Here is a 57,671-nt window from a genome sequence, read left to right as displayed (position 1 = left end):
AGTGAAACCTGTCGCCATTGATGCAAAAACAGCCGCAAGCACAACACCTGCTGCACCAGCAGTCCCTGCAGCTTCTGCTTCCGCAAGCGCGAAAGGTGCGCACTAAGTCCGTAAAGGATGAGTGTGCATCGCTATCGATTTTAAGGACTCACTATGTTTTCTAAATTTTTTATTAATCGACCGATTTTCGCGACAGTAGTGTCGTTGATCATCGTGATCGCAGGATTGGCCGCCTTGCGCGTCTTGCCAATCGAACGTTATCCCGAAATTTCACCACCGGTGGTGAATGTGGTTGCTTTCTATCCTGGCGCTTCTGCTGAAGTGTTGGAGCGTACGGTTGCCGCACCGATTGAAGAACAAATCAATGGTGTTGAAAATATGTTGTACATGGATTCTGTGTCGGCAGCTGATGGTCGCGTTTCGATTAACGTGACTTTTGATGTTGGTACGGATCTGGATATTGCCGCAGTTAACGTGAATAACCGTGTTCGTCAGGCTGAAGCGAAACTACCGCAAGAAGTGAGACGTCAAGGTGTGACCGTATCGAAGAGTTCGTCGAATTTCTTAGTGGTTGCGGCGTTCTATTCTAAAGACAATCGCTACGATAGTTTGTATTTGTCAAACTACGTAACGCAAAACGTGTTGGATGCAATTAAACGTATTCCTGGTACGACTAATGTACAAGTGTTTGGTGCCAAAGATTATGCGATGCGGATTTGGATGCGTCCTGATCGTATGGCGCAACTCGGCGTTACAGTTGCTGATATCGCCAGTGCAGTGGGTGAACAGAATGCGCAATATGCTGCCGGTAAGATTGGCGCACCACCGAATAATTCCGAAGAGTTGACGATGACGGTCACGGCGAAAGGACGATTATTAGAGCCGTCCGAGTTTGCCAATATCATTATTAAAGCAGGTAAAGGCGGTAGCACGGTTCGCCTAAGTGATGTCGCACGTGTTGAATTGGGATCGAAAGATTACAACTTGTATGGACGTATCAATGGTCATCCATCCGCGAATGTCGGTATTTTCTTGCAGACTGGCGCGAATGCATTAGATACACGCGAAGCGGTAGAAAAAACTTTACAAGAATTGAAGGCGAAATTCCCAGAGGGAATGACCTACGAAACGCCTTACGACACAACGCCGTTCGTGACGGAATCAATTTATGAAGTGTTAAAAACCTTAGCCGAAGCGATGGTTTTGGTCTTTATCGTGGTGTACTTATTCCTGCAAAGCTGGCGCGCGACCATCATTCCAACTTTGGCGGTTCCAGTGTCACTGATCGGTACCATGGCAGGTTTGCATATGCTCGGTTACAGCATTAACACCTTGACCTTGTTCGGTATGGTGCTGGCAATTGGTATCGTGGTCGATGATGCGATTGTGGTGTTGGAAAACGTCGAACGTTTGATGAATGAAGAAGGCATGTCGCCAAAAGAAGCGGCGATCGAAGCGATGCAAGAAGTGACGGGGCCGGTCATTGCGATTGTCTTGGTATTGGTTGCTGCGTTTGGTCCGATTGCATTCTTGGGTGGTTTGGCTGGTGAGTTGTATCGTCAATTCTCTGTCACGATTTCGATTGCGGTGATTTTGTCAGGTATCGTTGCTTTGACTTTGACACCAGCCTTGTGCGCGATTTTGTTGAAGCCAGGTGCGGAAAATCATAATCGTTTCTTTGATTGGTTTAACCATGCGTTTGCGCATTTGACCAGACGCTATACCGCTGGTGTGACTTTCTTCTTGAAGCGCGCGGTATTAGGTGTGAGCTTGTTCGTTGGCATGATCGCTTTGGCTGGTTTGCTGTGGAAAACCGTGCCAGGTGGTTTGGTGCCAGATGAAGATCAAGGTTATTTCATCGGCGCGGCAATCTTGCCAGAAGGTGCATCTTTAGAGCGCACGAATATGATGGTTAAGCAAATGGAAACGGCGCTGGAATCGAGCAAAGATATCAATACCCGTTTTTCATTGATCGGTTTGGATTTCTTAGGCGGTGGCGGTTTGAAGTCTTCGTCTGCGACCATGTTCTTCCCATTGCGTTCGTGGGATGAGCGCGATAAATCGGCCAAAGAATTAGTTGGTGAGGCATTCATGAAAACAGGTGGCATCAAAGAAGGCTTGCCCTTGTTCTTCAGTCCACCTGCCATTCAAGGTTTGGGACAAACCGGTGGTTTTGAATTCTATTTGCAAAATAAAGGCGAGGGCGGTGTAAAGCGCTTGGCAGAATTGTTGCCAGCCTTGATCGCCGAAGCAAATAAGCAACCAGAGTTGGCCGGTGTTAAAACTTTGTGGCAAGCGAATTCTCCGCAATTGTTTGTGGATGTTGATAATGAAAAAGCACGTTCTATGGGCGTAGTTTTATCCGATGTCTACAATACTTTAGCCGCGACTTTGGGTAGCTACTATGTGAACGACTTTAATAAAAATGGTCGTGTCTACACAGTGCAATTGCAAGCCGAAGGTCAATATCGCGCTAAGCCAGAAGATATTGGTAATTTGTATGTGCGCTCGACGACTGGTCAGATGATTCCTATCCGTGCCTTTACAACGACGAAGTTCATTACTGGTCCTGATTCGGTACAGCGCTTTAATGCTTTGCCTGCGATTAAATTACTCGGTGATGCGAAACCTGGTTTTAGTTCTGGTCAGGCGATTGCCGCGATGGAACGTGCCGCTAAAAATGTTTTGCCAGCGGATGTGACCTATGACTGGGGCGGTGCATCTTTCCAAGAAAAACGTAGCAGCAGTGCTGGTGGCTTGGCCTTGGGTGCTGGTGTATTGATGATTTTCTTGATCCTTGCAGCGCAATATGAAAAATGGTCTTTGCCGTTCTCCGTTTTGTTGGCAATGCCATTTGGTATTTTTGGTGCTCTGTTAGCCGTGTATCTGCGTCAATTTAATAATGACGTGTACTTCCAGATTGGTCTGGTCACCTTGCTAGGTTTGTCTGCGAAGAATGCGATTTTGATTGTGGAGTTTGCGGTAATGAAAGTGCATGAAGGTTACGCGCCAGTTGCGGCGGCAGTCGAAGCAGCACGTTTGCGTTTCCGTCCAATCTTGATGACTTCCTTGGCATTTATTTTGGGTGTGGTACCGTTGGCATTCTCCAGTGGTGCTGGTGCGGCAGCACGTCAATCCTTGGGTACGGGCGTATTGGGTGGCATGATCGCGGCAACTTTCTTAGCGATTTTCTTGGTGCCATTGTTCTTTAAATTGATCTATGACCGTCGTTTCAAAACTTTAGATACTGACTTTGATCATCCTGAACATAAATACGCAAACGACCCATTTGAAAATCCGTTTAGAAAAGTGGAAAAGGATGTGGAAAGTACAGATGCAGCTAAAGAAAATAATGAGGTGAAATCATGAGATTAGGGAAGATTTTTCCTCAAAGATCCGGCTTGAAAATGTTGCCGCTGGTGTTGAGTTTAACTTTGGCTGGATGTATTTCAGTCGGGCCTGATTATCAACGTCCGCAATTGGATTTGCCGCAATCAACATCAACCTCTAATGTGCAAAATGCGGCATTAAAGAATTGGTGGAAGGGTTTACAAGATCCCGTGTTGAATCAACTGATCGACGATGCACTGAAACAAAATCAAGATTTGTTGATTGCGACAGCCCGTATGGATGAAGCGAAAGCGACAGCCGGAATTGCGCTAGCAAATCGGTTTCCGACCGTCGATGCAAATTTGGCAGTGAGCCGTTCCCGCACTAGTGAAAACTCTGGCAAGTTACCCGCCAATGCCAAGCTGGTTGCCGAGAATTACCAATTCGGTTTGAGTGCAGCGTATGAGTTGGATTTGTTCGGCAAACTCAGTCGCGCCGATGAAGCTGCGAAAGCACGTTTGTTGGCGCAGCAATCCACACGCGATGCAGTGCAAATTAGTTTGGTCGCGAATGTGGCACAAACTTATTTCTCTCTGCGCGCTTTCGACGCCCAGTTAGCATTTGCTGAAACGACGTTAAAGAGCCGTCAAGAAAATTTAAGCTTACAGCGCAAACGTCATGCAGCAGGTGCGATTGGTGATATCGATTTACATTACGCTGAATCTGAACTTGCTGCGGGCGAAATCGCATTCACGCAAGCTAAGCAGGCATTGCGCAATGTTGAGTCGGCATTGGCAGTGTTAGTCGGACGCACACCAAAGCAGGTGATGAATCCCGAGATTCCACGTGGTTTGACGATACAACAATTGGTACAAAATTTGCCGACAGCCGCAGAATTGCCATCTGATTTGTTGGCGCGTCGCCCCGATCTTGTCGCTGCTGAACAAGCTTTGGTGGCCGCTAACGCCGATGTCGGTCAAGCCAAGTCAGCTTATTTCCCAAGTTTGCGTTTAACCACTTCGCTTGGACGTGAATCGCGTATGTTGGAAGATTTGTTCAGCCCAGCATCATTGTTGTGGAATGTCGCATCGAGCTTGGTGCAACCAGTCTTCCGCGCTGGTGCAGTCGGTGCAGTAGTTGATGGTGCCGAAGCACGTAAGCGTCAAGCCTTGGGGCAGTATGTACAGACCGTGCAAAACGCTTTCCGCGATGTACATGATAGTTTAAACAATGCGTCGAGTAATGCCGAGATTGATGTTTCAACCCAGTCTCGTTTAACTGCCGTCCGTGAAACTTATCGTTTGTCGAACTTGCGTTACCAAAGCGGTTATAGCGCTTATGTGGAAGTCTTGAATGCACAAAGAGATTTGATGCAGGCGGAGATTGCTGCGATTGATAGTCAACGTGCGAAGCTGAGTGCTGGTGTGGCTTTGTATAAGGCTGTTGGGGGTGGTTGGGGGCAGTAGTCGTTTTTGTTGTTGGTAGTATTTGGAAAGCCGGACTGTAAAAGGTTCGGCTTTTTCGTTTCTGATTTACTTTTTTTCGTTAATTCATCGTGTACAGGTCGGGTGTGGCCCGACAGCCACTCCCTTTCTTTGCTTCGCCAAAGAAAGGAAGCAAAGAAAGGCGACCACGCTGCCACTGCCCTTCGGGTTCCCAATTGTGCGGGACAAAAAATGGGAAAGTGTCGAAACTCGCTTCGCTCAGACAACGACACTTTCTTTATCCATTTTCTGTCCCGCACAATTGGCAGTGTCAGAAGTGGGTGAAAGTCAAAAGCAAAGTCAAAAGCAAAGTCAAAAGCAAATGCCTACGAAAGCCAATAGAAAAACGAATGGTCGTCGAAATTGGTTGTTTTGATGTTGCAGTTGTTTTTGACTTGCCCCCGTTTGAGACGATGTAATTTGTGCGTCACAGAAAATGGATAAGAAAGTGTTGTTGTTTGAGCGCAGCGAGTTTCAACACTTTCCCATTTTTTGTGATGCACAAATTATGCTGAAGCGAAGCGTAAGCACCCGAAGGGTGAGTCTACGGTCGCCTTTTTTGGATTACCTTTTTTGGCGAAGCAAAAAAGGTAATTGGCTGTCGGGCCACACCCGACCTGCGAACGATGAGCAAGCGTAGAAATACGTTTAATGAATTAACGTTAATCGTACATGCATATTCCCAAAGGCTCATATACAGCGTCAAAGACAAAACCCAAAAACAAAAAAGCCGAACATAAAGTCCGGCTTTCTCGCCTAAAGCAAACCAATCGCGAATAATTCAATTACCCACCACGACGCATCATCTCAAAAAACTCTGCGTTGTTCTTAGTTGCCTTCATCTTATCCAAGATGAATTCCATCGCCTCGATCTCGTCCATGCCGTATAAGAGCTTACGCAAGATCCAGATTTTTTGGAGTTGATCAGGTTTGATCAACAACTCTTCACGACGAGTGCCAGACTTGTTGAGGTTAATCGCTGGATAAGTACGTTTCTCTGCCAAACGACGTTCCAAATGCACTTCCATATTGCCTGTGCCTTTGAATTCCTCGTAAATCACGTCATCCATACGGCTACCAGTTTCGATCAAAGCTGTTGCGATGATGGTCAATGAGCCGCCTTCTTCCACATTACGTGCTGCGCCGAAGAAGCGTTTTGGGCGTTGTAATGCGTTGGCATCTACACCACCAGTCAAGACTTTGCCGGATGCTGGAATGACTGTGTTATAGGCACGGGCTAAACGCGTGATGGAGTCTAACAAGATCACCACGTCTTTTTTCATTTCAACTAAACGTTTGGCTTTTTCTAAAACCATTTCAGCGACTTGTACGTGACGTGTTGCTGGTTCATCAAACGTGGATGCAACCACTTCACCGCGCACGGAGCGCTGCATTTCAGTTACTTCTTCTGGGCGTTCGTCAATCAGCAAAACGATCATCGTCACATCTGGATGGTTGGTTGTAATCGCATGAGCGATGTGTTGCAACATCACGGACTTACCAGATTTTGGTGAAGCGACTAACAAGCCGCGTTGGCCCTTACCGATTGGAGCGATCAAGTCGATGATACGACCTGTAGTGTTCTCTTCGCCGCGCATGTCGCGTTCTAATTGCAAGAGTTTGTTCGGGTGCAGCGGTGTTAAGTTTTCAAACAAGATGCGGTGCTTGGACATCTCTGGCGCTTCGCCATTGACCTTGTCCACTTTCACCAAGGCGAAATAGCGTTCGCCATCTTTTGGTGTTCTGACTTCCCCTTCGATTGAATCGCCAGTATGCAAATTGAAACGGCGGATCTGTGAAGGAGAAATATAAATATCGTCGGTGGATGCCATATAGCTGGCATCGGGCGAGCGCAAAAAGCCAAAGCCGTCAGGCAAGACTTCGAGTGCACCATCGCCAAAAATTTGTTCGCCGCCTTTGGCGCGCTTTTTCAAAATCGCGAACATCAATTCTTGCTTACGCATACGCGCAGCGTTATCGATATCGAGACCGATGGCCATTTCTAACAGTGCGGAGACGTGTAAGGCCTTTAGTTCAGATAAATGCATGTTGTGAGTGTCCCGAGATGGGAATATGAGGTGGGGGAGTGAACAGAAGTGAAAAAACGAACTACTGGATGATTAAAAACTGCAGAGCGGGTTTGATTCCGGTCGCTACTTGTATAACTCTGGTACTTCAATTTCAGCGTATTGTAAGACTTAATTCAGACGATGTAAAAACTTTCTTGTAACACCGTCTGAAATGAATACCGTTTAACTGTAATTTTGCTTATTTTTAGCTTATTTCTGGCTTAATTTAAGCTTAATTCGTTCAGATATTGCTATCGATAAAGCTGGTCAATTGACCTTTTGCCAGCGCGCCAACTTTTTGTGCTGCGGCTGCACCGTTCTTAAACAAGATTAAAGTTGGGATGCCGCGGATACCAAATTGTGCTGGTACTGCCTGATTTGCATCAACGTCCATTTTGGCGATAGTGATTTTGCCATCATATTCTTTGGCAACTTCTTCTAAGATCGGCGCAATCATCTTACATGGACCACACCATTCAGCCCAAAAGTCTACCAAGACTGGTTTGTCAGATTTCAATACATCGGCTTCAAAAGATGCATCGCTTACATAAATGATATTTGCGCTCATAGAATTCTCGTTATTCTGGTTGGTCTCTAAAAGAGGGATAGTTTAATAAATCAAAGCAGGAATGGTGATTTTGGGATGCTTTTGCGTATTTCAAGTGCCTTCGTCGCTTTTGTGCGGGCATCCATATTGGAAAAACAGCGGTAAATAATACCCTATTTTTTAAAAAGTGGCTTATTTACTGATTTTTGTGAATTTTTGTCCGAATTTACTGCTTGGGTTTCTATTTTATTGTCGCACTCGCATAAAATGCCAGCTCACTTTGATTTTGATTGAAACCATGCCATGGCGCGAACAACTCACTTGATTCCAGCATCTGCACAATTTTGGTCACAAGTCGCACAACAGTTTTTGGCGATGCAGAAAAAAGCTGGCATGCCTAAGGATTTGTTTGCTGAGCCAGATCCTGTTTCAGACAAAGATTTCTCGCACCTTCGCGTCATCGTGCCGACATTCGAACATGCGCATTTATTCACGCGTGCTTTAAGCGTGGAACTCGGTGCAGAAATCGGCGGGCATTTTATTCCACCGAAGATTCAAACCATGTTTGCCTGGCTGGGCATGCAGCAGCCTCTGCCTGTATCCGTTTCTGCTAACAGCCAACGCTTGATGAGCTTGTATGCAGAATTACGTCAGCATGCTTGGTTGAAAAGCTTATTTGGTGCGCAGCGTAATACCGATTTGTTACCGCTGGCGCAAACTTTGTTGAACTTAGCTGATGAATTGACTCAGGTTTGGTTGCCACAGGCTGTCAATGGGAAAAAATTGGATCCGCAAAAAATGGAATCCACTTGGCATGAAGCTTTAGCGCAATTGCCTTTGCCCGTACAAAAAATGGTGTCGGATGAAACGCAATTGGTCTGGACTTTGTGGCAAGGGCAGCTTGATCAGCACGATAAAACGGTACAAGAATTTCAGCAAATGATGCGTCTGGCGGATAACGCTGAGATGGAGTTATTTTGGATTGCACCAACCATGCCAGATGCGATAGCAAGTGCATTCTTACAAGCCTATCAGCAGCGTCAGCCTGTGCATGTGATCAGCATCGATTGGCGTGACACCGCTTTACCAGACGCGATGCAACAGGCTTGGCCGAGTTTGTCGGCGGAATTAGTGTCAGCCTCAGCTTCAACTTCAGCACCAATGATGCAGCAAAATAGTATTGCAATATCAGATCAATTTGGTTGGTCTCGACTGCATTTATGTGAAGTCAGTAGTTTGGAAGAAGAGGCCGAGCAAGCCGCGCAATGCATTATTGAATGGTTGCAAGCAGGTAAACAAAAAATCGCTGTGATCGCACAAGACCGCGTCATTTCTCGCCGATTGCGTGCATTGCTGGAACGTGCGCAAGTCTATGTGGCGGATGAAACAGGTTGGAAATTATCAACCACGCGCGCCGCCGCTTGTCTGGCGGCTTGGTTTGAAGTGGTGGTAACGCGGGCAGATACGATGGCTTTGCTGGATTTTTTGAAATCACCATTTTTGCCGCTGGGTGTTAAGGGTTTAGATGCATCTGAGCTAGCAGAAGCTGTCGATAAGGCTGATTTGGTGATGGAGATTGAGTTAGCTTTGCGTAGAAATAATGTGGTGGGTAATTGGGATGCCGTGTTATATACCTTAGAACGTCAACCGCAAGCTAGAGTGTGGCTTGCGCAGATCGCTCGCTTAGCGCATCAATATGGCAATAGCGCAGGCGCATCACGCCGCAGTTTGAAAGATTGGACGCAAATTAGCATCCAAACCTTGACCGATCTGGGCATGTTCGATCCACTGCAAGAAGACCTAGCTGGCGCGCAAGTCGTACAAATGTTACAGGCTTTGAATAGTGATTGTCATGGCTTGGAAATGCACTTTAGTTTTTCTGAATGGCGAGCCTTTATTAATTTGCAGATGGAGGCAACGCCATTTAAACAAGAGCAAATCGATCAGCGAGTTGTGATGCTGCCCTTGAATGGCGCACGCTTGCGGTGTTTTGATGCGGTGTATTTGATTGGTGGTGACGCCAAACATTTACCTTCAAAACCGCAAGAAACTTTGTTCTTCACCAATGCCGTGCGACGTGAATGTGGTTTGGTGACGCGTGAGCAAAGGCAGCTACAACAGTTGCGTGATTTTGCTGAACTGATTCTTTCGAACGGTGAAGTTGTATTGTCTTGGCAATCGCAAATTAACGGCGAATTAAACGCCTTGAGCCCATGGATAGAGCAAGTGAAATTGGTCATGGCGCGTCAAGGAAAATCCGCATTAATGAGCAGATTAATGAGCAGTAAACGCGTACTGGCAGAACATCATTTAAACACCATCATCGCGACACAACCAAGACCAGATGCTGCGGTTTTGATGCCAAGCACGCTCTCGGCCAGCGGATTATCTAGCCTGATTGCTTGCCCATATCAATTTTTTGCCGGACGCATGCTCAGACTCTCCGCCATTGATGAATTATCGGATATGCCGGAAAAACGCGACTATGGTGATTGGTTACACGCGATTTTAAAAACCTATCATGATCGTTTGCTAGCAGATCAATTGGGTTTGAATGATGATCGTATAGGTTTATTGCATGCGATTTCAGATACCTGGTTTGCGCGCGTATTGAAGCAGAGCCCAGCTGCTTTAGGCTATAGCATACGCTGGCGTAAAGTGATTCCTGCCTATGTCGCCTGGGCGAATGAACGCGAAGCCGATGGCTGGCAGTTTGCTTTCGGTGAAGTCTGGGCGGAAGCACAGTTGGCATGGGATGATGGTGCGATCACCTTGCGAGGTCGGGTCGATAGAATTGATGAGCGTCATTTAGACAATGGTGAAGTCGAGCGCGCTGTATTGGACTACAAAACCAAAAATAAGACCGCTCTGAAAGCTAGATTGAAAAACTTTGAAGACCATCAACTCGCTTTTTATGGTTTGTTACAAGCGAAGATTCCGCATAGCGACGATGCGAATGATCTCGATATGACATTATTAGACCCTGTCGATACCGCTTATTACGTTGCTCTGGAAACCGAACGTGACAAGACTGGCGATGTTGAAGCATCAGACTACGGCAAATGGAAAAGCGAATTGGAAACAGCCATCCGACAAAATATGTGTGCGATACAACATGGTGCAGGCCTGCCTGCGCAAGGTGTGGAAAGCGTATGTGCTTATTGCGATGTGCGTGGCTTGTGTCGTAAAGGAGCTTGGTGATGCATCAAACTAATCAAGCGAATCAAGCGCAGGCCTATGCATTGAATGGACAAGTGGTGGATGCGATGCAGTTTACGGCGGCCGCTTGTGATCCTCATCGTTCGGTTGTAGTGGAAGCCTGCGCGGGCAGTGGAAAGACCTGGCTACTGGTGGCTCGCATGTTGCGCCTGTTACTCGATGGTGCGGAGCCGGCCGAGTTGTTAGCGATTACCTTTACTCGTAAAGCAGCACAAGAAATGCAGCATCGCTTGATGGAATTGCTGCAGCAATTGGCCTTGGCAGATGAAGCACTGGCCAGCACCATTTTGCTTGAACGTGGCGTTCCGGTATCGCAATTGGCAAGTAGTTTGCCGCGGGCACGGCAACTCTATGAAAACCTTTTGAGCAATCCACAAGGTTTGTCTATGGATACCTTCCATAGCTGGTTCGGACGCTTATTGAAATTAGCCCCTTTAGCTTCTGGTGTGCCGCATGGTTTCAATTTGTTGGAATCGACTAGCAGCATACAGCGTGAAGCGTGGGGTCAGTTGATGCAACTGGCTGAAAGTAAAGATGTAGATGCCGACGCAGATGCTAGCAGCGAAGAGCATTCGCTTAAACAAGAATTACTTTATCTGTATGAAGAATTGGGCGATTTCAGTACACAATTAATGCTGGATGCTTTTTTAGATAAACGCGCCGAATGGTGGGCGATCAGCGAGAATGCCGCTACGCCTGATGCCGCCTTGCAGCAACTGCGTAGCTTGATGGGCGAAGATGCTATCAGTGATGCCCGCCTGCGTGTTTGGCAAGATGACGCTTTGCTGGAGCGAATACAAAACATCGGTATTTGCTTGGGTAAGGGCAGTCCAGAAAACCAAAAGCGCGGTGTTGCGATAGAGACGGCCTTAACTAATGCAAAACAAGCAAACAGTCTCGTCGGCGTAGAACATTTTTCCGCTTTAGCGAATGAGTTCTATAGCAGCGAGGGCGTCAATCGTAAAAATCGTAAGACCAAGAACTTGAGCGCCGCGATTGAAGCTTGGCTAGGGGCAGATAACGAATCCGCGTTTCACGATGAATGTAATGCGATTGCAGAGACCTTAAAGGTGTTTGAACGACGCAGTAAGGAAGCGTCGGTATTACGCCTTAACCAAGCCTTGTTCGTGGTTGGGCAGGCCTACGTTCAATGTTATCAAGCGCTGAAGTCTGAACAGCGTATGTTGGATTTTGCCGATCTGGAATGGCAGGCTTATCGTCTCTTAGCGAATGAGGCATTTGCCGCCTACTTGCATGGAAGGTTGGACGCCAGATATAAACATATTTTGTTGGACGAATTTCAGGATACCAATCCTTTGCAATGGAATATTGTCAGCGCCTGGCTGGATGCTTACGGTGCAGACACTGATCGGCCTACCGTGTTTATTGTGGGCGATCCTAAGCAATCTATTTATCGTTTTCGTCGTGCTGATCCGCGCGTGTTTATTGCGGCACGCGATATGTTGGCACAACAAGGTGCGGTGGTTTTGCGTACCAATCAAACTCGTAGAAATGCGCCAGCAATCGTGGAAGTTTTAAATCAAGCTATGATAGGTAACGCAATTTATACTGCGCAAACCACTGCTGCCGATACCGATGGACAGGTCTTACGTTTGCCTTTGATTCGCGCCGAGGTTCTAAGTTCTTCTGAAGACTATCCCTCATTCCCATTACGTGATCCACTAAGCACACCAGCCATCGAGCAAGATGACCAACGTCGTTATCAAGAAGGGCAGCAAATTGCACAGCAACTTTTGCAATTGCAAAAAGACGCGGCGGGCGCTTTTCTCTGGTCGGATGTGATGTTGTTGGTCAGGCGACGCACCAATCTGGCGTCCTATGAAAAAGCTTTGCGCGAGGCAGGAATTCCCTTTGTGTCGAATCGTCGCGGTGGCTTATTGCAGACCTTGGAAATCGCCGATTTGATCGCCTTATTGAATTTCTTGATGACGCCAGGTGATAATCGTGCACTCGCGCATGTGTTGAAATCACCGATGTTTGCAGCCACCGATCAAGATCTCATCAAGCTTGCACAGCGCGAAGAAAACGCTTGGTGGAAACGCTTATTAGCAATCGACAAGCAAGCATTACCGCATTTGCAAAGAGCGGTGCAGTTATTAACAGATTGGATGCAAGCCGCGCATGACTTGCCGGTGCATGATTTGCTTGACCGGATTTTGCATCATGGTGAATTAGTGAGTCGTTACGCACAAAACGCATCGGTGACGAATCGCCAACAAATCATCGGCAATATCACCGCATTTACCGAATTGGCGCTGAATATGGATGGTGGCCGCTATCCTAGTTTGCCAAAATTTATTGCGGCACTCAAAGAATTTGATCGCGGTGCAGAGACCGATTCGCCGGATGAATCCAGCGTTGCCAGTGGTTTAGATGCAGTGCGAATTTTGACGATCCACAGTGCAAAAGGTTTGGAAGCGAAGATTGTGGTGATGTTAGATAGTAATCACAGCGATGCCGCAAAAGACAATATCGGCGTGCTTTGTGCTTGGCCTTTACAAGCGGGTGGGCAAAAACATTTTTCTGTGTTTGGTAAAAAAGATGCGCGTGGCGCAGCTCGGGATGCCTTGTTTGCAGCAGAAGAAGAACAAGCCAAACAAGAAAACTGGAATATGTTGTATGTGGCGGTGACACGAGCGAAACAAGTCCTCATCGTTAGTGGTATCGCCAGTGACAAAGCGGCGGATGAAACCGGTGTGCAAACGGCAAGTTGGTATCAACGCTTTATGTCGGTAGATGAGGTCGAGGTCATTCTGCAGGATGCAGAGGCTGATTCAGCCATCAATGCTTCGGCAAATCATGCCGCACAACAGCAATTTGTTTTGCACACCTTTAGCCCTCCCAATTTGGCATTGCCAGAACTAAAATTGGCAGCTGTGATGTCAGCCGAACAAATCGAAGGCGTGGCCTTGCACGCCTTGATGGAAAGACTGACCAACGAGATTCGAGAATGGCCGATAAAAATTCCATCAGTGGAAGTGATTGCAGCTTGGTTACCATGTGCGCCCAGTGTTGCCAAAGTGGTGCGCGAACAAGCTCAGGCGATTTTGAATGCGCCAGCTTTAGAACATTTCTTTCATCCTAAGAAGCTTAGTTTTGCTCGTAATGAAATGGATGTCGTATATCAAGAGCAATTAATGCGAATTGATAGATTAGTGATTTTGGATGAAGAGCTGTGGATTTTGGATTACAAACGGCAGTTATTGGATTCGGAAAAAATCGCTTATCAACAACAGTTAAGCATTTATGCCGAAGCCCTAGCGAGTATTTATCCAGCGAAAAAGCTAAGACTAGCCTTGATCTTGGCAGATGGACAGTTTATTCCTATGAATTAATCTTCGGGCTGTGTGCAATTGATGGCAAATGAAAGAAAAATCCCTTTATAATTAATGAGTTTCTCTTTAAAGTTCAAGTTAGGACTTACGCAAAACAGACGCTAGCGTCGTTGCAGTCGCCTCGTCCCCTGCCTTCGCAGGGGCAGGCCAAGCAAATGTACTGTCTTCGGCGACGCGCCCCCGATTTAGGCATTCGAGGGCAGGCTCTAGCTAGCGCAATTTTGCATAAGTCCTGTTTCGCTTGATACTCGATTGTAAACTCAACCACTTGAAGTTCTATAGATAGCCAAGATGATTTCCGAATTTGAATTATTAGCTGAAAAGCTCAATCGCCTCGCAGAGATGACGCAAACCTTGCGCTTGGAAAATGCTGCATTACGCCGGACTGCAGTCGATCTGGCGTCGGAAAATAAAGATCTGCGTGAGCGTGTAGTTGAAGCACACAGCCGGGTTGAAGCAATTTTGGCGCAACTACCCAACGATGATGAGAAGGATGCAGCATGAGCGAGCCAAAATCAATTCAGATTGATGTCAACATCATGGGCTTATCCTACAAACTCGCTTGCAAAGAAGGTGAAGACCGTGCGCTGCGCGAAGCAGCTTCGTATCTCAACGAGAAAATGTGTGCAATTCGTGATGCATCTAAAGTCAAAGGCACAGACAGAATTGCGGTGATGGCAGCACTTGGTATGGCAGCAGACTTGCTCTCCACCAAAGCGCATGACGGTCCTTTGTCGGGTATGAGCATAGGTGAAGTAAAACAAAAAATCCAAAGCATGAATGACACCATTGATCAGGTGTTAACCCCGCAAGAAAATCTATTTTAAGTTTGCCCCTTATTGTTTAAAACAATCAAAAAAATTCATAAAAATTGATGTGATTTTTTTGCGGAAGGAGTAAACTACGAACTCCTACCGTGTTCGCCAGTGCCATATATTCCTTGAACCATTTATGTGCATAGGCTTTGGAAATTGTTCAATGGTGTGAGCGTCGCTTATGTCCGATGAACCCGATTTGAACTGACCTTGGCCGACTTGAACCGCCGGGTTCAGGATGCCGGCATAGCGGCACTGGTGGGAACTAATTCTTTAAAAAGCACTGACCGTATTTTGCGATCAGTGCTTTTTTGTTGGGCTTTTAAATTTAATTTTTAAGTTTAATTTTTTTGTTTAATCTTGTAGCTTAGAGAAAAGGCATATATCAAGTTAATTGTTTATATGTTTGCTTTTTATCTTGCGTGACTGTTTTAGATGCTCTATTGGTATTGAAAATGTTGGCCGATACAAAGTTGTCGGATAGCTTAAAAATAGAGAGTGCTTTGACTAGCGTATCTGTTTGAAGTTCTAAACTCATTGCGGCGGCGGCAGCTTCTTCAACTAAGGCCGCATTTTGCTGAGTCACTTCATCCATGTGGGTAATTGCATCATTGACTTGGTGTATGCCCTGGCTTTGTTCGCGAGAAGCGGAAGCGATGTCGCCAATAATGCCGCTAACTTTCTGATTTGAGCTAATAATCTCTTGCATGGCAGAGCCAGCCTGGCTAGTTAATTGGCTGCCCGCATGTATCTTAATCAGCGTTACGTCGATTAGTTCTTTAATTTCTTTTGCGGCAGCTGCACTTCGTTGCGCCAAGTTTCTCACTTCAGATGCCACGACCGCGAAGCCTCGCCCTTGCTCGCCCGCACGTGCAGCTTCAACAGCAGCATTGAGTGCGAGGATATTTGTTTGAAATGCGATGCCTTCGATTAATCCGGTAATGTCGATCATTCGTTTTGATGACTGACTGATCTCATCCATCGTATTAACCATTTGACCAGTGATTTTGCCACCGTGTTCTGCGATTTTCATAGCCTCATTTGCCATTTGATTGGCTAGTACTGTGTTATCTGAATTTTGCGCAACGGTGGACGAGAACTCTTCCATACTTGCGGCGGTTTCTTCCAGTGAAGATGCTTGTGATTCTGTTCGTCCAGACAAGTCCATATTCCCAGTCGCGATTTCTTTTGTCGCCGAACGAATATGTTCAGAATTTTTACGAACATCACCGACGATTGAATTGAGATTGATTTGCAATTGCCTGAGCATTCGAATTAACTGTCCGAGATCGTCTGTTCGTTCAGTGTCGATACGTGCGCTTAAATCGCCACCAGCCATAATTTTGCTGGCTGCCAGTGCTTGTTTGCTTGGAATGGTAATTGTTCTGTGAAAGTGAAACCAAAGATGAATTGCATTTGCTGCACATATAGCTAGAAGAGCAGCAATCCATTGTGTGGAAATCCATTGGCTGCTGATAGCCAGCAAGAAACTAGCGGCCAGTAAGACAAAATTAATCGCCAGTCTTTGTGTCATTGTTAGGCGAAACTTCTCTGATAACTGCGCGAGCTTTGTTTTTTTGTAAGCTCGACCTTGTTTGAGTTCGAGATTTTCTGGATTGCCCTTGTTAATGGAGGAATATAGTCGCGATGCTTCCTGAATTTGTGAAACACTTGGTTTAGTTCTGACTGATACGTAGCCCACAGCTTTGCCATTCTCAATCACAGGCGTGACGTTTGCAAACACCCAATAAAAATCACCGTTTTTGCAGCGGTTTTTTACCACACCTGACCACGGCAAGCCTGATTGTATGGTACTCCACAAGTCGGCAAATGCCTGCGTCGGCATATCAGGATGACGTACGATATTTTGTGGCGCGCCAATTAATTCATCCTCAGTGAAACCGCTAACTTCAATAAAATACGGATTCGCATAAGTGATATTTCCTTGCAAATCGGTTGTTGAAACAATTGAATCAGTGTCACTTATGTGATGTTCAATCTGCGTCACTGGCATATTTAGTTTCATAGAAAATCCGATTTGATAAGTCGCAAATGGCTGACGGCATTTGCGATGAATGTGAGGTACAAAATACGTTCAGTATAATTGATTTAGATCAATAAATATGTTGCCTTGAGGAATTTATTTGGTGAGTTTCTTGTGGATGCTGCCCTAAAAAAAATGATCGCGAGATAAGACTATTTCTCTTGTTTAGAAATTTGTTGGGCGTCAAGAAAGCTGAAATTTTTTTGATTTGATTTTGATGTCTACTGTTCTTTGATGTTAATTCTGTTTTTAAACTGTTAAAATAGCCAAGTTGGTGCTCGCGAGATGGTTCACATTTCGCAGTTCAACGGGAAGCAGGAGGTGTTTTTGTGGTTAAAAAATGCTCACCTGCGCTGCCCCCGCAACGGTCAAGCGGACGAGTCTTCACCGACTCCGCTTCTGTCACACAAGCCACTGGTCGCCTTGAACAAGCGACTGGGAAGGCGACAGAGGTAGTCTCCGCCAGCCCGGATACCGGCCAACAAGGTTGCGATGCGTCTAGTATTTATTATTTATGGGCATCGCGTGTTTTGCTTTCTTACTGTCGGGGATGACAGAGAGAGCTGATCGAAATCTTTTATTTCACATCTGATCTGTTAGTAATTTGCTGAAGTTTTGAGCGATGTTTCGGCATATGGACGAGGCTTGCTAACGTGCTTTGGCGCGCATTTTTATTGCGGATTTTCTGCATGTGCGCTTACGTCTGATCATGTCGAGATATCAGATTTTTCATTAATGATATTTCATGAAAAATTCTGCTTCATTTTCACCTCTATTCTTAACTTCGCGTGCAGGAATCTGGTTTGCCTGTGTGACCTCGTCTGCAGGCTTGATGCTCAATTCTGCGCAAGCACAAACTTCAGTAACGCCAGCATTGCAAGATGTGGTAATTACCGCCAATCGGATTCCTACTAAGCTGACGGATGTGTTGGCGGATGTGACGGTGATTGATCGTGCCGAATTGGATCTTGTCGGACAGGGTTCTTTAATCGATGTGTTGGCGAATTTGCCCGGCGTGCAAATTTCTCGCAATGGCAGCTACCGTTCTGCTAGTAGCGTTTTTTTGCGGGGTGCGACATCCTCGCAAACGGTGATCTTGGTGGATGGCATACGCATAGGTTCCGCGACATCGGGAACGCCGGCTTTGGAAAATATTCCACTAGATCGTATCGAGCGTATTGAAGTGTTACGTGGCGCAGCATCTGCCTTGTATGGTTCGGATGCGGTCGGTGGTGTGATCCACATTATTACGCGTGATCCTGGTATCAAACCAGTGTTTACCGCTAACGTTGGTGTGGGTGGAGATGGCCAGCAACAAGCTGGTTTGTCGGTGCGAGGTAGTGTTGGCGAGCTTGGCTATAGTTTAGGTTGGTCTCGTGAAAAAGCCGACGGTATTTCTGTATTAGAGAATCCACTTTCGTCAGCATTTAATCCTGATCGCGATGGCTTTCAAGCGAGTAGTGTGGATGCGAAATTGCGTTATCAAGTAACACCTTTACATCAATTAAGTTTGGGCTTATTGCATAGCGATACCGATTATCAATTTGATGGTTCAGCCTCACCGAACCCACTAAAACTGACCAAAGCGAATACCGATGCCCGTGCCTATTCCACTTTGAATAATTTGTCCGCACAGTGGCAAGCGCAATGGTTACCGAACTGGAAGTCCACGCTGGCGTTTGGCATTGCTGAAGACCAATCGGTGACAAAGTATTTCCGTAGTACTGATGGAGCGTTTGGTGGCAGCGGTAAATTCAATACACGCCGCAATCAAGCTAGTTGGCAGAACGATGTGAATTTTGGCAGTGACGTACTTTCATTTGCCATCGAACAGCGTCGTGAAGAAGTCGATAGTAGTATGAATTATTCGGTCAAGGCGCGCGATTTAATGGGCGCGATGCTGTCTTATGCCTTGCGGACTGGTGATTGGAGTGCGCTGGCGGTGCTGCGTACTGATCATAACTCTCAATTTGGTTCGCATACCAACTGGTCTTTGTCTGGCGGATATCAATTTACACCTGATTGGCGTGCGGTACTGAGCTCAGGCACGAGTTTTCAGGCGCCGAGTTTTAATCAATTGTATTACCCAGGTTTTGGTAACGCGGCCTTAACGCCACAGCAAAATCAGTCAAATGAAATTGGTCTGAAATACCGTCATGGTAATGTCAATGTCGAGGCAACGGTATATCAAAACGATGTGCGCGGCTTTATTAATCCTTCCACCAATGTGCAAAGTGCATTGGCGATTTTGCGTGGCTTGAGCTTGAGCGGTACTTGGCAAATTGGTGCTAGCCAAATGAGTGCTTCTTACGATTATGCTGATCCGCGCACACAGCCAAATAATTTGCGCTTACTGAGAATTGCACGTCATGTCACAAACTTCCGCATTCAACATCAATTTTCAGATGTTTCAGTGTTTTCTGAGTTGAAATGGTCGAGCGACCGTGAAGATAATAATCTGAGTTTTACAGGTCGCGACAAATTAGCTGCTTATCGTTTATTGAACGTCGGTGCCAATTGGCAAATTAGTCCGCAATGGGCATTGTTAGTGCGCATCAATAATCTGAGTAATACGCATTACGTGTTGGCGAATAATTATTCGACACCCGGCCGAAATGCCTTTGCTTCGCTGTCTTGGAAATACTAGAAGTCGATGAGTAAGCATCTTTCGATTGCCCGTAGCGAGTTAATCTTGGGCGGGCAGAAAAGTGGCAAATCTGCTCGCGCCGAAAGTTTGGCGCAGAGCTGGTTGCACACGCATGCGAATCATCAAGCGATTTTTATCGCAACTGCACAAGCTTGGGATGATGAAATGCAAGCACGGATTGCCCGTCATCAGGTCGATCGCGCTTTACGTTTGCCAAGCATGCGCACGATAGAGGAGCCGCTCGCCGTGGCGGCGACGATTCGTGCGCATAGTCAGCCAGATACCTTGATTGTGCTTGATTGCCTGACCTTGTGGCTTACCAATTGGCTGATGCCAAACACTCCAGAACCTCAGGATTTGCAATTGAATGTGGTCGAGCAAGCGATTGCAGATTTACGTGATGCTGTCAGCAATGCGCGTGGTCCTGTCGTGATCGTGAGTAATGAAATTGGCTTGGGCGTGATTCCTATGGGAAGAGAAGTACGTGCTTATGTCGATCATTTGGGGCTGCTGAATCAAGCTTTGGCAGCGACGGTAGAGCGGGTTAGTTTGATGGTGGCGGGTATGCAGTTGAGCATAAATGACAAATGAGAGATAAAACAGAGACAACGAGAAATACGGAGCGAGGTAGTCTATGAAATCGAATGGTTTTTCAAGTAAATTTTCCAAGCATCATGCCAATAGCGATCCCAATGGGCGTGAAATTTTGCGCTCAGTGATGAGGCTGATGATGACGCTGGTGTTCGCTCTGGTCGCGAATCCCGCACACGCCATTGATATCACCGATGATCGACAAATCACCGTCAATTTTAAACAATCACCACAACGCATCGTCAGCGTATTGCCCTCGCTGACCGAATCAGTTTGTGCTCTTGGACATTGCGCCCGCTTAGTCGGTGTAGATCGATACTCAAATTTTCCGGCGAGTGTACGTGCTTTACCCCAAGTCGGCGGTAGTTTGGATCCTGGTATTGAAGCCATCGCTGCGCTAAAACCCGACGTGGTGTTGATGTCAACCTCAACGCGTGCAGCAGAACGACTGCAAGCCTTGGGTATTAAAGTCTTAGCGATGAATCCTGATAGCCAGGCCGATGTCCATAGGATTTTGCTCAAGTTAGGACAATTGCTGGAAGTGCCTGATGTAGCACGCATTTGGCGCGAGATGGATGATGGCATTACGGCGGCAGCGAAAACCTTGCCTGCTTCAGTTAAAAATGTGAAAGTCTATTTCGAAGTGAGTAATGCGCCCCATGCGGCGGGGGAAAGTAGTTTTATCGGCGAAACCTTGACGCGATTGGGTGCTGGAAATATTGTGCCAGCTAGTCAGGGACCTTTTCCCAAATTAAATCCAGAATTCATCGTGCGTGCAAATCCTGATTTGATTATGGTTAGCGAACGTGGTTATGCCTCTTTACCTACACGCCCGGGCTGGTCGAGTATCCGCGCTTTACGTGAAAATCGTGTGTGCGTGTACACGCCCGCAGAATCTGATGTGTTGGTACGCCCAGGGCCTCGCATGGCGGAAGCGGCAGCGATTATGGCGAAGTGTTTATTGAGTAAATCAGCGAGTAAGTCAACGAGTCGAGCGCCATGACACCAATGAGCGGAAGCGCGATGGTGACAGGATATGATATTCAGGCCACGCACGAATCACATGCCAGTCCAGTGCCACGCCAGCGTGGCAAGTTATTGTTCATGCTCATGGCTTTGTTGTTACTCAGTGCCGCTTTGATTGTGCTCGGCTTGGGGGTTGGCAGCAATGGCTGGGAAAGTCTGCTGAGCATGTGGCAACAATCTTTGTCCATGCAAATAGTGTGGGATATCCGCTTGCCACGCACCTTGGGAGCTTGGGCGGCGGGCGCTTTACTTGGTTTATCCGGTGCAGTGGCGCAAGGCTTGTTCCGCAATCCTTTGGCCGATCCGTATTTATTGGGTAGCGCATCTGGTGCTTCACTTGGGGTGGCGACGGCCTTGGTCGCATTTGGTGGCTCACCTTTTGCGACAGCCTGGGTGGTGCGCATGGGGCTGACTGGTGCGGCTTTTTGTGGCGCAGTGTTGGCAGTATTTTTGACATTGCTATTGGCTCGTGGGGTGCAACATACTTTGCGTTTGTTATTGGCTGGTGTAATCGTCGGTGTGGTATTGGGTGCACTTGGATCTTTGGTCACGATGATGCGCCCTGATATCGTCCAAGCTATGCAGGCATTTATGTTGGGAAGCACAGGCTATGTGGGATGGTCTAGTTGCGGTTTGATGTTGCTGGTTTGTTTAATTTGCTTGGTGATTAGCCTCGCTTTAAGTCAGGTATTAGATGGCTTATCGCTGGGGGAGGCAACTGCCACTAGTTTAGGCTTGCCTTTGCCGCAAATGCGCATGGCGCTCGTATTCATTATTGCATTGAGTGCAGGAACAGCGGTGGCACAAACGGGATTGATTGTATTTGTGGGATTGGCTGCACCGCATTTGGTGCGCTCTATGCTAAAGACCACGCATGCAGGTTTGATCGCCTTATCAAGTTTAGCGGGAGGCGTTTTGTTGAGCGCTGCAGATATTCTAAGTCGCTGGATGATCGCACCACAAGAATTGCCAGTCGGTGTCGTAACGGCAATTTTGGGTGGTGCTTATTTATTGCGATTGATGCACAAACAGCGTCGTATGGAAGGGCATTGATGATGCAATTGGATGCTAACAATGCCAACACAGTGGCGGTTCAAACCGAACAACTTCACGCTGTCCTCGATGGTGCGCACATTTTGCGTGAGGTTTGTTTGCAAATTCCTCGCGGTGCCTGGACTAGCATCGTCGGGCCAAACGGTGCAGGTAAATCTAGCTTGCTCAAAGCCTTAGCGGGTCTATTGGATTGTGATGGTCAGGTGCAATTGCTGGGGCGCTGTGTGACCGACATCTCAAGACGTGAAAAAGCTTGTTATCTATCTTGGTTGGGGCAAAGTCAAAGTGCAGCAGAAGATATGCGTGTATGGGATGTCGTCATGCTAGGGCGCTTACCGCATCAAGCTTGGCTGGCCGCACCGAGTGTGGCGGATTATGCAGCGGTAGAACAAGCACTACGCGATACGCAAGCCTGGCAATGGAGAGAACGCAGCCTTGGGCAATTATCCGGCGGTGAGCGACAACGCGTGTTATTGGCAAGAGCTTTAGCCGTACATGCCGAAATTTTATTGATGGATGAACCCTTAGCCAATCTCGATCCTCCGCATCAGGCAGATTGGATGGCGCTGGTCAGGCAGTTAGTCGCGCAAGGAAAAACCGTGATCAGCGTCTTGCATGAGATTTCGTTTGCCTTGCAAGCCGATCACTTATTGATCATGCAGCAAGGACAGCTAATTCATCAAGGGGCGTGTAATGACTCTGCTAGTCATCAGGCATTGCGTGAAGTATTTGAACAGCGCATATCGATCCATTCGGTAGCGGGGCAGTGGGTGGCTTTGCCGAATTGAAATCTAGTATGGCTGATGTAATGTCGTTGTAATGTAGGGTGCGCCATGCGCACCAAGGTCGTGGTTAATCTGTGTGGCACGCACGACCAATCCTACGCAAGTCGGCTCTAATCGGTGCAATTTTGCGTAAGCACTGGGTTGAAGTAAATATAGAAATAAGTGTAGAAAAAAATGGAGAATTAAGATGCAAATTGAAACACCACCAGCAGAAAAACCATATGAAAAACCACAAGGCGAACGCCGTGGTTTAGTGATCATCAATACCGGTGATGGCAAAGGTAAAAGTACGGCCGCTTTTGGTTTGGCTTTGCGCGCCCATGGGCGTGGTAAAGCGGTGAAAATTTTTCAGTTCATGAAAGTACCGACAGCTCGCTTTGGCGAACACCGTATGTTTGAACAATTAGGTCTGCCAGTGGTCGGCTTGGGCGATGGTTTTAGTTGGAAGAGTCAGGATTTAGATCACTCTGCGCAGTTGGCGCGTGATGGTTGGGAAAAAGCCAAAGTCGCGATCATGAGTGGGGAATTTTTCATGGTGACTTTGGATGAAATCACCTATCCCTTGATTTACGGTTGGTTGCCGCTAGACGACGTTTTAGCAACTTTGCGCGCCCGTCCAGTGGATGTGCATGTGGTCTTGACCGGGCGCCGTTGTCCACCTGAATTGATTGAACTGGCTGACACGGTGACTGAGATGACTTTGGTGAAGCATGCGTTTCGGGCTGGAATACCAGCGCAACGTGGCATTGAAGACTGAGGATTGATTTGTTTGACGTGACTTTCGAAAAGTGCATCCTTCGTCATCACAAATCCTTATGGGAAATCTGGGTTAAATCTAAAAAATGCTGTTTAACTTTGTCTATTTCACACCTGAGTACACGCAAATACTCGTACTCGCCATGCTGGTGGGCTGGCTGATCGATCGCTATCTTGGCGAACCCAAGCCTGCTTGGCATCCGGTAGTGTGGATAGGTTATTACTTGGATTATTACGGTAAGCGCATTGCACCTAAAGTTGCTGATGCTGAAGTTTTAGATGAAAAACATGCGACAAAAGAATTCTTGCTTGGTGCATTTTTTTGGTTGCTCGCCGCGCTCGTCTTGCTTGGTGTTGCTTTGAAATTTCAGCAAGCAATCAGCGTATTAGCATGGTATTGGCAAGGACTTATTTTTGGCATCCTACTCAAGCCTTTGTTTAGCTGGTGTATGTTGCGAGACGAAGTGGTAGCGGTTGAGTTTGCTCTAGAAAATTCTCTGAATACTGGTCGTCAACAATTGTCGCGTTTGGTCAGTCGTGACGTCAGTCAATTGCAAGCACGTGAAGTGCGCGAGAGTGCGATAGAAACCTTGGCAGAGAATTTGAACGACTCTGTTATTTCGCCTTTGTTCTGGTTTGTGCTTACTGGTTTGCCTGGCGTTTTATTGTATCGATTCGCGAATACAGCGGATGCGATGTGGGGCTATCGTGGTGAGCGCGGCGGGCGAGTGTGGACTTGGGCAGGTAAGTGGGCAGCACGTGCAGACGATGTCTTGTCATGGCCGGGCGCACGAATCACCGCTTTGTTGATGTATTTGGCTGTGGCGCGGATGCCGACTGTTAGCTTATGGCGTGAAGCTGGCGTCACAAGCTCACCAAATGGTGGTTGGACTATGGGAGCGATGGCTTTGATCTTGGATGTACGACTGTCGAAGCCGGGCGTTTATGTATTGCATGCGCAGGGTGCAGAAGTTGATAGCAGCCATATTAGATTGGCAGTCAAGCTGTGCGAGCGTGCAATTTGGCTTTGGTTTGTCGTTGCCAGTTTGTGCTTGTTTTGTTTCTGAATAAGTTTTTTGAAAAAATTAATCTATGCTGATTGTCAATCGCTTATCTCCACAAGGTCTGAACCAAGCTTACGCATTAGACGGGCAAGTAGGTGCGCAAATAAGTACGCAAATAAGTACCCAGGTAAGTACGCAAATAAGCGGAAAAGTCAGTCTGCCAGTAGCAACGCGCATGCATGGTGGCACAGATACTTTGGGCAAGCCGACTTACGATTTTTCTACTAATAGCAATGCGCTCGGCCCCTGTCCAGAAGTGCTGACGCAAATTCGTTTAAGTGATTGTGCCAGCTATCCTGATCCAGACTATCACAGCTTGCGTAATGCACTAGCTGCATGGCATCAAGTGTCAGCACAACGCATTATGTTGGCTGCCAGTGCGAGTGAGTTTATCTTTCGGATTTCTATGTTGGTGGGGCAGCGCAATCAAGATAAGCAAGATAATCAAAGTAAACGATTCGCGCATTCTCAAAAAACGGTGTGGGTGCCGCCCCATAGTTATGGTGACTATGTGTTGGCAGGACGCGCTGCTGGTCTAGATGTCGTTGAAAATTGTCGTTCAGCGGATTTGATCTGGGCGTGTGAGCCGGGCAGCCCTTTAGGACAAAATCAAATAGGCTTGGCCGAAATGATTACGGCGAAATCTGGCAATGCGCAAGTCGTGCTTGATTGCGCTTATCAGGCATTGCGATTATCTGGGTGTTCCAGTTTGAGTCCAGAACAACGCGATGCTTGCTGGCAGCTATTTACGCCCAATAAGGCTTTGGGCTTGACTGGTGTTCGTGGTGCCTATGTGATTGCGCCTTTGCATGCAGAAACTTGGCAGCAGCGTTTGGAACAAATGGCAGCATCTTGGCCTTTGGGTAGTCATGCCGTCACGATGTTAAGTGCCTGGACTTTGCCATCGGTACAAGAATGGTTATTGAAAAGTTTGGAAACTTTGCGCCAATGGAAGCAAAGGCAAATCGCTTTGTGTACAGATCTGGGATGGCAGATTGAACCAAGTGATACGAATTTTTTCTGCGTGACACCCAACAGAAAAATTCAAGAACACCGTACCGATTTTTTACATGCCATGCGAGCACAAGGGATTAAGTTGCGACATGCAGGTTCATTCGGCCTCGACGATAGTTTTCGAATGCGAGTCTTGTCTCCGCCTATGCAAGATGCTTTTCATCGCGCGGTGAAACAATATTCGCCGAATTTTTAATGAAGTTTTCTTGTTTAGAGTAGAGGTAAAGATATGAACGCAGTCAATGAAGCATGGTTTGCAATGGATGATTTACATCAGCCAGAATTACTAGCGCGCTTACAGCATAAGATCGATAACAAAACTAAACCACTTGGTTCGCTTGGGCGAATAGAACAACTCGCGATACAACTAGGTTTGATCCTAGGCACCGAATCACCTCGTTTGTCACAAGCGCAAATGTTGGTGTGCGCTGGTGACCATGGAATAGTCAAACATGGGGTATCGGCTTTTCCTAGTGACGTAACATGGCAGATGGTCGAGAATTTTCTGGCAGGAGGCGCCGCGGTGAGTGTGTTGGCGCGTCAACATGGCATCGCATTGAACGTGATTGATTGTGGAGTGAACCACGATTTCACACCGCGCCCGGGTTTGCTGATCCGCAAAGTCGCATACGGCACGGCAGATAGTTTGCAAGTTCCAGCGATGAGCTCAGAGCAATGCCAGCAAGCGATTGACCAAGGACGTGACATTGTCAAAAATTTGCCTGGTAATGCTGTTTTGTTGGGCGAGATGGGTATTGGTAATACGTCTGCTGCCGCGCTATTGTTGGCACGCTTAGGCGACTTGGATATTGCGGATTGCACAGGTGCGGGAACGGGTCTCGATCATTTTGCGATTGCCAGAAAGGTAGAGACTTTACGTTTGGTGTTAAAGCGCCATGCGAGCGCGACCGCGCCGCTTGATGCCTTAGCCTGTTTAGGTGGCTTTGAAATCGCCACGCTGGTCGGTATTGTCTTGCAAGCGGCAATCGACAATCGTGTGATTATGGTTGATGGATTTATCGCCAGTTCTGCGGTGTTAGTGGCGACGCGTTTGGCACCAAGAGTACAGCAGCGTTGTGTATATGCACATCGCTCCGCGGAGAGTGGACATCGCTTGATGCTGGAAACATTGCAAGCGACGGCGTTATTGGATTTAGGATTGCGCTTAGGTGAAGGTTCTGGCGCGGCTTTGGCATGGCCTTTGTTGCAATCGGCGAGTGATATCTTGTGCGATATGGCGAGCTTTGAGAGTGCTGGTGTAGCGCGCAGTGATTAAGCGCAGTGATTAAGCGCAATGATTAAGCGCAACTATTAGGGATAAGTAAATGATGATTCGCCACTACCTGTTAGCCTTGCAGTTTTTTACCCGCATTCCAGTCACCGGAAGATTAGCGACATGGGTGGGATATAGTCCCGCGATGTTGCGTGCCAGTGCTGGACATTTTCCGGGGATAGGCTGGCTGGTGGGCGGCTTGACCGCGCTGTTTTTTTGGGGTGCGCATACGTTACTACCACAACAAGCAGCGACTGTTTTTGTTGCTGTTGTGTTGAGTACGGTTTTTAGTGTGATGTTGACTGGTGCTTTTCATGAAGATGGTTTGGCAGATCTGGCAGATGGATTAGGCGGCCATGTCAGTCGGGAAAAATCTTTAGAGATTATGAAAGATTCTCGCATCGGCACTTATGGTGCGGTGGCCTTGATATTGGCTTTGAGTACTAAGTTTGCTTTGCTCAGTTTATTGGGACAAGTCAATTTATTAGCGACCTTCATGGCGATATTTTTAGCGCATGTAACATCACGCATGATGCCGCTTTTGATCATCAAAAGTTTGCCGCATGTTGGCGATACGCCGCAGTCAAAATCTAAACCATTGGCGGATGCGATTGATTATCCAACTTTAGTGGTCGCCGCAATATGGTGTGTATCTGCATTTGCGCTGATCGCTTATGTTTATCCTTCATGGGTTTGGATCGCTGGATTGTTGGCAGCCCTGTGCGCTTGTTGGTGGATGCGTCGATTTTTATCACATCGCATTCAAGGATTTACCGGCGATGCTTTGGGTGCGACTCAGCAAGTGAGCGAATTGGCCTTCTATCTAGGCATCTTATTGGCATGGAATTGATTGATGTCACATCAACTTTGGCTAGTTCGGCATGCACAACCCTTAATTGAAAAAGGCATTTGTTACGGTCAGCTCGATGTTGCTGCCGATGCACAAGCGAACCTGCAAGCCGCGACGGCATTGGCGCAAGTGCTGAAGCAAAATGCTGAAAGAAATTACTTAGTCTATTTCTCCGGGCTGCAAAGAACGCAGCAATTAGCCACTGCTTTACAGCAGCATTTTCCTCATTGGAATAGCACGGTCGATGTACGCTTGCAGGAAATGCACTTTGGGCAGTGGGAAGGATATGCCTGGAAAAACATTGCCAAAGCCGACATCGATGCTTGGATTAGTGATTTTGGACGCTATCAATTTGGTGGTATCGAGAGCTGCCAAGATGTGTTGACGCGGGTAATTGCTGCTTATCAAGATAGTGTGCAATTGTCTCGATTGCATCATGCCGATGTCGTTTGGATTACCCATGCGGGCGTGATTCGTGCACTTCAATACCATCTACATCAGGGACGCGTCACGATAGAACGTGCCGATCAGTGGCCGTTAGAAGCGCCTGATTTTGGCGCTTGGATTTGTCTAAATCTTTAAGTTACCATGATATGTTAAACCTTGAAGGCGCACTTCATACGCGAAGTGCTTAGATTCGCTACAATCCTGATCTTATGGAGCACACTCGTCGGTACTAATAATACATATCATGAATTACCTCGCCCACATTTATCTCGCGCGTCATAGTCATGATGCGATGCTGGGTGCGCTATTAGGTGATTTTGTCAAGATGAACGGTGCTTCAGAATATCCCATCACAATCGCTCAAGAAATTATCTTGCACAGAAAGATTGATAGCTATACAGATCAGCATCCATTGATTCAAGATGCACGCAGTTTGTTTGCACCAAATCGGCGTCGCTACGCTGGGATCGCGCTTGATATCTTTTATGATCATGTATTAGCCAAGCACTGGCAGCACTACTCAGACCTCGATTTGAGTGTCTTTATTCAAGAATTTTATCAAGCATTATTGGCGCGCAAAAATCTGTTTACCGAAACTTTGGCCTATGCAGCACCACGTATGGTGGCGCAAGATTGGTTGGGTTCCTACATGGCATTTGATGGTGTCGATATCGCGATTCAACGGGTTTCTACGCGGCTGTCGCGCAATGGGCATTTATTGCGAGAATCAGTCGTCGATTTAGAACAAAATTATGCGGATTTGAGCCAAGGTTTTCTAGATTTTTTTCCGCAACTACAGTCGTTTGTGTTGGAGCAGCGTGATTTGTTAGCGCATGAGCCAGCAAATTAGTTAGCGCTTAAGAGCTTCCTTCTCTCGCTTGCGAGAGAAGAGTAGGGAATGAGATTGGTTCCGTATGTAAGCAATTTCTGATATCAGCATTGACTTCGCGCCGTAAAAACAGGCAAAGCAAAATTCAGCTAAACTGCGAGTTCTCCAGCCAAATCGGGCTTTATACCTGCTTACTCAGCAGGACCATTAAAAAGATTGTAATGATGAGTGCTATTTCTACCCCACGTCGCCAACCAGATTTAGTCACTGTACTAGTCGCCACCGGTTTTGTTTTAACGCTGTCGATGGGCGTACGTCACGGCTTTGGTTTTTGGCTGCAACCGATTTCATTAGAACATCAGTGGACCCGCGAAACCTTTTCGATGGCGATCGCGATTCAAAATCTAATGTGGGGTGTATTTGGGCCATTTGCGGGCATGGCGGCTGACAAATTGGGTACGGCAAAAGTGATTGTGTTGGGCGCAATCTTGTTCGCACTTGGTTTAGTTTGGATGGCACTGGTGAATCATCCGCTTGCTTTCATCGCTGGCTCAGGTTTATTGATCGGTGCGGCGTTAGCGTGCACAACATTTGGTGCTGTCAGTGGCCTCATTGGTCGCACCGCACCAGAGGCTAAGCGCTCTTGGGCATTTGGTATGTCCTCGGCAGCGAGTTCTTTTGGACAGTTTTTTATGATGCCAGTTGATCAGCAATTGATCCAACACGCTGGCTGGCAAAACGCCCTATATGTGTTGGCGGCTTTGATGCTGATCGTGATGCTACCGATGGCTTGGAAATTACGTGAACCACCGCGCGAAGTCGATACAGGGCCACAACAAAGCACCATGGAAGCGGTACGTGAAGCCTTTGCCCATAAACCGTTTTTGCTTTTGTTAGCAGGTTACTTTGTGTGCGGCTTTCAATTGGTATTTATTGGTATGAATATGCCAGCGTATTTGAAAGATAAGGGCATTGTTGATCCAAGCGTGGCGGTAATCGCTTTGTCGCTGATCGGTCTGTTCAATATTTTTGGCTCTTATGGCGCGGGTAAATTAGGTGGTTTATTTCCTAAGCGTTACCTGCTTTCTAGTATTTATCTGAGTCGCAGTATTGTGATTGCCTTGTTTGTTCTTGCGCCATTGAGTACTTATAGCGTTTATGTTTTTTCAGCAGCGATGGGTTTGCTGTGGTTGTCCACAGTACCATTGACCAACGGGGTGATCGCCGGGATTTTTGGTTTGAAATATTTGTCTATGCTATCGGGCTTTGTTTTCTTCTCGCACCAGCTAGGCAGCTTCATCGGCGCGTGGCTCGGTGGTTATATGTACACCAAGAATGGTAATTATGATGCGGTTTGGATGATCGTGATTGCGCTGGGAATTTTTGCAACGCTGATTAATTTGCCGATTAACGAGGCAGCGATAGAGCGCGACACGAAACTGCCGCTTGCAGCTTAAGAAGTTCACGATGAAACCTAATTCCAGAACCAGCCAAGTGTTGATTGTGCTTGCCATTGCTGCGATTTTTGCGCTGGTTTTTCTGGCGTATTTGCAACCCAGTTTTATCGTTGATTTGGCTAATCGTTATGTGCTTTGTTAGACCAAATTGCGGCAGCTTATGAATAAGTTAAACTTGATTTGATAGTTGAAGAAGTAGGTGTAAATTGTAATTTTTTAGGCAATCTGCTATCTTTTTATTCCTCTCAACTATATTAAGATGACAGAATCGCTTTGATACGGCATCGCTCATCTGCTCACAAATCATGAAATTACCTTTACCTGCTTCTCTTGCTTCAGCTTCTGCCCGAAGCACATTTGCTTGGTTAATCCTTCGTGTTTTATTATCGGCCTTGGTTGCCGCACATGGTTGGGCGCGATTGATCGCTGGTGGTGTTCCTCCTTTTGGAGAATTTTTGAATGCGCAAGGTTTTCCTGCTGGATTTTATTTCGCAGCCTTGGTCACAGGGATAGAAATTATTGGATCAATTTTTCTACTTCTAGGAAGATTTGCCGCACCTGTGTGTGCTGTTCTTGCATTTATTTACGCAATGGGCATCGCACTGGTTCATGCACAAGAAGGATGGTTTGTGGTGGGACTCGGACGCAACGGTTCTGAGTACAGTGTACTGCTCATAGTTTGCTTATTGCTGACTGGTTTGCAGCATGTTAAATCAAGCAAAGAGGAATAGCTTGAAGGAGATGTGCTTTATATAAACTGATCATCCACGATTAAACTCTGAAATTGATCGTGGATGAGTTGTCCTAGTAGAAAAAGCATAATGACGACATAGCTGTTGGTTTGGGATTGTTCGAAAATATTGTTTTTTGAAATTTGAAGTCACCTTGGATTCCTGCGTTTAATTACGTCAATGGCGTGAAACAAGCGCAACGCTTCTCTGCCAGTGTCACCACCGCAGCGTTATTGAACGAAGTGTTAACCATGTTTGTCTGGCTGTTCTCAGCGCAGCACACGGTCATCAATGACGGTGCTTACAATCAAGCAGCCTTCGTTCCAAACGCATCCACCCTGATGTATGCACCACCAGCAAATAAAACATCCAGCCAGTGGACACCAGCCGACCTACTCGCCTGCCTGCCATCGCAAACTTACACCTATCCAGAAGTAGGAGGAATGAATTTCTTAGACATACAACTCAACGCTTCAGTCACAGGCCAAGGCCCTTACCCAGAGACCGTATTCGGCCGCGGCGTATTAGAACCCTCCAGCGATTTCTTACAAGACACCTACGGCTTTACAGACAACGCCTTGCGCAATGTGGTCGATCAGTATTACCAAGACGTACGCAAGATCGCACAGGCAATTCAACTACGTCAGGCAAAAGACATCGCCAAATACTTTTCTTTGTATCCGAATAGTGATGCGGTGCCTAGGACGGTGGTGTTTAATTTGATTACGCCGATTAATGTTATGAATACTATTCAGACTTAAGGGGGGATTTGACGTTTGTTTGTGATGAGGTTTTAATGAAGGTCTTTGCCAGTGAAAAGGCAAAGACCTCTTTGCAGTTAACTAGAAAGGTAATTCGTAGCTTCAACGGATTATATTTATTTTCGATGCCAATATTAGTTTGGTTTTACATTCTACGACGTAGTAGTGAAGCATTATTCAATGCGGATGTCGTGTGTTCAATTAATTGAAAAACAGGGGTAATTGTTGCAAAGGATCATTCTGACTATGTGAGAGTTTTGGAATGAATTGTGTTTCTTTGAGCAATCGGTTACCTTTCAATATTGTTCAATTGAAACAAATTGATACTGCCGCTTATTTTTTATTGATATGAAATTTTAAAAATTAGCTGTTACAGGCAAGGAACTATAAATGGCTACAAAAAGAGATAAATATAGCGATACTGAGCATAGTGTTCTTTATGCGGAAACAGGAGGATGCTGTCCTTTATGTACACTGCCAATTCTTTTTCAAAAAGCAAATTCAAAAAAACCTAGCAAAGGTTATGAAGTAGCTCACATTTATCCTTTAAATCCTACGCAGCCCCAAGCATTGGCGCTAGGTGCATTTCCCGTCCCTATTGATATTAATGCTCTGGAAAATGTCATTGCTTTGTGTCCGACTTGCCATACTAAATATGATAAAGATTTTAAGCTCGATGAGCTTATAGTTCTGAGAAAAATTAAGGATGGATATCTAAGCAATGCAAAAGCAAAGCTCACCGCCTCACAGCACGCGATTCAAGAAGAAGTCAATGAAATACTTGATGCAATTGCGGCATTTGAATTTGAAGACATAACACTGTCACCAACAAAATTTGATATTTCGACTGTGGATAAAAAGCTGAAAGTTGGAATGAGTCCACTTCAGAAACATGAAATTAAAAGTGATGCAATTAGTTTCTATGTACGGATAAGAGATCACATTCGTAAATTGGAGCAACAAGATCAAGCATCGGTCAAAATCTTACTGAATCAAATTAACTCATACTACCTTGCAATGAATAAGCAAAATCCTGCGAACAAAGATTTAGTATTCAATTATGTTGCACAATGGATCAGTATAAAAACAAATAAATCTATCTTAGCTGCGAAGGTACTAACTTCGTTTTTTGTCCAAAATTGTGAGGTCTTCGATGTTGGTACCGAGTAAATTCACGAGACTTGAAGAATCTACAATTTTCAAGATGAGATGTATTTTGTCTGATAGAAAAGAAAATGAAAGCGTTCTAGATGTATATGTCAGAACTAAAGATTTTTTCTATGATGCCAGCGAATTTCTACATGCACTCGACATTTTGTATGTTTTGGGAGCAGTCAATATAAATGAAGACTCGGAGTTGATTAAGTATGCTTAAAGAAATACGGTGTCCTTTTTTCAAACATGAAAAAATTTCTTTTCATTCAGGACTTAACATTATATTGGGCGATGATGATGCCAAGAATTCTATTGGTAAGTCTACGGCGTTGATGGTCATAGATTTCGTGCATGGAGGTGACAGCTTTATTAAGGATGAAGCAGGGGCAATTAAGGCGCTGGGTCACCATCATTACAATTTTTTCTTTGTTTTTAATGGGCGACCCTATTATTTTTCCCGATCAACGGATGTTTCAGATGTGGTATTTGAATGTGATGAGGACTATAAAAGGTTTAGTGAGATATCTGTAGACGTTTTTCGTAAGACCCTGAAAGATTTTTATGGATTAGTAAAGATAGAAAGTTCGTTTCGGTCTACTATGAATCCTTTTGCTCGTATTTGGAAAAAAGGTGGGTTAGAGCCAGATCAACCTTTTATTTCCGCACTCAAAGAATCAAGTGGAACGGCAATAGCCCGATTAATAGACCTCTTTGATCGAAGTGAGGATATCGCAGCAGAGAGAAGAGTTATTGACGAACAAAAAGACCGAAAAAAACTCATCACTGATTCGATGAATGCGAACATCATTCCCAGCATAAATAAGACTAAACATGGGGAAAACCTCAAAATTATTAATGAGAATGTTATGCAGATTGAACGCCTTAAAGCGGGATTCGGTGGCGCACTAAATGCATATGAAGCGTTATTTACTGAAGATTTGCGGCGTTTAGCACAGCGAAAGAATGAGCTTATTAATTTAAGAGATGAGCTTCAGAGCAAAGCGAAAAGATTGCAACGAGAGATTTCCGGTATAACTCCACGCATTGTCACCAACATCGCTTTGGTATCTGAGTTTTTTCCAACCGTTGATGTGACGAGGCTTGAGCAAGTAGAAACGTTTCATCAAAAAATAGGAAGTATCGTTAAAAAAGAGCTAAAGAGTGAACTAGATGTAGTTCAGTTAGAAGAATCTACTCTCACGATTGAAATAGTAACTTTAGAGTCGCAAATTCAAACTACGTTGCGGTCTAAAGGTATGCCGGATGATCTATTTAGGCGAGTTTTTGAATTAAAAGAAATCACAGATAACGCAACTGAAGAAAACAAATATTTCGAACAGAAAGAGCAGCTTAAAGAGGTTATAAAAATATCTGGTCAGCGATTAGACGTAATCTATGAAAAAATATTTCTTGATATAGAGGCAAAAATTAATTTGAAATTGAAAGCCTTCAATAAGGTTGTTTACGGGCCTACCAGAAATAGCTCTGAATTGCGAATAAAAAATGCCAACTCCTACAACTTCTCATCTCCTGATGATACTGGAACAGGAAAATCATATGCTGGCTTGATCGGATTTGATTTGGCGATGCTTTCTTTGACTAGCTTGCCGTTTGTTATACACGATTCTGTTATCTATAAAAATATTGAAGTTGCCGCTACAAAGCGAATTCTCAAAATTTTGGCTGCACCAAAAACAAAGCAAATTTTTTTGTCTTTTGATGAAGCAAAAAAATTTGGATCTGAAGCAGAACAACTAATTAAGAAGTTCACGATTCTGAAGTTGAGTTATAACGATCTTCTTTATAGCAAAGATTGGCGTGATAAAAAATAAGTTAAGTGCTTGATACGAATGAGAGGTCGCCCTCGCAAGTATAATCTTCGTTTGAGCAGTATCGATTTTTGGCATCACTGTATCGTAATGGTTAGTCGTCCTCTCAGCGAGTAACGGTCGTCATTTCTGTGTGTTTAGCAGGAAATCAGTGATTTCTGTGAATTAACGAACGCTGCTGGACTCCTGCCTGCGCAGGAGTGACGGTTAATTGATGTTGCTGTTCATTAAAATTTTAGATATTCATGACTAAGCTAAGGGATTTCGTTTGTACGTTGTTTCTAACTTAAGACCCTTGAGATCGCATCGAGGTGACGACATGAGTAAGTGTTTTGTATCATTGTCAAAGCTATTGAGGTAGCTATATTCAATCACAAACCAGAAACCGAAATACTCATCCAAGCCGACCCAAGCTGTTTTTCAACATGAATTTTATCGCCATCAACACGATAAGATAATTGACAGCAGTGTCGCGGATCGGATAATACAGCTGGATTCAAAATCACATAGCAATGACCGGATGGATTGCGCACTGAGTGTGTGATTAAACCTGGGTGACCTTCGCGGTGTAAGCGAGTACCTATCGCTTGTGTGTAACTATAGTCAGTCTTGTGCATCAGACCCGCTTGGCTTTTATGGAAAGGACGTAGATCGAGTAGTGCTGCGTCGCAAGCGACGGTGTACACCTTGCGTTCAATCCTCACATTTTTTTCTTGAAAACCGGCATCCGCCAATAAGCCGTAATACCAATGGTAAGCGGTTTCGTATGCCGTGGTTTCAACCGACTCTGCACCGTACCAGACACCAAATTGACCATCGGAATAACGACTCGCTTGCCAATGTTGAAAAGGCCAAGTGATTGCATTGAACCAATGGGCATCTTCAAATGGGCGGTGGATGATCGGTGTTGTGGATATAAAGGTCGGTGGTTTTACTTCATCTTCCACTTGTTGCGCCAAGGCCCAATCTTCCGGTGCATCGCTTAAGTCATCAAAAAGATCTTGTGAGATTTGTAGCGAGACGATATTCCGAAAAACGTTTTCATGAACATCATGGAGTTTTACTTTAGAAAATAGAGATTGCATGCGAGTGCTATGCTAAAAGAAAAATGACGAGTGAGATTCGGTGGTGCTGAATGAAATTGAAACCTAAACACCACGAGCGCGATCAAGGTAGGAGCGCACCATCAATAGTCCGGTAAATCCCCATTCCCGTACAACCTGCACTGGCGACAGATTATCGAATGCGCGGTTGCGGGTCGTCATCCAACAATAAGCCAGCTCACGGTTTTGTGGGAACAAGAGTCTCAAATTTTTGTGAATGCCGAGTAGATGGCCGACTCGTTCATATTGATCGCGATTCGTGCCTATCGCCTCGCCTTTGCGATAACGCGTCAAAGTCGCGCGATTACTGGCAGCAATGCCCAATAAAGCCGCTTGATCTTCCGTAGACAATTGCCAGTGATCCATCAGCGTCATCACCATCTTCGCCAAGGCACCACGATCTTCTGATGCGGGAATATGCGGTTCTGGATGACGTAGTAGGGTAGACATAGGCGTGCTCCTGACTTGGAAATAGACTAAGATCAAAAAAGAAACTGATGCAGAACTATAGCATTCTGTTTTTATGAAAACAAATTTTGTTTTAAAAAGCACAAAAATACTGGAAATTTTTTGTTATATATGCATGTTATTTGTTCGTGTTGGATACTGTGAGGTGAGCCATATCGTTTTATTTGATGCCGCTGAACTAGCTATAATTCTGCTTTGAGAAATCTTGACGTTTAGTGACGTTTGCTTGCCGTCTGCGTATTTTTATTGACCTTATTGGGAGTACCTAATGAAATACTGGCTAATGAAATCAGAACCCAGCGAAGTGAGTATCGATGATGCTTTGCGCATTGGTGCTGCACCGTGGTTCGGCGTGCGTAATTATCAGGCGCGTAATTTTATGCGCGATCAGATGCAAGTCGGTGATGGGGTTTTGTTTTACCACTCTAGCTGCGATGAGCCCGGTGTGGTCGGGATTGCGGAAGTCGCTAGTACGCCCTATCCTGATGCAACACAGTTTGATGCGAAGAGTCACTATTTCGATCCGAAAGCAACACCAGAAAATCCGCGCTGGATTTTGGTGGATGTGAAAGCGATTCGTAAAACGCGTGTATTGAGCCTAGCGGAAATGCGAGCGAATGAAGATTTGGCGAGTATGGTGGTGTTGCAGAAAGGGAGTCGTTTGTCGATTACTCCCGTGACCGCCGCAGAATGGAAGGTGGTATTGAAACTGTTGGATAAGAAGTAAGAGTCCGCGACAAAGGTGGGTGCCGTATTGGCATCAAGAATAGACGAGCTAAAGTAGGGTGCGCCGTGCGCACCGAAGGCAGCACAGCCTATGAATATGGTGCGCACGGCGCACCCTACGCAATGAAGTTCTCGTTAGTGCAAGATTGTGTCAACCTAGACTTCAATTTTGAAACTGCTGCCTGAGTAAATTTTTCTGCACTTTTCCCATCGTGTTTCTCGGTAATTCGCTGACGAAGAAGACTTGCTTCGGTACTTTGAAGTTAGCGATTTGCGATTTTAAACGTGTGATGACTGTTGCTGCATCTAATGTTGTCTTGGCTCTTAATACAATCACTGCACATACAGCTTCGCCAAAATCTGCATGCGCTAGGCCGATAACAGCTGACTCGGCAACTTCTGGCATGTCATCAATCACACTTTCGATTTCTTTCGGGTAGACGTTGTAGCCACCAGAGATAATTAAATCTTTACTGCGCCCAACGATGCTTAAATAGCCGTCCTGATCCAACTTACCAACATCACCGGTGCGGAAGTAAGCATCTTCGGTAAATTCTTCTGCAGTCTTGTCAGGCATGCGCCAATAGCCTTGGAAAATATTGGGGCCTTGGACTTGGATATCACCGATTTCGTCAATGCTGCATATCTCTTCTTGTGCGTTCACCACGCGTACTGTTACACCTGGAAGCGCTAAACCTACCGTGCCACCTTTGCGTTCACCAGCGTAGGGATTGGAGGTCAGCATGGTGGTTTCACTCATGCCGTAGCGTTCTAAGATCGTGTGGCCAGTGCGTTGTTGAAAGTTGTCGAAGGTTTCCCTAAGTAAAGGCGCAGAGCCGGAGATAAACAAGCGCATCGAGTTGCACCTTGCCTGATTCAGTCGCTCATCTTGTAGCAGCCTGACATAATAGGTTGGCACGCCCATCATCACCGTTGATTGCGGCAGATAATGTAAGACTTGATCGGCATCGAACTTCGGCAGAAAAATCATTTTGCTGCCATTTAATAGTGCACCGTGCGATGCGACGAATAAACCATGCACATGAAATAAGGGCAGGGCATGTAGCAATACATCTCCCTCGCACCATCCCCATGCTTCTTTCAAAACGAGCGCATTCGAAGACAAATTTTCATGCGTGAGCATCGCGCCTTTACTGCGCCCCGTAGTTCCCGATGTGTATAAAATCGCGGCTAAATCATAGTCTTGACTTTGCACTGTCATAAATTGATCGGACATGCTGCTAGCTCTGTTCAATAAACTGCCACGATTATTTCCCTGAGCTGGTGCATCTAAGGTGAAGACATGCTGGCTGCCAGCTTGAAATGCGATTTGTGAAACCCAGCCAAAATTTTGCGGCGAACACACGACGACTTCGGGGGCAGCATCTTGGATAAAATACGAAATCTCTGTGTGTTGATAGGCGGTATTTAATGGCAAGAAAACATAGCCAGCGCGTAGTGTCGCCAGATATAGAATCAAGGCCTCAGGCGATTTTTCAACCTGCACCGCGATGCGTGCACCCTCACTTAGTTTTAAGCTACATAAGAGATTTGCCAGCATCGCGCTGGCGCGTTCTATGTCCGACCAGCTGTAATAACGAGCATCGTGCGTCTCTATACAGCAAGCTGATTGATCGTGTGGAAAATGACTTGCAAATAAAGCGTAGAGATTGGCATTCATATCAAGAACTTCGTTACTATTTACCCGTAAAAACGGGGACCTTTTTAGCTAGGAAACCAAGCACACCTTCTTGATAGTCTTCGGTTTGCAAGAAGGAAAAAGCCTCCAATTGTTCTTCGTCGCTGAGTCTTTCAGGTACAAAGCTTAATCGGCGAATAAACTTTTTATTCAGGCGTGCCGCCAGTGGTGCGCCTAGAGCGATCCTTTGCGCAGTCTCCAATGCTTCAGTTGGTACATCATCGGAAAGTCGTTGTACCAAGCCTTTTTGTTTAGCTTCGATCGCATTGAGTATGCGACCTTCTAACAAGATTTCAGAAGCCACAGCTTTACCTACTAAACCCAAAAGACTTTGCAATTCCTTTGGTGCCAAAGGAAAACCAAGTTTGTTAATTGGAATGCCGAAGCGCGCACCAGGAGAGGCAACCCGAATATCGCAAGAAATCGCAATTTCTAAGCCGCCGCCAACGCACACACCTTCAATTGCGGCAATGACTGGGTGCTGACATTCACTAATGGCTTTCAACGATGCGGCAATCACTTGATTGTGATAACGCATGCCGTCTGCCAAGGTATTGCGCACGGTGGCGAATTCTTGTACATCAGCACCCGCTGCAAAATTGCCACCTGCGCCGCGTATGATAATGCAACGCAAATCTTCATTCTGATGCAACGTCGTGAAGTGCGTAGTCAGTGCATTCCACATCGCCATGTTTAAAGCATTCAGTCGATCTGGATTGGATATCGTGATAAAGGCAATATTGCCTTCAATTTCACAGCGAATATTGTCCATCTTGGGTCTCCTCCTGAGGGATTTATTTTTTTTGTTTTTTAGTTTTTGTGTTTGGTGATTTTACGTTGCTCGCTGGGGCAGGTGAGTGTTGCACTGGTGTGAATTTGCCTGCATAAGCTAAGCCTAATAGCAAGGCACCAACTAAAATCATGGGCAAGGACAGCATTTGCCCTGCTGAAATCGTCATACCAATAAAACTCACTTCATAATCTGGTGTACGGAAATATTCCGTAAAGAAGCGTGCGCAGCCATATAACATGACGAATACCGCGCCAACTGCTAGTGCTGGACGTGCTTTGCGGGAAAACAGCCAGACAATCACAAACAGTAAGAGGCCATCTACTAGCATTTGGTACAACGGAGATGGATGAACTGGATAGGCGACGCCAGGCCAATTCATCGCCCATGGCAGGTCACTTGATGCCATGCGACCAGGTAATTCGTGATTGATGAAATTGCCGAAGCGACCTGCTGCGTAACCTAGGGGTACCAAGGGCGCGATAAAGTCATACACATGCACCAGTGGCATTTTTGCGTGGCGAGCCCATAAGGACATTGCAATTAATACGCCGAGAAATCCACCGTGAAAAGACATGCCGCCTTTCCACACCATAAAAATTTCTAAAGGATTTTGTAGAAAGTGTAGCGGCTGATAAAAAATCACCTCGCCCAAGCGTCCTCCAATGATGACACCGAGTACGCCATAAAACAGCATATCGTCGATGTGTTCCTTAGTCCAACCAAGCGCAGCGATGTGCGGCATGCGTAAGCGCAAACGACCCAATAAAATGAATTGTGCGAACGCGACCAGATACATGATGCCGTACCAATGGATTTTGAAGAAACCGAGATCGAGCGCGACAGGGTTGAAATTAGGATGATCCAACATGAGTTTATTTTTCTAAAAGGTCTAAAAAAGCCTGAGTGACTGGCGAAATTGAATCACGACGCCATGCGATTCCTAGCTCCACGCTATCGCGCGTGGCGTTTGATGAATCTAATATTTGATAATGCACGCCAATACGCTGTAAGTTGGCAACAGATTCTGGTACCAGCGCCATCCCCATTCCTGCGGAAACCAGAGCAATGATGGTTTGCATCTGTATTGCTTCTTGTGCGATCACTGGTGTCATACCAGCTTCTCGGAAACAGCCCAAAATTGTGTCGTGTAAAGCAGGCGCAATTGTGCGCGGAAAAAGAATTAATGGCAAATCTTTATAGCTAGATAATTTTGTCGGAAATGCGCGCTTTTCTGCGCCATCTGGTAATGCCAGAATTAAATTTTCACGGCGTAGTTTTTGATAGTGAAGTACATCTTTTAAGCGATCTGGAATGGGGGGGATTAACAGCCCCAAGTCAATTTCAGCATTTTCTAAGAGTGCTAGCTGGCGATCACTTGTCGCTTCATGCAATACAATTTTGACCTTGTCGTAATGTTGGCGAAAGTGACGTAATGCAGGGGGTAAAATGCTGTAATCAGCAATGGAAATAAACGCGAGTCGTAATTCTCCAATCGCACCAGCCGCCGCTCTTTGTGCGATTGCTGGTAAAAGTCCAGCTTGTGCCAGTAAACGTTTTGCTTCTGGGAGTAAAACGAGGCCCGCCGCACTCAACTGAATTTGACGGGTTGTCCGATGAAATAATGCTGCTCCTAATTCCGCTTCCAATCCTTGTATCGCTTGCGATAACGGAGGTTGGGTCATATGCAGTTTTTTTGCAGCACGTCCAAAATGTAACTCTTCTGCAACTGCGACAAAATATCTCAGCTGGCGCAGTTCAATTTGCATGGGATGGAATCAAAATTGAGTCGATGGATGATTAAGTCAGGCGACAGATTATACGGTAGTGATTATTTCTTTTTCTTGTCGGTAAAGCTGCGTTTGAGTCTTTCTTTGCGCATTTTTTCGTGCAACATCTCATCTTTACGCTTATCTAGGCCAAGCATACGCTCAAAAAATTCAAACCAGAGAAATGCGAATAAACCTAGGCCATTAATCCACCACCATGAGATGTTTTCCATGAAGCTGAGATCTAATAGTTTAAGTATGTATAACAGAACAACTGGGAGAAGGATTTTCATAATGAATGTAGGCTTAATGGGATGGACTTGGTAAATGATGTGTGACTTAAAAGACGCCAGCAAAGCCGTGCTCAATAGCTTTTAAAGACGGACTTTATCATAGGGGCTATTCTGAGCAAGGTCAACCAATCGAATGTAATCACGTTACTTGCTTCAGTATCTGATAAAAGGCGGTAAAATACGCGCATTCGATTTTTAACTGGAGATTTTCATGAAAACAGCTTTAATGTTTGCAGCAAGTGTAATGATGTTGGTATCTGGTTCTGCGATGGCAAATGCGGATTTGGCGAAGTCCAAAAACTGTATGAGTTGCCATAGTGTAGATGCAAAGATTCTCGGACCTTCATTTAAAGATATCGCAAAAAAATATGCTGGGGATAAAACTGCAGAAGCCAAGTTGGCAACTAAAGTGATGAAGGGTGGTAGCGGTGTGTGGGGTGCTATTCCTATGCCAGCAAATGCACAAGTAAATGACGCAGAAGCCAAGACTTTAGTTAAATGGATTTTGAGTGTGAAGTAATACTTTGTTTATCTGAAAAAGGCTCGGTCTGATCCGAGCCTTTTTCTTATCTTGAAACAATACATCGCTAAATTTATGGCTAAATTTCATACCCTCGACAAAGTTGATCGTAAGTTGCTTAACATGCTGCAAAAGGACAATCAAACGCCTACCAGAGTGCTAGCTGAAAAATTACATATTTCGCAGCCAACTTGTTTGCGTCGGATTAAGACTTTGCGTGATGCGGGTGTGATTAGCGCAGATGTCGCGATGGTAGATCCATTCTCAATCGGCTATGGAATGTTGGCATTTCTTGAAATTTCATTGCAAAATCAGTCAGATGAACACATGCGCGATTTTGAAGCATGCATGAATCATGAACCAGAAGTCATGCAATGTTATTTTGTTTCAGGCGAGATCGATTATTTCTTAGTGATCCATGTCGTCGACATGGAAGCCTATTATCAGTTTGTGCGGCGTGCGATTTCTGGTTCGGGTAATGTGCGCCATTTCCATTCACGCTTTCCGATGAAGCGCGCCAAGTTTTCTACCCGAATTGCGTTTGATGAAAAGATGCCAGAATTGAGTGTACGTGTTTCGAGGTAGTGCCCTGTTCAAGGCTTGCGATGACTACCTTTAATTTTACTTAACTCTTGTGTCAGCGCACGCGTCACCACTTCTTCTATGCTGTTGCGCAGTCCCACCCGAATCTCATCTGCCAGTTTATCTACCGCCGTTTGAAGCACCTCTGCCAGGCTGTCGCTGACGCGGTGCTCAAGCACAAAGTCAACACGAGATAACACTTGACGTAACACATTCTCTCGAACGCTCAGTTCGAGTTCCTTCCAGTCTTCAGCACTGATGTTATTGGTGTGTTCGACTGCAACATCAAGCGCTATTTCAGATTCTGTCTCGGATTGAAACAGTGTTGGTTGCGCTAAAACTTCCTGGGCTGCCGCAATTGCCGCGTTAATAGGCTTGCTTGAATTGCTTACCGGAGTATTGTTTACGGCGGGAGATGAATTACCTGTCACGAAAGGAAAGTGCGCCTCCGTTGCTTTGGATTTGCTACTGACAGATTTGTTATCTGAAGTTGGAATGACTTCAGTTAACACCGGAATGCTTTCATCAATTTGTTCGTTCATGATGCCGCCACGATATGAGAAGGTTTGATGCCTTGTTGTTGATATAAACGAAAACGCTGCCGTGCAGAGTCTGCGTCATCTTCATGTTGTGAAACCACTTCAATCACACGCGCAAATTGCGTAAAATTTTCAGGCAGCCGTTGACTCAGATTAATCAAGACATTGTGATGAGGTAAGGCACGATCAAACGCAGTCGTGATGATAATCGGTGTCTGTGTTGACAGAGGATCTGCCAGCATCACGTGCGGCAAAAAATCGCTGGCCGAAAAACTCCATAGCGCTCGATTCAATTGGCTCGCTTGCTCTGCATCTTCGCTAAGCACAAGAATCTCGCAATTCGCTGCACGTGCTTTACGTATTAAGCGGCAGCTGTAAAGAATCTTGTCTTGCACTTTACTGTGAAAATCAACTCTGGTCATAAGTTCGTATCAGCTAATATTAAAAACGGATACCAGTAGGTGAAGTAGATTTCGGACGTGGCACCTCTTTGGGAGAACCGTCCGCTTGTTTTGCTGGCGCTGCCGTCGCTGGCGCGGCGGGTTCTGCCTCAGGATAACGGTAATCCTTTGGTAAAACGCTGGTTTCTGGGTAACCAGCTGAGCTCAATGCAGTACGCCATTCGACTGCTTCAAAGCCAGAAAACTTAGTTTTGTTGATGAGCATGAATGGGAGCTGCGTATCGCCACTGACTTGTTTGAGCTTATCCACGTCTTCACTTGATTTGACGGTTTTCTCAATAAAAGGGATACCGTTTTGTTTTAACATACTGCGTGCTTCGTTACATGCACCGCAATTTGGCGCAGAGTAAAACGTCACAGGATTTTTTGCCACCGCGGCAGCCAGTTCGTTAGGCAATTTGACATTCGAAATATTTGCAGAGCTATCGAGTGCTTTCGTGCCTAATTTTTTTGCATTCGCCGGTGGAGGTGTATCGCTGTAGACAATTTTACCGTTTGCATCGACCCATTTAAACATCTGCGCCTGCGCTGTTTGCGTGGTTGCGAACAGTGCGCCTGTAACGAGTAGGCACGCTAGAGCAGATAGTGAAAAGCGATTGGTGAATGGTGTTGCAAACATATTCGAAATCTCCACGATAGTGACTTTATTGAACCATGCCATTATGGCGTAATAAGGCATCAATTGAGGGCTTTCTGCCGCGAAATGCAACAAAGGATTCGAGCGCAGGGCGGGAGCCGCCCATTTCCAAAATCTCGGCCTGGAAAGCTTGCCCCACTTTGCGCGACAGGCTGCTGCCGTCGGTTTTAGCGACTTCTTCGAAGGCTGCATAGGCATCGGCTGACAAGACTTCTGCCCACTTATAACTAAAGTAGCCTGCGGAATAACCACCCGAAAAAATATGTCCGAATGAATGCTGAAAGCGATTAAAAGCGGGCGGCTGCATCACTGCAACTTGATCTCTGACCTTTTGCAGAACTTGCGCCACGCTGAGTTGTGCAGCGTTCGCACTACCATCATGCAGGCGCATATCAAACAAGGCGAATTCAACCTGACGTAGGGTTTGTAAGCCTGATTGGAAATTCTTCGCAGCGATCATTTTGTCGTACAGGCTGCGAGGCAAATGTTCCCCTGTGTCAGTATGCGCTGTCATTTGCTGTAAGACATCCCATTCCCAGCAGAAGTTTTCCATGAACTGCGATGGCAATTCCACCGCATCCCATTCCACTCCAGAGATCCCAGAAACCGAAATATCATCCACCTTGGTCAACAATTGATGCAGGCCATGTCCAAATTCGTGGAACAAGGTAATGACTTCATCGTGCGTAAAGGTGGCTGGTTTGGTCACGCCATCCACCACGACTGGTGCATTGAAATTGCAAGTCAGGTAGACCACAGGCGTTTGTACACCATTCGTTTTGAGGCAGCGTGCACGAGCGTCATCCATCCAGGCGCCACCTTGTTTGGCCGCACGTGCGTATAGATCGACATAAAATTGTCCAACCAGTTCACCAGCGCGCTCGACGCGGTAAAACTTGACATCTGGATGCCAGGTCGCTGCGCTGTCGGTTTTGATATTCACCGCGAACAGGGTTTGGATGACATTGAATAATCCAGCGACCACCTTATGTTCAGGGAAGTATTGTTTCACTTCTTGTTCGGAAAACGCATAGCGCTGCTCGCGCAATTTTTCTGAAACAAAGGTGGTATCCCAAGCTTGCATGTCGGCTATACCAAACTGCTCTTTGGCGAATTGACGTAGCTCGATCAAATCTTTTTCGGCATAAGGTTTGGCTTTATTTGCCAGATCCAATAAGAAGCCTTCGACTTGCGTTGCGCTTTCTGCCATTTTCGGTAATAGGGAAATTTCCGCGAAGTTTTGATAGCCGAGCAATTCTGCTTCCTCTTGGCGCAGGCTGAGCAATTCGTCGATGATGGCAGTGTTATCCCATTCAGGATGACCGCCTAATTCAGAAGCCTTGGTGGCATTTGCGCGATAAATGGTTTCGCGCAGGCTGCGGTTTTCTGCATATTGCAAGACTGGAAAATAAGACGGAAAGTGCAAACTGAATTGATAACCTGTTTTGCCGTCTTGTTCTGCCGCATGTTGAGCAGCTTGCAAAACTTCTTCTGGTAGACCTTTGAGTTCCGCAACATCGGTAATCAATAGTTTGTAATCATTGGTCGCATCTAAAACATTTTCAGAAAATTTAGTCGACAGTGCAGCGAGCTTTTCTTGAACTTCGGCGTAGCGTTTCTTTTTATCGTCCGCTAGCTCAGCACCACCAAGTTTGAAGTCGCGCAGGGCGTTGCTAATGATTTTCTTACGAGCTGGGCTTAATGCCGCATAGCCTGCGCTTGCATTTAAGGCTTTGTAGTGTTGGAATAAATGGAGGTTTTGACCAAGCTCAGTCCAGAATTCTGTGATTTTGGGCTGATTTTCATTATAGACCGCACGCAGTTCTGGCGTGTCGCGTACCGAATTAAGATGACTAACGATGCCCCAAGCACGTCCCAGTTTTTCAGTCACCGTTTCTAGCGGTGTGACAAAATTATCCCAGTGGATGTTCTCGATGGGATTTTCCAATTGCGTCACAACTGCACGACATTCAACTAATAAGGTATCTATCGCTGGGCTGACATGTTCAGGCGTGATGTCGTCAAAACGTGGCAGGTCGCTAAAGTCGAGCAGGGGATTTGTTGAGGTCATCAATTGGGTGGTCATTTCAGTCATCTTATTTAAGTTCTTTCAGCCGCTTCTATCGTGTTGACTAATAACATCGTGATCGTCATTGGGCCGACGCCGCCTGGTACCGGTGTAATGTAACTGGCAACTTCCTTGACGTTAGCGTAATCAACATCGCCACACAATTTGCCTTCATCATCACGATTCATGCCGACGTCGAGAACCACTGCGCCAGGTTTGACCATATCAGCAGTGACGATATTTCGTTTGCCGGTCGCTACGACCAAAATGTCGGCATTGCGAGTATGCGCACCCAGATCACGGGTCTTAGAGTTACATATGGTGACGGTTGCGCCTGCTTGCAAGAGCAACATCGCTTGCGGCTTGCCTACAATATTCGAAGCGCCGACAACTACTGCATTGGCACCACGTACTGGATAGTCAATTGACTCCAGCATCTTCATGACGCCATAGGGAGTGCAAGGACGGAATAAAGGCTGACCTGTCATCAGTAAGCCAGCGTTGCTGATATGGAAACCGTCAACGTCTTTTTCAGCTGCAATCGCTTCGATCACTTTATTCGCGTTGATGTGTGCTGGCAAAGGCAATTGCACCAAGATGCCGTTGATCTTGGGATCATTGTTTAGGCGTTCTATGTGCGCTAACAGAGTCGCTTCACTCAAATCAGCATCATATTTTTCCAGCACGGAGTAAAAACCGCAATCTTCACAAGCTTTGACTTTGTTGCGAACGTAGACTTGTGAAGCGGGATTCTCACCAACCAAAATCACTGCCAGACCAGGTTGTTTGCCTTGCGCAGTGAGCGCGGCTGCGCGTTTAGTCACGTCTTCACGAATTTGTTGAGAAAGCTGGGTGCCGCTGATGATTTGTGCCGTCATGATGGTGGACTCGGAAAGGTGGCTGATGTGGAAGTTAGTAGATTCCTTAACTTCTATTTAGCCAAGATTGCAAAGAAAGGATAAGCCATGATTATAAAGGATGACGGGCTTTTTCATTTCAATTGACGCTCAAAAACCAAGTGTTTAGTAGGAAAAATCAGTTCAAATCAACTTAAATCAGCTTTGACTTAATGGTTTTTGACTTGTGACGATAGATTACTGAATCTGTGTTTGGAGCTTTTGAAAAGATGGGGGGTAAAAAACGACGAACAAAATTGTTTTACAAATACCACTTTTTTGAATGGGTGCGACACAAGGCAATCTAATATTCGTTGATGTTGAATTCGAGAAAACCCCTTCAACGCTGAGACGCAGAGGCACCGAGTTGCGCAGAGGAGTGCCGAGAATTTATTGGCCTTTTTCTTTAGGATTTACGCAAAATTGCACTGGTTAAAGCTTTATTACCTTGGGTGCGCAGTGCGCACCACATTCATTGGCTGCCACGGTGCGCATGGCGCACCCTAGCTTACGTCAGCTATTTTTGAGGTCAGTGCGGCTTTCATCTTTAGCCAGTGTCTGTTTTGCGTAAGTCCTATTCTCTTTATCTCTTGCATTGGAGTTAAGTCGTTTTGAGAGAGTCACAAAAACATGGTTTTCTCTCCTTTCACTTTCCCTCGGAGTCTCTGCGTCTCGGCGTTGAGGGGTTTTGGTTTTTGGCTGATTGTCACAAAAAATATCAAAACACCAGCAAATGCGTATGTTGCGCTGCATCACAAATATCATAATATGAAATCACATATCGCAATTTGAAATTTGCAAAAACTGCTGTTAGAATGCCTCAGTTCTAAAAATCTGTTCCGAAATTTATTCAGCTGCATTGCGCTTTTTGGGTAATTCAGACAAGCTGGAAATTCTGGATAAAGTAATTTATTTAAATTTTCTGAAAGGGTTTGTTTGAGGCCATTTGAGATGAAATTTATAAGGTAAAAGCATTCGCAATCGCAGATAAATTGGAAACGCAGGTAAATTCCGCAAATTTAAGATTGATCAACGAGGAGACCGTATGTCACAAATAGACCAAATTTTGGCGCAAGCCGTGAATGACCCAGATGTGATCGAGACCAATGAATGGCTCGATGCTTTGGAATCGGTGATTGATACAGAAGGTCCGGATCGCGCGCATTATTTGATGGAACGCATGATGGATTTGGCGCGTCGTCGTGGTGCGAATATTCCGTTCTCCAGCAATACGGCGTATGTGAATACGATTCCTGCAGACAAGGGTGCACATTGCCCGGGTAATCTGGAAATCGAAGAGCGCCTGCGTTCTTACATGCGTTGGAATGCGATGGCGATGGTGGTGAAAGCGAATCGCGTTGACGGCGACCTTGGTGGTCACTTATCCAGCTTTGCGTCTTTGGCGAACATGTTGGGCATAGGTTTCAATCACTTTTGGCATGCGCCAACCGCTGATCACGGTGGCGATCTTTTGTACATTCAAGGTCACTCATCTCCAGGTATTTATGCTCGCGCCTTCCTTGAAGGCCGCTTGAGCGAAGAACAATTGATACACTTCCGTCGCGAAGTTGATGGCAAAGGTCTGTCTTCTTACCCACATCCAAAACTGATGCCAGACTTCTGGCAATTCCCAACCGTGTCTATGGGCTTGGGTCCATTGATGGCGATTTACCAAGCACGGTTTTTGAAATACCTACATGCACGTGGTATCGCTGATACTGAAAAGCGCAAAGTGTGGGCCTTCTGCGGCGATGGCGAAATGGACGAACCAGAATCCATGGGCGCGATTGGTATGGCGGGTCGTGAGAAGTTGAATAACCTGGTGATCGTGGTGAACTGTAACTTGCAACGTCTGGACGGCCCAGTGCGCGGCAATGGCAAGATCATTCAAGAACTCGAATCCGATTTCCGTGGTGCAGGTTGGAACGTCGTCAAAGTGATTTGGGGTTCAGGCTGGGATGAGTTGCTGGCCAAAGACAAAGAAGGTGCTTTGCGTAAGATCATGATGGAAACCGTTGATGGTGAATATCAGAACTACAAAGCCAAAGACGGTGCTTACGTTCGCGCCAATTTCTTTGCTAAAGATCCACGCACTTTGGCCATGGTTGCACATATGTCGGATGATGATATCTGGCGCTTGACTCGTGGTGGTCATGATCCACATAAAATTTACGCAGCATTTAAAGTCGCACAAGAAAGCGTTGATCAACCAACCGTGATCTTGGCGAAAAGTATTAAAGGTTTTGGTTTCGGTAAATCTGGTGAAGCGCGTAACACAGCGCACAACACGAAGAAGCTCGATGATGAAGCCATTAAGGCATTGCGCGATCGTTTCCAATTACCGATTGCGGACGAACATCTGCCAGAGATTCCATTCTTCAAACCGGCTGACGACACGCCAGAAATGAAGTACCTGCAAGAGCGCCGTGCGGCACTCGGTGGTTATTTGCCGCAGCGCCGTCAACAAGCGGATGAAATGCTGACAGTGCCGCCATTGTCTGCATTCCAAGCGATGTTGGAACCAACAGCTGAAGGTCGTGAAATCTCCACGACAGCTTCTTATGTGCGCGTATTGACATCCTTGTTGCGCGATAGCAGTCTCGGTCAGCGCGTGGTTCCAATTATGGTCGACGAATCCCGTACATTCGGTATGGAAGGTTTGTTCCGTCAAATTGGTATTTTCAGCCAGGTTGGTCAGTTGTACGAGCCAGTCGATAAAGATCAGGTGATGTACTACCGCGAAGATAAAGCGGGTCAGATTTTACAAGAAGGTATCAATGAAGCCGGTGGTATGAGTTCATGGATCGCTGCGGCGACTTCTTACTCCACCAATAACCGCGTGATGATTCCTTTCTACACGTACTACTCGATGTTCGGTCTGCAACGTATCGGCGATTTGGCGTGGGCAGCAGCGGATATGCGCGCACGTGGTTTCCTGATCGGCGGTACCGCGGGTCGTACCACATTGAACGGCGAAGGTTTGCAGCATGAAGATGGTCATAGCCATGTGATGGCGTCGACAATTCCGAATTGCGTTCCTTATGATCCAACCTTTGCACATGAAGTCGCCGTGATCATTCACGATGGTTTGCGTCGTATGGTCTCGAATCAGGAAGACGTGTTCTACTACATCACGGTGATGAATGAGAACTACGCGCATCCGGGTCTGGTTGCTGGTCAGGAAGAAGGCATTATCAAAGGTCTGTACTCCTTCAAAAAATCCGAAGCACAAACTAAGCATCGCGTGCAGTTGTTAGGCTCAGGCACGATCTTGCGTGAAGTGATTGCTGCTGCCGATTTGTTGATGAATGACTGGGGCATTGCATCGGATATCTGGTCTGCACCGTCTTTCACTTTATTGGCGCGTGATGGTCAGGATGCAGAACGTTGGAATATGTTGCATCCAACCGAAACACCACGTGTTCCTTACATTGCTGAATGCTTGAAAGACACGGCTGGTCCTATCGTCGTTTCTACGGATTACATGCGTACTTATGCGGAACAAGTGCGTGCGTTTATTCCTAAAGATCGTAGCTATAAAGTTTTGGGGACCGATGGTTTTGGTCGCTCCGATAGCCGCGCTAAATTGCGTGAATTCTTCGAGGTGAATCGTTATTTCGTGACGATCGCCGCTTTGAAAACTTTGGCTGATGAAGGTGCAATTTCTGCTTCTGTGGTGGCGCAAGCGATTGAGAAATATGGCATTAATCCGAATAAGCCTAATCCGGTGACTGTGTAATTATTGTTGATGCGATTTTAAAGAATAGCAAAGTAGGGTGCGCCGTGCGCACCAAACCGAGGTGCGCACGGCGCACCCTACCTGAAATAGTGGAGCAAACATTATGAGTACAGTAGAAGTCAAAGTCCCGGATATCGGCGATTTCAAAGAAGTTGAAGTGATTGAGTTGATGGTCAAAGTCGGCGATACGATTAAAGTCGATCAGTCCTTGATCACCGTAGAATCCGACAAGGCGAGTATGGAAATTCCATCTAGTCATGCTGGCGTGGTGAAAGAAATTAAAGTGAAGGTGGGCGATAAAGTTGCCTTAGGTTCTTTGGTGGTGATTGTGGATGCAGACGGCACCGCCACTCCTGCAACTGCGCCAGTGGCGGCAGCACCATCATCAGCACCAGCACATGTGGCAGCACCAGCCGTAGTTGTTCCATCCGTTGCTCCAATCGCCGCTCCGATAGCAGCTCCAGTAGCGAGTGCGCCAGCCGTTGCAACTGCCGCAGCAGGCAAATCACACGCGTCTCCATCCATCCGTAAATTTGCACGTGAACTCGGTGTCGATTTAAGTAAAGTTCCAGGTACCGCACCAAAAGGTCGCATTACCCAACAAGACGTACAAAACTATGTGAAGGGTGTAGTTGCTGGCGCTGCGAACGCACCAGTAGCTGCGGCAAATACCAATGGTAGTGGTTCCGGCATGAATCTCTTACCATGGCCTTCTTTGGATTTCAGTAAATTCGGCACGACAGAATTATTGCCATTGTCACGCATCAAAAAACTCAGTGGCCCAAATTTGCATCGCAACTGGGTCATGATCCCGCACGTAACGCAATTTGACGAAGCCGATATCACCGGTCTCGAAGACTTCCGTAAATCATCGAATGATGCTTTGGCAAAATCAGGCGTGAAATTGACGATGTTGGCGTTTGTGATCAAAGCTAGCGTAGCAGCATTGAAGAAATTCAAAGCCTTCAACGCATCGCTCGATGCGACTGGTGAAAACCTGATTTTGAAGCAGTACTACAACATTGGTTTCGCAGCCGATACGCCAAATGGTTTGGTGGTTCCTGTCATCAAAAACGCGGATCAAAAAACGCTGTCACAAATCGCTACAGAAATGGGTGAATTGTCGGCGCAGGCACGTGATGGCAAATTGAAACCAGCCGATATGCAAGGTGCAACCTTCACCATCTCTTCTTTGGGCGGCATCGGTGGCACCGCATTTACGCCGATTATCAATGCGCCTGAAGTCGCGATTCTTGGTTTGTCCAAGTCTTCGATGAAGCCAGTTTGGGATGGCAAACAATTTGTGCCACGTTTAATGTTGCCATTGTCCTTGTCTTATGACCACCGTGTGATTGACGGCGCGATGGCGGCGAAGTTCACAGCTTATCTGGCAGATGTGCTTGCTGATTTGCGTAAGACGATGCTTTAAAAAAAACCTAGGGTGGGCAAGTGCCCACCCTACGAAGAATAAAATTGGAGCAAAAAATATGAGCACAATTGAAGTCAAAGTCCCAGATATCGGCGATTTTAAAGAAGTCGAAATTATTGAAGTCATGGTTAAAGTTGGCGACACGATTAAAGTCGATCAATCTTTAATCACCGTTGAATCCGACAAAGCCAGTATGGAAATTCCATCCAGTCATGCTGGTGTCGTTAAGGAAATCAAAGTTAAAGTCGGCGATAAAGTGGCTGAAGGTAGCTTGATGATTATCGTGGAAGCCGCTGGAGCAGTAGCGTCTGCGGCACCTGCAGCGGTAGTTGTGCCAGCCGCTGCAGCCGCAGTGTCAGCGCCAGCACAAGCCGTCGCTCCTGCATCCGTCGGCATTATCGAAGTCAAAGTTCCCGACATAGGCGATTTCAAAGAAGTAGAAGTGATTGAGCTGATGGTGAAAGTTGGTGATACGGTCAAAGTCGATCAGTCTTTGATCACAGTTGAATCCGACAAAGCCAGTATGGAAATTCCGTCCAGTCATGCAGGTGTCGTCAAAGAAATCAAAGTTAAAGTTGGCGACAAAGTTGCTGAAGGTAGTTTGTTGGTCTTAGTTGAAGGCGCCGGTGTTTCTGCACCTGTAGAAGCCGCACCAGTTTCAGCGCCTGCGGTAGTCGCCGCGTCTACATCAGCGCCTGCACCAATTGCATCAAATTACAGCGGCAAAGTCGATATCGAATGCGACATGATGGTTTTGGGCGCAGGGCCGGGCGGTTATTCAGCCGCTTTCCGTGCCGCTGATCTCGGTATGAATGTGGTTCTGATTGAACGCTATGCGACCTTGGGCGGTGTGTGCTTGAACGTGGGTTGTATCCCATCGAAAGCTTTATTGCACGTTGCAGCAGTGATCGATGAAACAGCAGCGATGTCAGGACATGGCGTAACTTTTGCAAAACCGCAAATTGATCTTGATGCCTTGCGCGCACATAAAGATGGCGTGATCAAGCAAATGACCGGTGGCTTAGCTGGCATGGCGAAAGCGCGTAAGGTCAATGTGGTACAAGGTAACGGTCAATTCGTCAGTCCTTATCATATCGAGGTAACGGCCGCTGATGGCAGTAAGAAAACCATACAGTTCAAACAAGCGATTATCGCAGCGGGTTCTTCTGTGGTGAAATTACCGTTCGTGCCAGAAGATCCACGCATCGTTGATAGCACGGGTGCACTTGAATTACGTCAAATTCCTAAGCGTATGCTGGTCATCGGCGGTGGCATTATCGGTCTCGAAATGGCAACAGTGTATTCCACGTTAGGCGCACGTATTGACGTGGTAGAAATGATGGACGGCTTGATGCAAGGCGCTGATCGCGACATGGTCAAAGTCTGGCAAAAGCATAATCAGCATCGCTTCGACAATGTAATGACGAAGACTAAAACAGTCGGCGTAGAAGCACTGACCGAAGGAATTAAAGTCACGTTTGAAGCAGCAGAAGCAGGTGCTGCTGCTCCGGCACCTCAAGTCTATGATTTGGTTTTGGTCGCGGTCGGACGTAGCCCGAATGGTAAAAAAATTGCGGCTGACAAAGCCGGCGTGACAGTCACGGATCGTGGCTTTATCAATGTCGATAAGCAAATGCGCACCAATGTGCCACACATCTTTGCGATTGGCGATCTGGTCGGTCAGCCGATGTTGGCGCATAAAGCGGTGCATGAAGCGCATGTCGCGGCAGAGGCTGCCGCAGGTCATAAGGCTTATTTTGACGCGACAGTGATTCCTTCAGTTGCTTACACTGATCCTGAAGTGGCGTGGGTAGGTGTGACCGAAGATGAAGCCAAAGCCAAAGGTTTGGCGGTTGAGAAGGGCGTGTTCCCTTGGGCAGCATCGGGTCGCGCGGTCGCCAATGGTCGTGCTGAAGGCTTTACGAAGTTGATTTTTGATGCGGAAAGCAAACGCATTATTGGCGGCGCTATTGTCGGTACGCATGCTGGTGACATGATAGGTGAGTTAGCTGTGGCAATCGAAATGGGCGCAGATGCAGTTGACATCGGCAAAACTATTCATCCACATCCAACCTTGGGTGAGTCTATGGGCATGGCTGCTGAAGTGTACAAAGGTGTTTGTACTGATTTGCCACCGCAGCGCAAAAAATAGACGACATAAATTTGCACAAGAAAATTAGCCCGAGTAAAAAAAAGTAAGTTGAGCTAAAGTTTTTGTCGTAGTATTCATTCAGTTAAGAAATCCCTGATGCTTTTCATACGCATTGGGGATTTTTTTTGGCGCAATGTAAAGACAGATTGTACAATCTCGCCTTATTGGTAAATTGAATATCAATGTGATTGATGATTCATTATTCAAATATGGTGAGTAGGAATGCTCATTCATTCTTGCAGCCTGAAAACCGCGACTGGAAAGCGAATATGATTAAAAATTTTTATACTACGGCTGATTACGGTTACAAAAAGCAGTTAGTAAAATATGCTGGCAAGATTTACGAACTTGATGCTTTTAATAAAGACCCCCACTTGGCGAATGCGATTTCTGATGCGGAGTTTGTGAATCAGGGTGTGGTTGATGAGCGCGCAGTCAGGGCATCTGCGGGATTGACGATGATGGCGGCAATTTGGGTATTTTGTCTCGCTTTCTTCTATGGCCTATTTTTACCGATTACTTTATTTGTGACCTATTCTTTTTTTGATTTTGTGTTGCGGGTTTTTGTTGGTGTGCAGTATTCACCAACGATGTTGATCTCTGCATGGATTAGTCAGCGCGTTTTGAATATGCAAGCTGAATGGGTTTCTGCGATGCCGAAACGATTTGCATGGACGATAGGCGTGATACTTTCTGGGATTGTCGCCTTCCTTTTTTGGACTGGCAATAACGGTTTAAATACGCAGTTAATCTGTGCCGTGTGCGTATTGTTTACTTGGATGGAGTCTGCTTTTGCTTACTGCGCTGGTTGCCACATCTATCAATTACTTAACTTGAAATCAGAAGTATGTAATGGCGCTAGTTGTGAGGTTGTTAGGAAGTAGAGCTGATTGATTTCTCAAAAGGCGGAGGGCTTCTCTGCCTTAACTTCTTTATCGTCTATGCCGCTGGAATTTAATATTGTCCATGACGATGTCAGTGTATTGATGAATCCACATTGTTCAAGCGCCCGAACAAAACTTCCATCATCAAGATAGCATTTTAGTTCAGCAAAAATTGCTTTCGCCAAGGCTGTCGCTTGTGGGCTTTTGCCACATGCGAAATGGCGTGATCCTGTTAAACCAATTCTTAATCCCGGTACTGGAATCAATTGGCAATCATCGAGTTCTATTGTTAATTCATGGTGAGTAGCGAACGGTGCGAGTAAGGCATCGACTTCGTTACTACTAACCATGTAGACCATCTGCCGCCATGTTTTTACATCCAGACAATTGTCGATTCCTAATTGCTTTAATGTGTTCCAGTCGGCACTCCAATCACGATTAGAAACCAAACGTAACTGTTGAAAATCGTCCAGTGATTTGCAATTGAGTGCATGCTGATTATGTGCTGCGGTATAAATTCCGACGATAGAAAGTCCATCAGCAATCATAGGTGGCGAAATACAAATCTCTTCTGCATAAGCGATTAAATCAGACTCCCAACAAGTCGTCGCCAAGCAGGTGATGGTCGATTGGCGTAGTTGCTCTATGCCATTCGCATAGCTATCAATCGCAATTAATTTATAGTCTGAATTAGGCCTTACGGTTTCTAATGCTCGGATAAAAAATGCCAGCTCAACGACGTCGCGACGACTGTACATACCTCCAAATTCATTCACATCTTTATTTTTGCGTGAGTTTAAAAACAATTGATAATCTTCAAGTACATCTTTCGGTACACCTAATCGAATTAGATTCAAATCGATTTGCGGCGCGATTAAAGGTAAGAGCATGCGGATACTAGTACCTTCACCGGGTAAGGATTCAATTTCAATTTTTCCACCAAATAACTGATTAACCACAGTATGCGCTAAGTGCATACCTAAGCCGCTGCCACCTTTTCCTAATTTGGTGGTGAAGAATGGCTCGAAAACGCGCCGTAGGATGGTCGCTGAAATACCATTTCCATCATCGCTGAAGATAATTTCAACTCTATCTTGATCTTGTAATTTTGCTGTCAAAAACATGTGTCCATGTTCGATATTGTCAAATGCGTGGAGTAGCGCGTTGTTAATGAGATTGATGAAAATCTGGCTCAGTGGGCCGGGGTAGGCATCCATCATGATGTCAGGTGCGACATCGATATTCAGTTGATGTGGCGTTTGCTTAATACATGGAAGCATGGCTAATTGCGTTTCTTCGACCACATCAATTAAACGAAATTGCCGTCTTTGTTCCGAATGTTGATCCGCGGAGAGTTGTTTAAAGCTGGAAATTAAAGTCGCTGCCCGTTCCAAATTTTGTTGCAAAATTGTGGTGCCGTGGGTCGCCTCAGTAAAGAAATCTTTGAGGGCTTTGCGTGTGAATCTGGTTTCGCTAATGATTTCCAGTTCTTTGATTTTATCGCCCAAGGTACTGCTAACTAACAAAGCATTGCCAATAGGGGTGTTGAGTTCATGCGCAATGCCTGACACCAATGAACCAAGTGCAGCATTTTTTTCATTTTGTACTAATTCGGAACGGGTGCCTTCCAGATTTTGTAAGGTGTCGATTAATTGCGCGTTGCTCGCGGCCAAAGCACGGGTGCGCTCATCCACTCGTGTTTCCAATACTTGGTTGCTCAATTCTAGTTCACGTTTTAGGCGCACAGATTCGCGTAACTCTCGTCTTGATTGTCGGGAATCCCA

49 protein-coding genes, 1 other RNA gene and 1 riboswitch (2 of these 51 running past the window's edge) are annotated in these 57,671 nt (G+C 46.0%); of the genes, 34 read left to right on the top strand and 16 right to left on the bottom strand.

What is annotated here, in order from left to right:
• The 3 genes in view from H8K33_RS05065 to H8K33_RS05055 are tightly spaced (at most 47 nt apart) and all read left to right on the top strand, a layout consistent with a single transcriptional unit that may run on beyond the window.
• Positions 1-106, top strand: partial view of an efflux RND transporter periplasmic adaptor subunit gene (locus tag H8K33_RS05065; RefSeq protein WP_222613298.1) — the 3' end only. The gene continues 1,193 nt to the left of window position 1, outside the view; 106 of the gene's 1,299 nt are visible here — the last part of the coding sequence; its start codon lies off the left edge, out of view; it ends in the stop codon at positions 104-106.
• Positions 107-153: 47 nt separating this feature from the next.
• On the top strand, positions 154-3,369 hold the full coding sequence (locus H8K33_RS05060; protein ID WP_186889915.1) for an efflux RND transporter permease subunit: 3,216 nt from the start codon (positions 154-156) through the stop codon (positions 3,367-3,369).
• A complete protein-coding gene (locus H8K33_RS05055) occupies positions 3,366-4,796 on the top strand; it encodes an efflux transporter outer membrane subunit (protein ID WP_186889914.1) in 1,431 nt (476 codons plus the stop codon). Before H8K33_RS05060 ends, H8K33_RS05055 begins: the two co-directional genes overlap by 4 nt.
• Positions 4,797-5,599: 803 nt before the next feature.
• Here the strand turns inward: H8K33_RS05055 and rho are convergent.
• The gene (gene rho / locus H8K33_RS05050) at positions 5,600-6,862 is read right to left on the bottom strand and encodes a transcription termination factor Rho (RefSeq protein ID WP_186889913.1); all 1,263 of its coding nucleotides are present in this window, start codon (positions 6,860-6,862) and stop codon (positions 5,600-5,602) included.
• A gap of 262 nt (positions 6,863-7,124) precedes the next feature.
• On the bottom strand, positions 7,125-7,490 hold the full coding sequence (gene trxA / locus H8K33_RS05045) for a thioredoxin TrxA (RefSeq protein WP_390320598.1): 366 nt from the start codon (positions 7,488-7,490) through the stop codon (positions 7,125-7,127).
• Positions 7,491-7,733: 243 nt separating this feature from the next.
• Between trxA and H8K33_RS05040 the strand changes: the two genes are divergently transcribed.
• From H8K33_RS05040 to ssrS, 5 genes are all read left to right on the top strand, one after another.
• Positions 7,734-10,631, top strand: a complete 2,898-nt coding sequence (locus tag H8K33_RS05040; protein WP_186889911.1) for a PD-(D/E)XK nuclease family protein — start codon at positions 7,734-7,736, stop codon at positions 10,629-10,631.
• A complete protein-coding gene (locus H8K33_RS05035) occupies positions 10,631-14,005 on the top strand; it encodes a UvrD-helicase domain-containing protein (RefSeq protein ID WP_186889910.1) in 3,375 nt (1,124 codons plus the stop codon). The genes H8K33_RS05040 and H8K33_RS05035 overlap by 1 nt, the downstream gene beginning before the upstream one ends.
• Before the next feature lie 291 nt (positions 14,006-14,296).
• Positions 14,297-14,509 carry a DUF904 domain-containing protein gene (locus H8K33_RS05030; RefSeq protein ID WP_186889909.1) on the top strand — a complete coding sequence of 71 codons (213 nt, stop codon included), beginning with the start codon at positions 14,297-14,299 and terminating at the stop codon, positions 14,507-14,509.
• The gene (locus tag H8K33_RS05025) at positions 14,506-14,832 is read left to right on the top strand and encodes a cell division protein ZapA (RefSeq protein WP_186889908.1); all 327 of its coding nucleotides are present in this window, start codon (positions 14,506-14,508) and stop codon (positions 14,830-14,832) included. The genes H8K33_RS05030 and H8K33_RS05025 overlap by 4 nt, the downstream gene beginning before the upstream one ends.
• Before the next feature lie 78 nt (positions 14,833-14,910).
• Positions 14,911-15,089, top strand: a non-coding RNA gene (ssrS, locus tag H8K33_RS05020) — 6S RNA.
• A 116-nt stretch (positions 15,090-15,205) separates the two neighbouring features.
• On the opposite strand, the gene H8K33_RS05015 is transcribed toward ssrS, so the two are convergent.
• On the bottom strand, positions 15,206-16,846 hold the full coding sequence (locus H8K33_RS05015; RefSeq protein WP_186889907.1) for a methyl-accepting chemotaxis protein: 1,641 nt from the start codon (positions 16,844-16,846) through the stop codon (positions 15,206-15,208).
• Positions 16,847-17,119: 273 nt separating this feature from the next.
• Positions 17,120-17,361: riboswitch (cobalamin riboswitch) on the top strand.
• Positions 17,362-17,609: 248 nt separating this feature from the next.
• Between H8K33_RS05015 and H8K33_RS05010 the strand changes: the two genes are divergently transcribed.
• The 19 genes from H8K33_RS05010 to H8K33_RS04930 all read left to right on the top strand — a co-directional run bounded on the left by H8K33_RS05010 (position 17,610) and on the right by H8K33_RS04930 (position 35,135).
• Positions 17,610-19,511 (top strand): TonB-dependent receptor domain-containing protein, encoded by a 1,902-nt coding sequence (locus H8K33_RS05010; protein WP_186889906.1) that lies wholly within the window; start codon positions 17,610-17,612, stop codon positions 19,509-19,511.
• A gap of 6 nt (positions 19,512-19,517) precedes the next feature.
• Positions 19,518-20,102 carry a bifunctional adenosylcobinamide kinase/adenosylcobinamide-phosphate guanylyltransferase gene (locus tag H8K33_RS05005; RefSeq protein ID WP_186889905.1) on the top strand — a complete coding sequence of 195 codons (585 nt, stop codon included), beginning with the start codon at positions 19,518-19,520 and terminating at the stop codon, positions 20,100-20,102.
• A 127-nt stretch (positions 20,103-20,229) separates the two neighbouring features.
• Positions 20,230-21,105 carry an ABC transporter substrate-binding protein gene (locus tag H8K33_RS05000; RefSeq protein WP_186890462.1) on the top strand — a complete coding sequence of 292 codons (876 nt, stop codon included), beginning with the start codon at positions 20,230-20,232 and terminating at the stop codon, positions 21,103-21,105.
• Between the two features lie 101 nt (positions 21,106-21,206).
• On the top strand, positions 21,207-22,181 hold the full coding sequence (locus tag H8K33_RS04995; RefSeq protein ID WP_246443402.1) for a FecCD family ABC transporter permease: 975 nt from the start codon (positions 21,207-21,209) through the stop codon (positions 22,179-22,181).
• Entirely contained in the window at positions 22,181-22,969 is a 789-nt protein-coding gene (locus H8K33_RS04990; protein WP_246443354.1) for an ABC transporter ATP-binding protein, read from the top strand. Before H8K33_RS04995 ends, H8K33_RS04990 begins: the two co-directional genes overlap by 1 nt.
• 184 nt (positions 22,970-23,153) lie before the next feature.
• Positions 23,154-23,723, top strand: coding sequence for a cob(I)yrinic acid a,c-diamide adenosyltransferase (cobO, locus tag H8K33_RS04985; protein ID WP_186889904.1), 570 nt, complete (start codon positions 23,154-23,156; stop codon positions 23,721-23,723).
• Positions 23,724-23,808: 85 nt separating this feature from the next.
• The gene (gene cbiB, locus H8K33_RS04980; RefSeq protein ID WP_186889903.1) at positions 23,809-24,789 is read left to right on the top strand and encodes an adenosylcobinamide-phosphate synthase CbiB; all 981 of its coding nucleotides are present in this window, start codon (positions 23,809-23,811) and stop codon (positions 24,787-24,789) included.
• A 25-nt stretch (positions 24,790-24,814) separates the two neighbouring features.
• Positions 24,815-25,996: an aminotransferase class I/II-fold pyridoxal phosphate-dependent enzyme gene (locus tag H8K33_RS04975; protein WP_246443351.1), complete on the top strand. Its 1,182-nt coding sequence runs from the start codon at positions 24,815-24,817 to the stop codon at positions 25,994-25,996.
• A gap of 33 nt (positions 25,997-26,029) precedes the next feature.
• A complete protein-coding gene (gene cobT / locus H8K33_RS04970) occupies positions 26,030-27,076 on the top strand; it encodes a nicotinate-nucleotide--dimethylbenzimidazole phosphoribosyltransferase (protein WP_246443350.1) in 1,047 nt (348 codons plus the stop codon).
• A 49-nt stretch (positions 27,077-27,125) separates the two neighbouring features.
• Positions 27,126-27,923, top strand: coding sequence for an adenosylcobinamide-GDP ribazoletransferase (gene cobS / locus H8K33_RS04965; RefSeq protein ID WP_390320540.1), 798 nt, complete (start codon positions 27,126-27,128; stop codon positions 27,921-27,923).
• A gap of 3 nt (positions 27,924-27,926) precedes the next feature.
• A complete protein-coding gene (locus H8K33_RS04960) occupies positions 27,927-28,505 on the top strand; it encodes a histidine phosphatase family protein (protein ID WP_186889902.1) in 579 nt (192 codons plus the stop codon).
• A 109-nt stretch (positions 28,506-28,614) separates the two neighbouring features.
• Complete coding sequence (locus tag H8K33_RS04955; RefSeq protein ID WP_186889901.1) at positions 28,615-29,220, top strand: acyl carrier protein phosphodiesterase; 606 nt, start codon at positions 28,615-28,617, stop codon at positions 29,218-29,220.
• Positions 29,221-29,420: 200 nt separating this feature from the next.
• Positions 29,421-30,656, top strand: coding sequence for an MFS transporter (locus H8K33_RS04950; protein WP_246443347.1), 1,236 nt, complete (start codon positions 29,421-29,423; stop codon positions 30,654-30,656).
• A gap of 10 nt (positions 30,657-30,666) precedes the next feature.
• Positions 30,667-30,798, top strand: coding sequence for a hypothetical protein (locus H8K33_RS20060; protein WP_281387267.1), 132 nt, complete (start codon positions 30,667-30,669; stop codon positions 30,796-30,798).
• A gap of 163 nt (positions 30,799-30,961) precedes the next feature.
• Positions 30,962-31,387 (top strand): DoxX family protein, encoded by a 426-nt coding sequence (locus H8K33_RS04945; RefSeq protein ID WP_222613297.1) that lies wholly within the window; start codon positions 30,962-30,964, stop codon positions 31,385-31,387.
• Between the two features lie 143 nt (positions 31,388-31,530).
• A complete protein-coding gene (locus H8K33_RS04940; RefSeq protein WP_186889899.1) occupies positions 31,531-32,148 on the top strand; it encodes a lipoxygenase family protein in 618 nt (205 codons plus the stop codon).
• 390 nt (positions 32,149-32,538) lie between these two features.
• Entirely contained in the window at positions 32,539-33,318 is a 780-nt protein-coding gene (locus H8K33_RS04935) for an ABC-three component system protein (RefSeq protein WP_186889898.1), read from the top strand.
• Complete coding sequence (locus H8K33_RS20215) at positions 33,302-33,523, top strand: ABC-three component system middle component 7 (RefSeq protein ID WP_390320545.1); 222 nt, start codon at positions 33,302-33,304, stop codon at positions 33,521-33,523. Before H8K33_RS04935 ends, H8K33_RS20215 begins: the two co-directional genes overlap by 17 nt.
• Positions 33,516-35,135 carry a DUF2326 domain-containing protein gene (locus H8K33_RS04930; RefSeq protein WP_186889897.1) on the top strand — a complete coding sequence of 540 codons (1,620 nt, stop codon included), beginning with the start codon at positions 33,516-33,518 and terminating at the stop codon, positions 35,133-35,135. The genes H8K33_RS20215 and H8K33_RS04930 overlap by 8 nt, the downstream gene beginning before the upstream one ends.
• 368 nt (positions 35,136-35,503) lie before the next feature.
• On the opposite strand, the gene H8K33_RS04925 is transcribed toward H8K33_RS04930, so the two are convergent.
• Both H8K33_RS04925 and H8K33_RS04920 read right to left on the bottom strand, forming a co-directional pair.
• Entirely contained in the window at positions 35,504-36,217 is a 714-nt protein-coding gene (locus H8K33_RS04925; protein ID WP_186889896.1) for an RES family NAD+ phosphorylase, read from the bottom strand.
• Positions 36,218-36,280: 63 nt separating this feature from the next.
• A complete protein-coding gene (locus H8K33_RS04920; protein ID WP_186889895.1) occupies positions 36,281-36,685 on the bottom strand; it encodes an MbcA/ParS/Xre antitoxin family protein in 405 nt (134 codons plus the stop codon).
• Between the two features lie 286 nt (positions 36,686-36,971).
• Here H8K33_RS04920 and H8K33_RS04915 point away from each other — a divergent pair, with 286 nt between their 5' ends.
• Positions 36,972-37,430 (top strand): EVE domain-containing protein, encoded by a 459-nt coding sequence (locus tag H8K33_RS04915; protein WP_186889894.1) that lies wholly within the window; start codon positions 36,972-36,974, stop codon positions 37,428-37,430.
• 162 nt (positions 37,431-37,592) lie between these two features.
• On the opposite strand, the gene H8K33_RS04910 is transcribed toward H8K33_RS04915, so the two are convergent.
• The 5 genes from H8K33_RS04910 to H8K33_RS04890 form a co-directional block, all read right to left on the bottom strand.
• Complete coding sequence (locus H8K33_RS04910; protein ID WP_186889893.1) at positions 37,593-39,110, bottom strand: malonate--CoA ligase; 1,518 nt, start codon at positions 39,108-39,110, stop codon at positions 37,593-37,595.
• A 16-nt stretch (positions 39,111-39,126) separates the two neighbouring features.
• Positions 39,127-39,900 (bottom strand): enoyl-CoA hydratase/isomerase family protein, encoded by a 774-nt coding sequence (locus H8K33_RS04905; RefSeq protein ID WP_186889892.1) that lies wholly within the window; start codon positions 39,898-39,900, stop codon positions 39,127-39,129.
• A gap of 22 nt (positions 39,901-39,922) precedes the next feature.
• The gene (gene lgt, locus H8K33_RS04900; RefSeq protein ID WP_186889891.1) at positions 39,923-40,789 is read right to left on the bottom strand and encodes a prolipoprotein diacylglyceryl transferase; all 867 of its coding nucleotides are present in this window, start codon (positions 40,787-40,789) and stop codon (positions 39,923-39,925) included.
• Positions 40,790-40,793: 4 nt separating this feature from the next.
• Positions 40,794-41,687 (bottom strand): LysR family transcriptional regulator, encoded by an 894-nt coding sequence (locus H8K33_RS04895; RefSeq protein WP_186889890.1) that lies wholly within the window; start codon positions 41,685-41,687, stop codon positions 40,794-40,796.
• A 62-nt stretch (positions 41,688-41,749) separates the two neighbouring features.
• Positions 41,750-41,980, bottom strand: coding sequence for a hypothetical protein (locus H8K33_RS04890; RefSeq protein ID WP_186889889.1), 231 nt, complete (start codon positions 41,978-41,980; stop codon positions 41,750-41,752).
• Between the two features lie 211 nt (positions 41,981-42,191).
• Between H8K33_RS04890 and H8K33_RS04885 the strand changes: the two genes are divergently transcribed.
• Both H8K33_RS04885 and H8K33_RS04880 read left to right on the top strand, forming a co-directional pair.
• The gene (locus H8K33_RS04885) at positions 42,192-42,500 is read left to right on the top strand and encodes a c-type cytochrome (RefSeq protein WP_186889888.1); all 309 of its coding nucleotides are present in this window, start codon (positions 42,192-42,194) and stop codon (positions 42,498-42,500) included.
• Positions 42,501-42,575: 75 nt separating this feature from the next.
• A complete protein-coding gene (locus tag H8K33_RS04880; protein ID WP_186889887.1) occupies positions 42,576-43,085 on the top strand; it encodes an Lrp/AsnC family transcriptional regulator in 510 nt (169 codons plus the stop codon).
• Between the two features lie 8 nt (positions 43,086-43,093).
• Here the strand turns inward: H8K33_RS04880 and H8K33_RS04875 are convergent, their stop codons facing one another.
• The 5 genes from H8K33_RS04875 to folD are packed head-to-tail and all read right to left on the bottom strand — an operon-like array spanning position 43,094 to position 47,665.
• Positions 43,094-43,624 (bottom strand): hypothetical protein, encoded by a 531-nt coding sequence (locus tag H8K33_RS04875; RefSeq protein ID WP_186889886.1) that lies wholly within the window; start codon positions 43,622-43,624, stop codon positions 43,094-43,096.
• The gene (locus tag H8K33_RS04870) at positions 43,621-44,043 is read right to left on the bottom strand and encodes a DNA polymerase III subunit chi (protein WP_186889885.1); all 423 of its coding nucleotides are present in this window, start codon (positions 44,041-44,043) and stop codon (positions 43,621-43,623) included. The genes H8K33_RS04875 and H8K33_RS04870 overlap by 4 nt, the downstream gene beginning before the upstream one ends.
• Before the next feature lie 19 nt (positions 44,044-44,062).
• Positions 44,063-44,701, bottom strand: coding sequence for a glutaredoxin family protein (locus H8K33_RS04865; protein WP_186889884.1), 639 nt, complete (start codon positions 44,699-44,701; stop codon positions 44,063-44,065).
• A 25-nt stretch (positions 44,702-44,726) separates the two neighbouring features.
• Positions 44,727-46,805 carry a M3 family metallopeptidase gene (locus H8K33_RS04860; protein WP_390320553.1) on the bottom strand — a complete coding sequence of 693 codons (2,079 nt, stop codon included), beginning with the start codon at positions 46,803-46,805 and terminating at the stop codon, positions 44,727-44,729.
• Positions 46,806-46,819: 14 nt separating this feature from the next.
• Positions 46,820-47,665 (bottom strand): bifunctional methylenetetrahydrofolate dehydrogenase/methenyltetrahydrofolate cyclohydrolase FolD, encoded by an 846-nt coding sequence (gene folD, locus H8K33_RS04855; protein ID WP_186889883.1) that lies wholly within the window; start codon positions 47,663-47,665, stop codon positions 46,820-46,822.
• Between the two features lie 1,063 nt (positions 47,666-48,728).
• Here folD and aceE point away from each other — a divergent pair.
• From aceE to H8K33_RS04835, 4 genes are all read left to right on the top strand, one after another.
• Positions 48,729-51,422: a pyruvate dehydrogenase (acetyl-transferring), homodimeric type gene (aceE, locus tag H8K33_RS04850; RefSeq protein ID WP_186889882.1), complete on the top strand. Its 2,694-nt coding sequence runs from the start codon at positions 48,729-48,731 to the stop codon at positions 51,420-51,422.
• A 103-nt stretch (positions 51,423-51,525) separates the two neighbouring features.
• Positions 51,526-52,851, top strand: a complete 1,326-nt coding sequence (aceF, locus tag H8K33_RS04845; RefSeq protein WP_186889881.1) for a dihydrolipoyllysine-residue acetyltransferase — start codon at positions 51,526-51,528, stop codon at positions 52,849-52,851.
• Between the two features lie 58 nt (positions 52,852-52,909).
• Positions 52,910-55,003 carry a dihydrolipoyl dehydrogenase gene (lpdA, locus tag H8K33_RS04840; protein ID WP_186889880.1) on the top strand — a complete coding sequence of 698 codons (2,094 nt, stop codon included), beginning with the start codon at positions 52,910-52,912 and terminating at the stop codon, positions 55,001-55,003.
• 269 nt (positions 55,004-55,272) lie between these two features.
• A complete protein-coding gene (locus H8K33_RS04835) occupies positions 55,273-55,887 on the top strand; it encodes a DUF4395 domain-containing protein (protein WP_186889879.1) in 615 nt (204 codons plus the stop codon).
• 14 nt (positions 55,888-55,901) lie between these two features.
• On the opposite strand, the gene H8K33_RS04830 is transcribed toward H8K33_RS04835, so the two are convergent.
• Positions 55,902-57,671, bottom strand: the 3' portion of a protein-coding gene (locus tag H8K33_RS04830; RefSeq protein WP_186889878.1) for a sensor histidine kinase. It continues 699 nt past the right edge of the window; 1,770 of the gene's 2,469 nt are visible here — the last part of the coding sequence; the start codon falls outside the window, past its right edge; the stop codon is at positions 55,902-55,904.

Source organism: Affinundibacterium amnicola (genome assembly GCF_014284275.1).
GTDB lineage: Bacteria > Pseudomonadota > Gammaproteobacteria > Burkholderiales > Burkholderiaceae_D > Undibacterium > Undibacterium amnicola.
Note: the sequence above shows the minus strand (reverse complement) of the source record. Positions and strands in the feature narration are given on the sequence as shown.

What these genes read in the sequence shown, in the direction of transcription:
- H8K33_RS04935 (WP_186889898.1), top strand. Translation starts at nt 32,539, where the DNA reads ATGGCTACAAAAAGAGATAAATATAGCGATACTGAGCATAGTGTTCTT.
- H8K33_RS04875 (WP_186889886.1), bottom strand. Translation starts at nt 43,624, where the DNA reads ATGAACGAACAAATTGATGAAAGCATTCCGGTGTTAACTGAAGTCATT.
- H8K33_RS04920 (WP_186889895.1), bottom strand. Translation starts at nt 36,685, where the DNA reads ATGTCTACCCTACTACGTCATCCAGAACCGCATATTCCCGCATCAGAA.
- H8K33_RS04915 (WP_186889894.1), top strand. Translation starts at nt 36,972, where the DNA reads ATGAAATACTGGCTAATGAAATCAGAACCCAGCGAAGTGAGTATCGAT.
- H8K33_RS05010 (WP_186889906.1), top strand. Translation starts at nt 17,610, where the DNA reads ATGAAAAATTCTGCTTCATTTTCACCTCTATTCTTAACTTCGCGTGCA.
- H8K33_RS05040 (WP_186889911.1), top strand. Translation starts at nt 7,734, where the DNA reads ATGGCGCGAACAACTCACTTGATTCCAGCATCTGCACAATTTTGGTCA.
- H8K33_RS04860 (WP_390320553.1), bottom strand. Translation starts at nt 46,805, where the DNA reads ATGACCACCCAATTGATGACCTCAACAAATCCCCTGCTCGACTTTAGC.
- H8K33_RS04950 (WP_246443347.1), top strand. Translation starts at nt 29,421, where the DNA reads ATGATGAGTGCTATTTCTACCCCACGTCGCCAACCAGATTTAGTCACT.
- rho (WP_186889913.1), bottom strand. Translation starts at nt 6,862, where the DNA reads ATGCATTTATCTGAACTAAAGGCCTTACACGTCTCCGCACTGTTAGAA.
- H8K33_RS04975 (WP_246443351.1), top strand. Translation starts at nt 24,815, where the DNA reads ATGCTGATTGTCAATCGCTTATCTCCACAAGGTCTGAACCAAGCTTAC.
- H8K33_RS04885 (WP_186889888.1), top strand. Translation starts at nt 42,192, where the DNA reads ATGAAAACAGCTTTAATGTTTGCAGCAAGTGTAATGATGTTGGTATCT.
- H8K33_RS04910 (WP_186889893.1), bottom strand. Translation starts at nt 39,110, where the DNA reads ATGAATGCCAATCTCTACGCTTTATTTGCAAGTCATTTTCCACACGAT.
- lgt (WP_186889891.1), bottom strand. Translation starts at nt 40,789, where the DNA reads ATGTTGGATCATCCTAATTTCAACCCTGTCGCGCTCGATCTCGGTTTC.
- lpdA (WP_186889880.1), top strand. Translation starts at nt 52,910, where the DNA reads ATGAGCACAATTGAAGTCAAAGTCCCAGATATCGGCGATTTTAAAGAA.
- H8K33_RS05000 (WP_186890462.1), top strand. Translation starts at nt 20,230, where the DNA reads ATGAGGCTGATGATGACGCTGGTGTTCGCTCTGGTCGCGAATCCCGCA.
- H8K33_RS04880 (WP_186889887.1), top strand. Translation starts at nt 42,576, where the DNA reads ATGGCTAAATTTCATACCCTCGACAAAGTTGATCGTAAGTTGCTTAAC.
- H8K33_RS04960 (WP_186889902.1), top strand. Translation starts at nt 27,927, where the DNA reads ATGTCACATCAACTTTGGCTAGTTCGGCATGCACAACCCTTAATTGAA.
- cbiB (WP_186889903.1), top strand. Translation starts at nt 23,809, where the DNA reads ATGCTGTTTAACTTTGTCTATTTCACACCTGAGTACACGCAAATACTC.
- H8K33_RS05055 (WP_186889914.1), top strand. Translation starts at nt 3,366, where the DNA reads ATGAGATTAGGGAAGATTTTTCCTCAAAGATCCGGCTTGAAAATGTTG.
- H8K33_RS20215 (WP_390320545.1), top strand. Translation starts at nt 33,302, where the DNA reads ATGTTGGTACCGAGTAAATTCACGAGACTTGAAGAATCTACAATTTTC.
- H8K33_RS05025 (WP_186889908.1), top strand. Translation starts at nt 14,506, where the DNA reads ATGAGCGAGCCAAAATCAATTCAGATTGATGTCAACATCATGGGCTTA.
- H8K33_RS05060 (WP_186889915.1), top strand. Translation starts at nt 154, where the DNA reads ATGTTTTCTAAATTTTTTATTAATCGACCGATTTTCGCGACAGTAGTG.
- H8K33_RS05035 (WP_186889910.1), top strand. Translation starts at nt 10,631, where the DNA reads ATGCATCAAACTAATCAAGCGAATCAAGCGCAGGCCTATGCATTGAAT.
- H8K33_RS04990 (WP_246443354.1), top strand. Translation starts at nt 22,181, where the DNA reads ATGATGCAATTGGATGCTAACAATGCCAACACAGTGGCGGTTCAAACC.
- H8K33_RS04835 (WP_186889879.1), top strand. Translation starts at nt 55,273, where the DNA reads ATGATTAAAAATTTTTATACTACGGCTGATTACGGTTACAAAAAGCAG.
- aceF (WP_186889881.1), top strand. Translation starts at nt 51,526, where the DNA reads ATGAGTACAGTAGAAGTCAAAGTCCCGGATATCGGCGATTTCAAAGAA.
- H8K33_RS04895 (WP_186889890.1), bottom strand. Translation starts at nt 41,687, where the DNA reads ATGCAAATTGAACTGCGCCAGCTGAGATATTTTGTCGCAGTTGCAGAA.
- H8K33_RS04870 (WP_186889885.1), bottom strand. Translation starts at nt 44,043, where the DNA reads ATGACCAGAGTTGATTTTCACAGTAAAGTGCAAGACAAGATTCTTTAC.
- H8K33_RS04930 (WP_186889897.1), top strand. Translation starts at nt 33,516, where the DNA reads ATGCTTAAAGAAATACGGTGTCCTTTTTTCAAACATGAAAAAATTTCT.
- H8K33_RS20060 (WP_281387267.1), top strand. Translation starts at nt 30,667, where the DNA reads ATGAAACCTAATTCCAGAACCAGCCAAGTGTTGATTGTGCTTGCCATT.
- H8K33_RS04905 (WP_186889892.1), bottom strand. Translation starts at nt 39,900, where the DNA reads ATGGACAATATTCGCTGTGAAATTGAAGGCAATATTGCCTTTATCACG.
- H8K33_RS05015 (WP_186889907.1), bottom strand. Translation starts at nt 16,846, where the DNA reads ATGAAACTAAATATGCCAGTGACGCAGATTGAACATCACATAAGTGAC.
- H8K33_RS04890 (WP_186889889.1), bottom strand. Translation starts at nt 41,980, where the DNA reads ATGAAAATCCTTCTCCCAGTTGTTCTGTTATACATACTTAAACTATTA.
- aceE (WP_186889882.1), top strand. Translation starts at nt 48,729, where the DNA reads ATGTCACAAATAGACCAAATTTTGGCGCAAGCCGTGAATGACCCAGAT.
- folD (WP_186889883.1), bottom strand. Translation starts at nt 47,665, where the DNA reads ATGACGGCACAAATCATCAGCGGCACCCAGCTTTCTCAACAAATTCGT.
- H8K33_RS04945 (WP_222613297.1), top strand. Translation starts at nt 30,962, where the DNA reads ATGAAATTACCTTTACCTGCTTCTCTTGCTTCAGCTTCTGCCCGAAGC.
- cobO (WP_186889904.1), top strand. Translation starts at nt 23,154, where the DNA reads ATGCAAATTGAAACACCACCAGCAGAAAAACCATATGAAAAACCACAA.
- H8K33_RS05030 (WP_186889909.1), top strand. Translation starts at nt 14,297, where the DNA reads ATGATTTCCGAATTTGAATTATTAGCTGAAAAGCTCAATCGCCTCGCA.
- H8K33_RS04865 (WP_186889884.1), bottom strand. Translation starts at nt 44,701, where the DNA reads ATGTTTGCAACACCATTCACCAATCGCTTTTCACTATCTGCTCTAGCG.
- H8K33_RS04995 (WP_246443402.1), top strand. Translation starts at nt 21,207, where the DNA reads ATGCTCATGGCTTTGTTGTTACTCAGTGCCGCTTTGATTGTGCTCGGC.
- H8K33_RS04925 (WP_186889896.1), bottom strand. Translation starts at nt 36,217, where the DNA reads ATGCAATCTCTATTTTCTAAAGTAAAACTCCATGATGTTCATGAAAAC.
- cobS (WP_390320540.1), top strand. Translation starts at nt 27,126, where the DNA reads ATGATGATTCGCCACTACCTGTTAGCCTTGCAGTTTTTTACCCGCATT.
- cobT (WP_246443350.1), top strand. Translation starts at nt 26,030, where the DNA reads ATGAACGCAGTCAATGAAGCATGGTTTGCAATGGATGATTTACATCAG.
- H8K33_RS05005 (WP_186889905.1), top strand. Translation starts at nt 19,518, where the DNA reads ATGAGTAAGCATCTTTCGATTGCCCGTAGCGAGTTAATCTTGGGCGGG.
- H8K33_RS04955 (WP_186889901.1), top strand. Translation starts at nt 28,615, where the DNA reads ATGAATTACCTCGCCCACATTTATCTCGCGCGTCATAGTCATGATGCG.